Below are 56,609 nucleotides of genomic sequence, written 5' to 3'. Positions count from 1 at the left end.
GCCACCGCCCCAGATGTGCTGGAAATAACTGGAACGATAGCGCGGCGGCACCGCCGTCAGCGCCAGATTATCGCTCTGTAACGCCTGCTGCTCGAATCCCTCCACGCTTTGCGGCGCGGAATCACGGTTAAGGCTGTGCCAGTGCAGATCCAGCAGCGCGGCAGCCAGCAGCTCGCTCATCTCGTAGCCTTTGTTGAACGTGGCGGCCCGGACGATTTTTTCATGCAGCTCAGCGGGCATCAGCGCCTGAGTCTGATAGTGGCGAGCGTAGTTGCGGAACACCGCTGGCTCGCTGGCCCAGTGCTCGTTGATCTGCGAAGGAAACTCAACGAAATCGCGCGGGGTTTCCGTTCCCGACAGGCTCGGATAGCGCTGGCTGGCAAACAGACCGTGCAGCGTGTGACCGAACTCGTGAAACATCGTGATAACGTCGTCCCAGCTCAGCAGCGCCGGTTCACCGGCTGGCGGTTTGGTGTAGTTACAGACGTTGTAGATCACCGGTTTGCTGTCGAGCAGCGTGGACTGGTTGACGAAGTTGCTCATCCAGGCACCACCGCCTTTGCTGTCGCGCTTAAAGAAGTCGGTGTAAAACAGCGCCAGCGGGGTCTCATCGGCGTCAAAAATCTCATAGACCTGGACGTCGGGATGGTAAACCGGCAGATCCTGTCGCGGCGTGAAACGGATGCCATAGAGCTGCGTCGCCGCCCAGAACACGCCATTCTGCAGCACCGAATTCAGTTCAAAGTAGGGCTTAATCTGGCTCTCATCCAGATCGTAACGGGCACGCCGCACCTGTTCGGCATAAAAACGCCAGTCCCAGGCCTGCAGGGTAAAATCGCCCTGCTGCTGGTCGATGGTCTGCTGGATAGCCGCCGCTTCACGCTCCGCACGACCGCGCGCGGCAGGCACGATGTTATGCATAAACGCCAGCGCCGCCTTAGGCGTTTTGGCCATCTGATCCTGTAGCTTCCACTCGGCATAGCTGGCAAATCCCAGCAGCCGCGCCTGCTCGGCCCTGACCTGCGCCAGACGTAATACCAGCTCGCGGGTGTCGTTCTCATCGCCTTTTTCAGTGCGCGTCACGCCCGCCTTAAACAGCGCTTCACGGGTTGCGCGATCGGCCAGGCTCTGTAATGCGGGTTGCTGGGTGGTGTTTTGCAGCACCAGCAGCCAGTGCTTTTCCAGTCCGCGAGCCTGCGCTTCCGCCTGCGCCACCGCCAGATCGGCCGGTGAGAGTCCCGCCAGCTTCTGCAGATCATCGACGACCAGCCCGCCCGCTTTAGTGGCGGCCAGCAGTCTGTTGGTGAAGCGGGTACCGAGGCGGGCCGCTTCCTGATTCAGTGTCTTAAGCTGCTGTTTCTGCGCTTCCGGCAGATTAGCCCCCGCCAGCTGGAAACGCTGCCAGATCACCTCGACCAGCCGTTTTGATTCGGCATCCAGTTTAGCGCGCTGCAGATAGACCGCATCGAGCCGCGAAAACAGCGGACGGTTAAGCATGATGTCATCGTTGAGCGCGGTGAGCTGAGGCGCAATTTCCTCATCCACCTGCTGCAGATACGGGCTGGTATGCGCCGAGGTCATGGCACTGAACACCAGATTCACCCGGTTGAGCAGTTGTCCGCTCCTCTCCAGCGCCTCATAAGTGTTGAAAAAGCTGGGCGCGTCGCTGTTCAGTGCGATCGCCTCGATCTCCTGACGCTTCTCCTCAATGCCCGCCTGCAGCGCGGGCAGAAAATCCTGCTCCTCAATCTGGTCAAAAGGAGGAGTCTGGTAAGGCAGTGTGCTGACGCTAAAGAAGGGATTCTGACGGGCGTTCATGGTTCGCTCCTGGTGGGCATCGCAAAGTCTTATCCTGACAGGTTGCCGTGCAGGCGACAACTCAGGCGACGTGCTGCTGATAAACGCTGATGATTTCACCGGCAATTGCCACCGCAATCTCGGCGGGCAGCTTGCCTTTGACGTCCGGCAGGCCAATCGGACAGCGCAGGCGCGCCAGCGGTTCGCTCGCCACACCCTTGCCCGCCAGCCTGTAGCGGAAACGCTGGTTTTTCGTTTCAGAACCGATCACCCCGGCATAGCGGAAATCGCCGCGCTTCAGCACCGCCTCGCACAGTTCGAAGTCGAGAGGATGATGATGGGTCATGATGATGAAGTAGCTGCCTGCGGGTGCCTGTGCTACGCAGTCGAGTGGGTCGTCCGGCTGCATTGTCATCACGCCAGCGGGAACGTGGCTGAACTGCGCCGGACGGCTATCGATCCAGTTTATGTGACAGGGTAACGTTGACAGCAGGTTGACCAGGGCCTGTCCCACATGGCCTGCGCCAAAAAGGTAGATCTCCGGCTGCGCCTGCAGCAGCGGCTCAAACAGCAGCGTGGTTTTGCCGCCACAGCACTGTCCGAGCCGCGCGCCAAGGCTGAAATCCTCGGTGTGTGGCGCAGTCGCCCCACTCTGCAACATCGCCCTGGCCTGGGCGATGCACTCAAACTCCAGATGACCGCCACCGATGGTGAGATAACTCTCCTGCTGCGTCACCACCATTTTGCTGCCGCTGTCACGCGGCACCGAACCGTGCTCACTGAGCACGGTGATTAATACGCAGCTCTGACGTTTTTCACGCAGCTGATGCAGCACGCCAATCCAGTCATGATAAATCATCAACCCCTCCCGTCAGGCGCTGCACGCCCCAGAAGATGCGCTCCGGCGTGGCGGGCGCGTCCAGCAGCGGGTGCTGCCGGTAGTCGGAGACGCTGGCGACCGCATCCTGAAGGGCACACCAGGCGGCGATGCCCAGCATAAACGGCGGTTCGCCAACGGCCTTGGAGTGAAACACCGTGTCTTTAGGGTTTTTACGGTTCTCCACCAGCGTGACCCGCAGGTCCGCCGGAACGTCGCTGATGGCGGGGATTTTGTAGCTCGCCGGGCCATCGGTCAGCAGCTGGCCTTTATCACTCCATACCAGCTCTTCGCAGGTAAGCCAGCCGACGCCCTGTACAAAGCCACCTTCAACCTGGCCGATGTCGATGGCCGGATTCAGCGAGGCGCCGACGTCATGCAAAATGTCGGCACGCAGCAGGCGGGATTCGCCGGTTAAGGTATCAATCACCACTTCACAGCAGGCTGCACCGTAAGCGTAGTAATAGAACGGCGTCCCGCGACCCGCGACCCGGTCGTAATGAATCCCCGGCACGCGGTAGCAGCCGGTGGCGGAGAGCGGCACCTGATTCAGCCACGCCAGCTTCGCCACCTCGGCGAAGGTGTAATGTTTATCCCCGGCGCGCACCACCCCGTTGCGGAAGCTCACCGCCGCCGCGTCGCACTGGTGTAGCTCGCAGAGCATGGCGGTCATGCGGTCGCGAAGGATCTCAGCACCATTCTGCGCCGCTTTGCCATTGAGGTCAGCCCCGCTGGAGGCCGCGGTTGGCGAGGTGTTGGGCACTTTGCCGGTGTCGGTGGCGGTGATCTGAATTTTATCGATCTCAATCTGCAGCACTTCGGCGACAATCTGAATCACCTTGGTGTTCAGGCCCTGGCCCATCTCGGTGCCGCCGTGGTTAAGCTGCACCGTGCCGTCGGTGTAGATCAGGATCAGCGCCCCCGCCTGATTGAGAAAGCTGGAGGTAAAGGAGATGCCGAATTTTACCGGCGTCAGCGCCAGACCGCGTTTCAGCAGCGGACTGCGGGCATTAAACGCCTTAATCTCCGCGCGGCGAGCCTGATAGTCGCTGCTCTGCTCCAGCTGTTCGGTAATCTCATCCAGCAGATTATCCTCTACCTGCTGGTGGTAATGGGTGATGTTGCGATCCTGCTTGCCATAGTAGTTACGCTTGCGCAGCGCCAGCGGATCCAGCCCGCGCTCACGGGCGATATGATCCATGATCTGTTCAATCGCCACCATGCCCTGCGGCCCGCCAAAACCCCGATAGGCGGTGTTCGAGGCGGTGTTAGTACGGCAGCGATAGCCGGTTACCCGTGCATCCCCGAGGTAATAGGCGTTATCGGCGTGGAACATGGCACGATCGACAATCGATCCGCTAAGATCCAGTGAATAACCGCAGTTTCCGGCCAGATCGATTTTGATGCCGCACAGACGCCCATCCTCTTCAACACCCGCTTCGTAGCGCACAAAGAACGGATGGCGTTTGCCGGTGACGCGCATATCGTCGCGACGTGAAAGCCGCATCTTCGCCGCCCGGCCGGTCTGGCGCGCCACGATGGCACAGAGACAGGCGACACCGGCCGCCTGCGTCTCTTTACCACCAAAGCCACCGCCCATCCGGCGCATATCTATCGTCACCTGATTCAGGCTGATGCCCATTACTTCCGCCACCAGTTTCTGCACTTCGGTGGGGTTCTGGGTTGAGGAGAAGACCTGCAACTGCTGATCTTCACCGGGAATAACCATTGCCGTCTGGGTTTCCAGATAGAAATGCTCCTGGCCGCCAATGTGAAACGCCCCGCTGACCCGATGCGGCGCACGCGCCAGGGCCGCTTCCACATCACCGCGCTGGTGAATGTGAGGTTCCTGCACAAAGCTGCCCTGAGCCAGCGCCTGTTCCACATCCAGCAGCGGTTCCAGCACCTCATATTCAATTACCGCAGCGGCCGCGCCAAGACGCGCAGCTTCGGGGGATTCCGCCGCCACCGCGATCACGATCTGTCCCAGATACTCTACTTTGTCATGGGCCAGCAGCGGGTCGCCCGGCTCCAGCGGCCCGACATCATTGATGCCCGGCACATCCTGCCAGGTCAGGACGCTGACGACGCCGGGAACGGCATAACAGGGCTGCACATCAATATGCAGGATGCGCGCATGAGCATACTCACTCAGGCGCGGACAGAGATGCAGCAGACCCGGCAGCTCCGGCTTATCGTCGATAAAACGCGCCTCGCCGGAGACATGCTTTTCCGCGCTCTCATGGCGGTTACTGCGACCGACGCCGCTCTGTAAATCAGCGGCATACTGCGCCTTAATGACCTCTTCGTTGAGTTCAGGACGGTTATGAGACATAGCGGGCCACCTCAATACAGGTTATTTCGCCGTTGTGGCGATGCCAGTAGCGGCGCAGCAGGTTGCGTGCGACCTGCAGACGGTAGTCACTGCTGGCGCGGAAATCGGAGAGCGGCTGGAAATCCTCTGCCAGCGCCGCGGCTGCGCGTGACACCGTCACGGCATTCAGTGGCTGACCGATGAATGCCTGTTCACAGTGACGGGCACGCTGCGGTGTGGCCGCCATGCCGCCAAAGGCGATGCGGGCACTGCTGACCACGCCCTGTTCAATCTGCAGATTAAAGGCGGCGAACACGGCTGAGATATCATCGTCCAGCCGTTTGGACACTTTCCAGGCCACAAAATCAGGTGACACCGTCACCTTATCGATGCGAATGGCGCGAATAAACTCCCCTTTTTCGAGCCGGGTCTGGCGATAGCCGGTAAAGAACTGATCCAGCGGCAGGCTGCGCTGCTGCTCACCGCGCTGTAACAACAGGCTGGCGTTCAGGGCCAGCAGCGCCGGCGAGGCGTCGCCAATGGGGGAAGCGTTACCGATGTTGCCACCTAATGTGCCTTGCAGACGAATTTGCAGCGAGGCAAAGCGTTGCAGCATCGCGCTGACGCCGGGAATGCGGCTGGCAAGAAATTCGCTGACCTGCTGCAGCGAAGCCCCTGCGCCCAGCAGGTAATGGTCATCAAATTCGCTGCAGACTTTGAGCGCGGCAACCTGCTCCAGCGCAATCAGCAACGGTATTCTTTTATGCTGCTGGGTAATCTGCAGGCTGAGATCGGTGCCACCGGCAATCAGCCTCGCCTCGGGATGTGCCAGATAGATCGCCGCCAGCTGAGCCGGGGTTTTGGGCAGGAAGCAACGGCGGCCCTCACCCCCTAATTCCTGCATCTCCGGGGTTGCCAGCGCCTCAAGCCGCTGCACGGTTGCGGCGGCACCTTGATCGAACTGGTCTGTCACCGGCTGCGAGCAGAGCTGTTCGGCGGCGGCCATAATCGGCCGGTAACCGGTACAGCGGCAGAGGTTGCCCGCCAGCGCAGTTTCCGCCTGATGGCGATCCCAGCCCGAAGCGGTCTTTTGCAGGCTGAACAGCGACATCACAAAGCCTGGCGTGCAGAATCCGCATTGCGAACCGTGGCAGTCGACCATCGCCTGCTGCGCCGGATGCAGTGCGCGGCCGTGACGCAGATCCTCAACCGTAATCAGCTGCTTGCCCTGTAACGCGGAGACCAGCGTCAGGCAGCTGTTAACCGTTTCATACTGCATCGTTCCCCCTACGGCTTTGCCCAGGGTCACGCTGCAGGCGCCACAGTCGCCAGATGCACAGCCCTCTTTGGTGCCAGGGCGTTGCTGACGGGTGCGCAGGTAGTTGAGCACCGTGAGGTTGGGGTCGAGCGTGTCCTCGCTGACCAGCTGGTTGTTTAACAGAAACTGGATCATGCGGCTTGCTCCTGTGCGTCGCGCTGCCAGACCGGACGACCGGCAACCCAGGTCTGGGCAATATTACGGTCGTCGCCAAGCGTCATTAATACAAACAGTTTTTCCCAGATATCTTTGCTGTTGCCGATGCGCAGTTGCTGCAGAGCAGAAACCGCCGGATCCAGCACCACAAAGTCCGCTTCTTTACCGACGTTGAAATTTCCGATCACGTGGTCGAGATCCAGCGCACGCGCCCCGCCCAGCGTGGCGTGATAGAAGGCTTCGGCCGCGCTGAGCCGGTAGTGCTGCAGCTGGCCCACCTTGTAGGCTTCGCCCAGGGTCTGCAGCATATTAAAGGTAGTGCCCGCCCCGACATCGGTGCCGATCCCCACTTTCACCCCCTGCTGCCAGCTGCGTTTCAGGTTAAACAGGCCACTGCCGAGAAACAGGTTTGAGGTGGGACAGAAAGCAATGGATGAATCGGTATCGTGCAGACACTGCCATTCGTTCTCTTCCAGATGCAGACAGTGAGCAAAGACGCTGCGGCGGCCGGTCAGCTGGTGATGATGATAAACATCCAGATAGCCTTCACGCTCCGGGAACAGTTCTTTGACCCAGGCGACCTCCTGCGGGTTTTCGCTGAGATGGGTATGCAGCCAGGTATCCGGGAACTCCTGACGCAGCTGCTGCACTTTTTCCAGCAGCTGTGGGGATGAGGTCGGCGCAAAGCGCGGCGTCAGGGCGTAGCTCAGGCGTCCGCGCTGGTGCCAGCGCTCAATCAGCGCCCGGGTCTGCTGGTAGCTCTGTTCAGGGGTTTCGATCAGGTTGTCGGGCGCATTGCGATCCATCATCACTTTCCCGGCAATCAGCCGCATGTTCAGCGCTTCGGCGGCGCTGAACAGCGCCTCCACCGATTGCGGATGGACGGTACCAAACACCAGCGCGCTGGTGGTGCCGTTGGAAAGCAGCTGATGCAGGAAGAAGGCGGACATCCGCGCAGCATGATCGGGACAGTGATACTGCGCTTCAACCGGGAAGGTGTAGTGATTCAGCCACTCCAGCAGCTGCTCGCCAAATGCGCCAATCATCTCTGTCTGCGGATAGTGAATGTGGGTATCGACAAAGCCCGGCACGATCAGTCTGCCGCGCAGGTCGATGACCGGATGTCCCGCCAGCATCGCCTCGCTATTCTCCCAGCTATCCAGCCCCACTACGCATCCATCACGCAGCAGCAGCACCGCATCCTCAAGATAGCGGGCCTGGCCGGCCAGGTCGTCGGGACGATCCACCACGCCGGTAAAGTCAAAGAAGCTGGCGCGTATCGCCGTGTCGGTTGCTGAAAGCATGGGTAGTCCTTTCTGAAAGCGCGATGTTATATCTGCAGATGATTATCTGAATAATCCTTTGCAACCTGCGTGCCAGAATTGAAATAGCATAAATTCTTTAAATATCAGTTAAATAAGCTAAACAGAGGGAAGTTGCGCAACAGATAAGGACTGAGATGGCATGGCAACCGTTTGCGGAACGGATGCAAACGGTTGCTACGCAATATTGCGCGCCCTGAACATTTTGAGTATGACGGGTTACCCGCAAACCTGCCCTTTAACGGTGCAATCTGCCCTGAAAAGGCGCAGCTGGCTACCCGTTAAAATCCGTTTACAGGTCAGGCAGTTTTTCCACGCGCAGAAGCGGAAATGAAATGCTATGGTGAAGCCATCGACTCTGAAAATGGCATAAGGAACAGTGAGATGATTATTTTTGTCACCGGTGCGACCGCCGGTTTTGGTCAAAGCATCACCCGTCGCTTTATTGAGAATGGTCATAAAGTGATTGCCACTGGACGACGGACTGAACGTTTAAAAGCGCTGAAGGATGAACTGGGCGAGAATATTTATACGGTACAGCTCGATGTGCGTAACCGTGCCGCCATTGAAGAGGCGGTGGCGCAGTTACCGGCGGAATGGCGCAATATCGACGTGCTGGTCAACAACGCCGGTCTGGCGCTGGGCGTCGAACCGGCGCACAAGGCCAACGTCGAAGACTGGGAAAACATGATTGACACCAACACCAAAGGCCTGGTCTATATGACCCGCGCCCTGCTGCCACAGATGGTGGAGCGTGATGTCGGTCATATCATCAATATCGGTTCAATTGCCGGCAGCTGGCCCTATGCCGGCGGCAACGTCTACGGCGCCACCAAAGCCTTTGTGCGCCAGTTCAGCCTGAATCTGCGAACCGATTTACACGGCACCGCGCTGCGTGTGACCGACATTGAACCGGGTCTGGTCGGTGGCACAGAGTTTTCCAACGTGCGCTTTAAGGGCGATGATGACAAAGCGGGTCAGGTCTACGAAGGGGCTACCGCCTTAACGCCGGAAGATGTGACAGAAGCCGTATACTGGGTGGCCACACTGCCTAAACATGTCAACATCAATAGCCTTGAGATGATGCCGGTCAGCCAGACGCTGGCGGGGCTGAAAGTGCATAAACCTTAACTCCCTGCAGCGCCAGCCCTCACGGCTGGCGTTACCCGCGTCCCCAGCCCATCACGATAATCAGCATGCCGCTGAATGCGATCAGAGCCCCGCTCCAGTCCCACACACTTAGCTTCACGCCATCCACCACCCGCAACCAGAGCAGCGCGGTAAGCACATAGACGCCACCGTAGGCGGCATAAACCCGTCCGCTGGCAGCGGGATGCAGCGTCAGCAGCCAGACAAACAGCGCCAGACTTGCTGCCGCAGGGAGTAGCAACCAGACTGAGCCGCCTTTTTTCAGCCATAACCACGGCAGAAAGCAGCCGGTAATCTCCGCCAGCGCGGTAATAAAAAACAGCAAGGCGGTTTTAATCAGCATCCTTACCTCTCCTTAACGTAAACAAACGACTCACTGCTGGTGAGTAAAGAAACGGCGATGATATACTAATAGCCAGGCCCATCAGGATGTTTTATTTGTCCGTCTGAACCCGGGCAGTGCTTACCCTCCTCACGTACACCCTGTACGCACCGGTTGTTATGCGCTGTCGGTGTTCAGACTTCTGCCTCAATGACCCCTGATGAGCCAGGCTCTAAGCATGCCCGCTGCAACCGCTGTCGTGGATGGCGATGTTTGCGTTAACTAAAGGATAGTGTGATGAAAAAAATGATCCCTGCCGTGCTGATGGTTCTCCTCTCCACTGCGGCATTCACTGCCACTGCGAATACTAATCGTCTGATTATCGAAGATGGCAGTTCCGCGCTGAGCAATGAAGCGGCGCGCCAGGATAAAGAGCAATGGAATGACACGCGCATGCTGCGCAACAAAGTGAACACCCGCGTCGAAAAAGAGTTTGATAAAACCGATCGTGCGTTTGATACCCGCGACAAGTGCGAGCAGAGCCTCAATCTCAACGCCTACTGGGAGCCCAACACCCTGCGTTGTCTGGATCGCCGTTCCGGTCGCCCGGTAGCGCCGTAAATTTGAGCTATAGTAATGACGGACGACTAACATAAGGAAGACGTGATGAAGCTACAGAGGGTTTTGTTAAGCGCGGCGTTATTTGCTCTGCCGCTGATGGCGCAGGCATCCTGTGAATCGGTAAAAACCGAAATCAGCCAGAAAATTATTCAGAACGGTGTACCTGAGTCGGGTTTTAGTCTCGACATCGTCGCCAACGATCAGGTTGATCAGGCGGGTGGCCAGGTCGTCGGACATTGTGAGAACGACACACAAAAAATTGTTTATAAGCGCTCAGGCAGTGACAACGAAGCCAGCGTACCTGCCAGTGCCGGCAGTTCGCAGGACTCATCTGCCCAGTAGTTCTGTTCAAATCAGGGCGACATCCTGTCGCCCTGCCTGTTAGTCCGCCTGTTCCGGCCGCTGACGCGGCATCATCCATGCCACACCCACCGCAAACAGCGCAATCACCAGTGCCACCACGAACACCCAGTGCAGTGAGGCGGCAATGGCTGCTGTCATCTGCTGCAGGGTTTCCGGCTGTAACTGCTGACGGCTGGGTTCGGACATAATCTTCTGCACCGGATCCTCGACCTGCGGCAAACGCCACTGCAGATTGAGATTCAGCACCGCGCCCATGATCGCCGTCCCTACCGCCGACCCGATCATCCGGCTGAACATAATTGAAGCGGTACAGATGCCGCGAATCTGGTAATCCGCCTGGTTTTGTACTGAAACCAGGAACGTGGTGCTGGTCATCCCCATGCCGGTACCGATCAGAAACGCCGTAAAGCCCGCCTGATAGAGTGAGCTTGTGGGCTGTAAAAACAGCAGCAAGGCACTGCCGGTCACCAGCAACAGCGCCCCAAGCTGGGCGGTGAAGCGGTAGGAGGTGTGCAGCATCAGTCTGCCGCTGAGGGTGCTGGCCAGCGGCCAGCCAATCGACATCATCGCCAGCACACTGCCCGCCTGTAACGGTGAACCGCCGCTGATCCCCTGAATCCAGGTGGGCAGAAAAGCGCTGATGCCCATCATGGCCGCCCCGATGATGAGGTTGCCCGCATTGCCCGCCACGATAAGCCGGCTGCGCCAGATTATCAGCGGAAACAGCGGTGCCGCTGAATTCAGCTCGTGGCGTCTGAGCTGCCAGCCAGCGAACAGTGAGAAGAGCAGAAACGGCACCAGCAAGACGCCCAGCTGTTCCGCCTGCAACAGCGCAATCAGCAAGGCCGTCACGCAGAGCATCAGCCAGCCGCTGCCCGCCAGGTTCAGCGGCTGCGATTTCTCCTCCTTCTGGTGCGACGGTAGCCAGCGCCACAGCATCAGCATGCTGATCAGGCCGATGGGCAGATTGACCCAGAAAATCACCGACCAGCTAAAGTGCTGTACCAGCCACGCGCCGGTCAGCGGCCCCACTATCGCCGCTACACCCCAGACGCTGGAGAGCCAGCCCTGCACGCTGGCGCGTTCGCGCGGCGAATAGATATCCGCCACGATGGTGGAGCTGAGGGGCATGATCGCCCCCGCTCCCAAACCCTGAAACGCCCGGAACAGGATCAGCCAGGTCATGGTATGGGCAAAGCCACACAGCACCGACCCCACCAGGAAAATCGACGTGCCGACAAAAAACATCGTTTTGCGACCCACCATATCCGCCAGCCGCCCATAGAGCGGCACGCTGACCGCCTGGGTCAGCAGATAGATCGAGAAGACCCAGCCAAACTGCGAAAAACCGCCGAGGTCAGCAATGATGGTGGGCATCGCGGTGGCCACAATAGTGACTTCAATGGCCGCCATAAACATCGCCAGCATGCAGGCGATTAAGATCCAGTGGCGATGTCCGGTCTGGAGTTGTGCGCTTTCAGTCATAGGGTTCCTTTTTTAATCTGCAAGGCTAGCTGAAAAACAGACAATGCAGTTTCCCGCGCGTGCGCATTTTCTGCGCCCTCTGTGACAGTGTCACCAGAAGTCGATGAAAATTTTTTATTGTCGCATTAGCCCAGCGGCTACGCGGCTTTAACACCATTTTAACCTGTTTCTATCTCTCTGATTTGTGGCTTAAAAACTGGCTTGTGCAATAAAGGGCTGCTATAGCATTACACCATCTTATTCAGTATTCACTGAAAAAGAGTGGGTAAACAGTCATTTTATCTACATTTTATCGCAGTTTCGGTATTGGGCGCGGCGGCATTTTTTGCCGTACCTGTCGGGCTGTTTATGGTTGTTATAACAATTGAGATCGTAATCAGGGAGATTCTCCTATGCAAAATGCTTCACTGGCCCGACGCGCCGGTCTGGCACTGCTTGCAGTGGTCGCGGTGATCGCGGTGCTGATCTGGGGCCTTGGCTGGGAGCAACTGGTCGCACGTAAAGTCGATCTGCTTTATCTCGGGCAACAACACCTCTTCTTAGTCTTCTGGTCAATGCTGTTCGCTTTGCTGGTCGGTATCCCCAGCGGCATCCTGCTAAGTCGCCCGTTTGCACGTCGCTGGGCAGAGTACGTGATGCAGATTTTCAATGTCGGTAACACCCTGCCACCACTGGCGGTACTGGCTCTGGCGATGGTTATTATCGGGATTGGCGACCGTCCGGCGCTGATTGCGCTGTTTCTGGCTTCGCTGCTGCCTATCGTCCGCAACACCTTCTCTGGTCTGAGCGCAGTTCCCCCGTCGCTGATTGAGGCGGCCAACGGCATCGGCATGACCAAATGGCAGCGTCTGCGTCAGGTAGAGCTGCCGAATGCCTTGCCGGTCATCCTCTCTGGCGTGCGCATCGCCACCGCCATCAATGTCGGCACCGCCCCACTGGCGTTCCTGATTGGCGCCAGCAGCTTTGGCGAGCTGATCTTCCCGGGCATCTATCTGAATGACTTTCCGACGCTGATACTCGGCGCCGTCGCCACTGCACTGGTGGCACTGGTACTGGATATGATGCTGGCCGCGCTGGGCCGCTTTCTGAGTCCGCACGCTGCGGCCTGACCACAAGGAGCTTTGCAATGCTAACGCGTTGGATTAAGAAAAGCGTTGTCGCGCTGACCGCGACACTGCTGTTAAGCCAGACGGCACAGGCTGCTGCACCGCTGGTGATGGCGACCAAAAGTTTCACCGAGCAGCATATCCTGTCAGCAATGACGGTGCTCTGGCTGCAGAAGAAAGGCTTCGAGGTGGTGCCTAAACGCAATATCGCCACCACCATTGGCCGTAATGCGCTGCTGAATAAGCAGATTGATATGGTCTGGGAATATACCGGCACCTCGCTGATCATCTTTAACCATATCAACCAGCCGATGTCTTCACAGCAGGCATATGAGACGGTGAAAAAGCTGGATGCCAGACTGGGGCTGGTCTGGCTTAACCCGGCACCAATGAACAACACCTATGCCTTTGCCATGACCCGTGAACGGGCCGAAAAAGAGGGCATCAGCACCATGTCGCAGCTGGTTGCGAAGATTGAGCAGGTGCGTAAAACCGATCCGGATCATAACTGGCGACTGGGTCTGGACCTGGAGTTCTCGGGTCGTTCAGACGGCATGAAGCCGCTGCAGAAAACCTACAACCTGACGCTGGATCGCCCGCAGATCCGCCAGATGGACCCCGGTCTGGTCTATAACGCGATTCGCGACGGATTCGTGGATGCCGGTCTGATCTACACCACCGATGGCCGGGTTAAGGGCTTCAACATGAAAGTACTGGAGGATGATAAGCACTTCTTCCCGAGCTACAACGTGACGCCGGTTGTGCGTCAGGATGTGCTGGCGAGTCATCCGGGGCTGGATACCGCGCTTAATCAGCTTTCTGCGCAGATCACCGATGAGGCGATAACGGAGCTGAACAAGCGGGTCGATATCGATCATCAGTCACCGGAAACCGTGGCGCGTGATTTCCTTAAATCCAAAAACATGCTGTAAGGAGGCACTGTGGATACCCTTCACTACATCATGGATAACTGGAGCACCCTGCTCACCCTGAGCTGGCAGCACAGCTGGCTGGTGCTGGTCGCGGTCGGACTGGCAATTGTGATTGGCGTGCCGCTTGGCATTCTGATCGTGCGTGTAAGATGGCTGGCAACGCCGATTCTCGGTATCGCCACCGTAGTGCTGACTATTCCCACCATTGCGCTGTTTGGTCTGATGATCCCGCTGTTTTCACTCATCGGTCAGGGCATTGGCGCGCTGCCGGCGATTACCGCCGTATTCCTCTACTCGCTGCTGCCGATTGTCCGAAACACCCACACCGCACTGGAGAATCTGCCGGACGGCCTGCGTGAGGCGGGGCGTGGCATCGGCATGACTTTCTGGCAGCGCCTGCGCTGGGTTGAAATCCCGATGGCGCTGCCGGTGATCTTCGGTGGCATCCGTACCGCCGTGGTGATGAACGTTGGCGTCATGGCGATTGCCGCCGTGATTGGCGCGGGCGGTCTGGGCCAGCTGCTGCTGGATGGTATCAGCGGCAGTGATATTCGTATGTTAATTGCCGGGGCATTGATGATCTGTCTGCTGGCTATTTTTCTTGACTGGCTGCTGCACCGTTTGCAGCAGGCGCTGACTCCAAAGGGGATTCGATAATGATTACGCTGGAAAACCTGACGAAAACCTTTACACAGAAAAACGGCACGACCAATAAAGCCGTCGATAACGTCAGCCTGCACGTGCCAGCCGGTGAGATGTGCGTGCTGCTGGGACCCTCGGGCTGCGGGAAAACCACCACGCTGAAGATGATTAACCGCCTGATTCCCGCCACCAGTGGCCGGATCCTGATTAATGGCGAAGATACCAGTACGCAGGACACCACCACCCTGCGTCGCAACATTGGCTATGTTATCCAGCAGATTGGTCTGTTCCCCAACATGACCATCGAAGAGAACATTACCGTCGTGCCACGCATGCTGGGCTGGAACAAAAAGCAGTGCCACGAGCGGGCTACCGAGCTGATGAGCATGGTTGCGCTGGATCCCACCAAATTCCTGCATCGCTATCCGCGTGAGATGTCAGGCGGTCAGCAGCAGCGTATCGGGGTGATTCGTGCCCTGGCGGCGGATCCACCGGTGCTGCTGATGGATGAGCCGTTTGGCGCCGTTGACCCGATTAACCGCGAAGTGATCCAGAACGAGTTTCTCGACATGCAGCGTCAGCTGAAAAAAACCGTGATGCTGGTGAGCCACGATATTGACGAGGCACTGAAGCTCGGCGATCGCATTGCGGTATTTGGTCAGGGTAAAATCGTGCAGTGCGCCAGCCCGGATGAACTGCTGGCGACCCCTGCCAATGAGTTCGTCGGCTCGTTTGTGGGTCAGGACCGTACGCTTAAGCGCCTGTTACTGGTGCAGGCGGGCGATGTGACTGACCAGCAGCCGACCATCACCGTCCGCCGCTCTACTCCGCTGGTAGAAGCCTTTGGCACCATGGATGAGAACGATATGCGGTCGATTACCGTGGTCGATGAGGATGGCAAACCGCTGGGCTTCGTGAAGCGTCGCGAGGCGCGTAACGTCAGTGGCCGCTGTGAAGAGCGACTGCACACCTTTAAGGTCACCGGTAAAGCGGAAGAGAACCTGCGCGTGGTGCTGTCAAAACTCTATGAGCACAACACGGTCTGGATGCCGATTGTCGATGAAGAGGGTCGCTACAGCGGTGAGATTTCGCAGGATTATATTGCGGATTACCTCAGTTCTGGTCGTACCCGCCGTCGTCTGAATCCATAATTTCGTCACCTAAATGGGTCTTACCGGCCCATTAAAACAGCAGATATAAGCAGATATACCCAAGCCTGGGTAAATCAGACAGCAACAAACAAGCTTAACGCGCAGGGAACCGGGTCAGAGGAGGAAAGCGTCCCGCGCCATGGACAAAAACGCCGGGAGCGTTTTTGAACAACGCAACGCGTTGGCCCGGTACGGGCGCACCTCAGGGATGAGGTGCGTAATTGCGCGGGCCGAGCGTGCCACGGATGGCGGCTTTTGCGACTTTCCGATCTGACCCTGTTCCCTTCGCAGACTCCATCTTAAAGCCAGTTAAGTCACGGCCTGTCCTGTCTGTCAATTCAGGTAGTAGCTCAGGGAGCATACGCCTGTAGCAAAGACGCAAAAGATGCCATCCATGGCATGCTCAGCGCGGCCCATCCCTGGTCCGCGATGCTTTGATACAGGCATATGCTCCCATCGCTTTGGATTTTTGAGCCGTATGTGAGAGATACATCGGCTCTTCTGCTTTTTAGCTCTCCGTCAGCGTTTCCGCCTCCACCTCTTCCACCACAGGCGCCTCGTCCGGCAGCACCATGTTCAGCACAATCGCCAGAATACCGCCGGTCGTCACCGCATGACCAAACAGACTGTTAATCAGCGGCGGGAACTGCTTCAGCACATCCGGCACCGCCTCCACGCCCAGACCAATACCAAAAGCGATCGCCACAATCAGCATCTCGCGGCGACCCAGCGGCGTCTGGGTCATCACACGGATGCCCGCAGCAACCACGCTGCCAAACATCACGATTGTCGCCCCGCCCAGCACCGGCGGCGGGATCTGCTGCAACAGGGAGCCAATAAAGGGAAACAGCCCCAGCAGCGCCAGCATGATTCCCAGCAGCATACCGACGTAACGGCTGGCGACGCCGGTCATCTGGATAACGCCATTGTTCTGCGCAAACGTGGTGTTGGGAAAGGCGGAGAAGACCGCTGCAAGCACACAGCTCAGGCCGTCGGCGACAATGCCACCCTGCAACCGCTGCTGAAAAGGTTTGCCGGTGATCGGCTGCTGTGAAATCAGGCAGTTAGCGGTAAGGTCACCGACGGCTTCAATTACCGCGATCACTGACACCAGCGCGATCGGCAGGAAAATGGTCCAGTCAAAGGCAAAACCAAACCGGAAGAACGCGGGCAGCACCAGCCAGTTGCTCTCCGGCGCAACATTAAGTTGCAGATGACCGGTCAAGGCCGCGGCAACGCATCCCACCGCGATTCCGGCCACCACCGCCACCAGCCGCGCCCAGCGATTTCGCGAGCGGTTCAGCGCCACGATCACCAGCAACGTCAGCGCCCCCAGCGCCAGATTTCCCGTCGATCCAAAATCTGTGGCGTTGTGCCCGCCCGCCCAGTCGGTAATGCTGACTTTTATCAGGCTGATGCCAATCAGGGTGATCACCGTGCCGGTCACCACCGGCGTCAGAACTTTGCGCAGCGAGCCAACGCAGCGGCTGATCAGAATCGGAATCAACGCCGCCACCAGATTACAGCCAAACAGCATCGCCATAATCTCTTCCGGCGAACCACCGCGCCCTTTCACCATCAGACCACCCGAGAGGATCACCCCCAGAAACGCGAAGCTGGTGCCCTGCAGACAGATCATGCCCGCCCCGATGCCATAAAAGCGTCTGGCCTGCATAAACGTGCCTAAGCCGGAAACGAACAATGACATGCTGATCAGATAAGGAATATAGGCCTGCAACCCCAGAACGGAGCCAATAATCAGCGGCGGCGTGATGATTCCCACCACGCTGGCCAGCAGATGTTGCAGTGCGGCGAAAAACGCCGGGGCGGGGCCGATGCGGGCTTCAAGCCCATATAACAAACCTTTCTCGTGCGAGTGCGACATGATGGGGCTCCAGCTCAGTGTGATAAGCGGAGTTAATGCATTTTCTGCGCCATGACGCCACGATTTCGCGATATCCGAGCCAGGTCTTTCAATTCTAAATGGAAATAGTTAAAGACAGCCGACAACAAGCCTGAAACTTTAGGCTCATTGCCGACTCAGATGACTTAGTTTGTTTCATAATCAGGCGATCTTTGCACTCACAGCGTGCAGATTGTTCTGCTCCAGCAGAGAAATATCGATGTAAGGCGTCAAATCACGCTGTTCTGCACGCGGCAGATAAGGCAGCTCGCCCAGCAGCGGCGCACTAATTTTTTCACGCAGAATCTCAATAATATCGCTGTACTGCGCCAGTCCCGGATTGATGCGATTGGCCACCCAGCCCACCAGTGGCAGTCCATCCTGCGCTATCGCTTCTGCTGTTAACAGGGCGTGACTGATACAGCCCGACTGGATACCGACCACCAGCACCACCGGCAGCTGCTGCTCAACGACCCAGCAGGAGAGCGGACGTCCATCGTTCATCAGGCTGCGCCAGCCGCCGGTGCCCTCCACGACCACGCGATCGGCCTGCTGCGTCAGGCTGCTTAAGCCCTGTGTCAGCAATGCGTAATCAATGATCTGGCTCGGATGGGTGCAGATCTCCTCTTCCTGAAAGGCCAGCGGATTGATCGCCTGATAGGGTAAATCGATAGATGAAGCGCTTTGCAGAACCTGTGCATCTTTGTTACGCAGGCCGTCAGCGGTTTTGACCGCGCAGCGCGCGACGGGCTTGTACCCGACGGCACTGAGCCTGGCCTGGATAAAACTTTGTAACAGGGCGCGTGACACCACCGTTTTGCCCACTGCGGTGTCAGTGCCGGTAACAAATAGTCTGTTCACTCAACTTCTCCTCTCGAACCGTTGCGGTTAATCGGTGATTAACCTTGCTGCGAACCGGCATTTTAAGGAATGGAGGATGAGAACAGATTGCGTTAGCGCAAGATTAGGCCCGCTTAACCTTGCAACAGTTTCACTAACAGGTGTCCGTTATAGAGCGCGTCTTTGATCAGGGCTGCGCCGCCTAACGTTCCCGGCTCGCTAAATTCGGTAGGTGCCAGCTGGATACTCGCGCTGTAGGCCGGGAGTGATTGCTGCAGAATGGTGTTGCTCACGGCCGGAAACAGCACATCCGCGGCGGCATTCAGGGGGGAACCGATAAGAATATGTTGAGGATTGAAGATGTTGACCATCATCGCCAGAATCCGGCCAACATGATGACCCACGCTGGCGATGGTGTCGCGCGCCAGACGGTCGCCAGACTGCGCCGCCGCGCACAGCGACTCCAGCGTCAGCGGCTGATTATTGAGCAGGCTGTCGGGCTGGGCCGGCAGACGCTGCGCCGCCAGCGCCAGCAGACTGCCGGTGCTGGCTACGGTCTCCAGACAGCCATGATTACCGCAGTAGCACTGCTGTCCATACGGGTCGATCTGAGTATGCCCGATCTCGACCAGCGCCCTGCCACTTTTATGCAGCAGCTGACCGCCACTGATCACCCCGGCTCCCACGGTTTCATCAATCACAATCTGAATCACATCCTGCGCCCCACGTGAGGCACCAAACAGCGACTCCGCCAGCGTCCAGGCTGAAATATCGTGCTGCACAAACACCGGTAAGCCGGTTCGCGCCGCCAGCGCATCGCCCAGCGGCATATCGCGCACCTCATAACCCGGTAGCCGATGCACCACACCTGACGCGGCGTTGATCAGCCCTGGCAATGTAATGGCAATGGCCGTAAGACGTTCCAGTTTCTTCTGATGACGAATAAAGAAGGCATCAACCTGTTCAATCAGCGCGGTAAGTAACGGCTGAGCAGACTCATCAGGCAGCGGCAGGCTCTCTTCCACCAGTTCCTTGCTGCTGAGATCGCGCAGCGTAAACGTCATGGCGCCGCGATGCAGGCGAATAGCCAGATAGTGCCAGGCGTCGGTATCCAGTATCAGGCCTATCGCCGGACGACCACGACTGCCGGGATCCTGAAACTCGGTCTCCTGCACTAAATGTGCGTCCAGCATTTCACGCACAATTTTGGTAATGCTGGCCGGAGCAAGCTGGGCACGGCGGGAAAGTTCGATACGCGAAATGGGACCATAACGGTCAATTAATCGATATACGACACCTGCATTAGTCTGCTTGATCTGGTCAATGTGGCCAGGTTGACTGTCCGGATTCACAACCCTGCTCCCGGTTATTTTCGCGCTTCTAAATAAACATGCGCCATGGTGAGCCAGATCCGGCGACAGCGTCAAATATTTGATTAGAAATGTGATTTATCGCACAGATTGATGCGGTGTTGCCCGCGCATCAGTGCCGGTTTCGCCGCAGCAACGCCATCATGTTTTCCATCTGCGCATTTATTTCGCGTCCGGCTGACCAGACCAGCCACAGCTCTGAAATGGCATCCTCTTCCGTTAAGGGCAACCAGACCAGATCGGCCAGCCGCGCCCGACGAAATGAGGCAGGCAGAATGGAGACGCCTAACCCGGTTGCCACCAGCCCAAGGATGGTCATCGCCTCACCCACTTCCTGAGTAATAAAGGGCTTGATATGGTAGCGGTGCAGCAGCGCCAGAATATCGCTGTAGAGCGCGGTTCCGCCCTGAGGGTCAAAGAAGACAAAGGGTTCCGCCGCCAGGGCAGTGACAGAGATTTTATCGGCGTCAGCCAACGGATGCGCCTTATGCACCACGGCATAAAGCGGCTCACTCAGCAGCAGCTGATGACGCAGATCGGCGGGCAGCGGCGTGTTGCGCATCACGCCAAGATCGAGCCGTCCATCATGAAGCGGTGCGAGCTGCTGGCGGGTATTAATCTCCTGCATCTGAATATGTACCTGCGGCCAGCGCTGACGAAACCGGAATAGCGCGTCAGAGACCACGGCGGTAAACGGGGCCGAGGAGGTAAAGCCAATCCGCAGCTCCCCCTCTTCACCACGATGCAGCCGGGCGGCGCGATCGGCCGCCTGCTCGACCTGCAACAGAATCGCGCGGGCGTCACTCAGCAGTTGCTGTCCGGCAGCGGTAAGCTGCACGCTGCGGTTAGTGCGATTGAACAGCCTTGCGCCCGTTTCTGTTTCCAGCTGAATAATCTGCTGGCTGAGCGGCGGCTGAGAAATGTTCAGTCGCTGGGCCGCCCGCCCGAAATGTAATTCTTCCGCCACCGCAACAAAGTAGCGCAGATGACGCAGTTCGATATTCATATCTTAAACGTCTCATTTGAGATTATTAATATATTAGACATCATAATGCCGCTTTCCTAAGCTGACGACAGGTTTTCTAAATTTGAGGAAGATGTGTGAGTCGCTCAACACAGGCTGTCACAGTGGATGAGAATGCGGTCTCTGCGCCGCCAGAGTCAGTTGCCGCTTCAGGTCATATCCGCCGGGATTCGCCACAGTTTATGCGCGTGACGCTGGCGCTTTTCTCCGCCGGGCTGGCGACCTTTGCCCTGCTCTACTGTGTGCAGCCGATTCTGCCGGTGCTGTCACAGCAGTTTGGTATCTCTCCGGCAACCAGCAGCCTGTCACTCTCCATCTCGACCGGCCTGATGGCGCTGGGCCTGCTGGTCACCGGGCCGCTCTCTGATGCTATCGGTCGTAAATCGGTGATGGTCACAGCCCTGATGCTGGCCGCCATCTGCACGCTGGTCTCGGCCACCATGACCAGCTGGCACGGCATTCTGATTATGCGGGCGCTGATGGGGTTGTCGCTGAGTGGCGTGGCGGCGGTCGGCATGACCTACCTCAGCGAGGAGATGGATGCACGGGTCGTCGCCTTTTCCATGGGGTTATATATCAGCGGTAACTCGATAGGCGGGATGAGCGGTCGACTGCTGAGCGGCGTGCTGACTGACCTCTTCTCATGGCGACTCGCCGTGGCGGTAATCGGCTGTTTTTCGCTGGCCTCGGCGCTGATGTTCTGGAAGATTCTGCCTGCGTCGCGCCATTTCCGGCCCATTACGCTGCGTCCGCGTAATCTGCTGATTAACTTCCGGCTGCACTGGCGCGATCCGGGCCTGCCCTGGCTGTTTGCCGAAGGATTCCTGCTGATGGGAGCCTTTGTCACCCTGTTTAACTATATTGGCTACCGTTTACTGGATGCGCCCTGGCATCTCAGCCAGGCTGTGGTCGGGCTGTTATCAGTGGTCTACCTCACCGGCTCCTGGAGTTCGCCTAAAGCGGGCGCGCTGACCAACCGGTTGGGTCGGGGTCCTGTGATGCTGGGTGCTACCGCCATCATGCTGCTGGGTTTGCTGATTACCGCCTTCAACTCCCTCTGGCTGATCCTGCCTGGGATGATGCTGTTCACCGCCGGTTTTTTTGCCGCCCACGCGGTCGCCAGCGGCTGGATTGGTCCCCGGGCGCGCCGGGCACGAGGCCAGGCTTCTTCGCTCTATCTGTTCAGCTACTACGTGGGTTCCAGCGTCGCGGGTACGCTGGGTGGCGTGTTCTGGCATAACTTTGGCTGGAGCGGGATTACGCTGTTTATCAGCGTCCTGCTGATCCTGGCGTTACTGGTTGCCTGGCGTCTGCACAGTAAAAAACTCTGAGAACGTCTTCTCATGCCATGCCTGGCTTCTCCTGCGGGCCTGGCGGTTTATCACAATAAACGCGCTATTCAGAGCCACAGCAAACAAAATGCAGGTTTCCCGCTATAATCGTTTTTATTGTAATAATTCATCTGCTTTGCCTTTTAACACGGCAACAAGGAACGCCTGTGGCTCTCTACTACTACGTCAATAAACAATCAGGATATAACAATAATCATGTGGTTCATGCCGCAGGCTGCCCCCATCTTACCGACATCGATAACCGTATGTTTCTGGGCAGTTTTTACCATGTGAATGCCGCCATCCTGCAGGCTAAAAAATATTATGCTGGCGCAATCGGCTGTGAAAACTGTTGTCCACTCAAAAATGTTGACCAGCAGGCCACCCAGCTCAGCGTGGCCCTGAAGCACACCCCGTCTTCGCGTTAATCTGATCCACCTGGTAAGGTGGAAAAAATTTTTCCCGCTGCGCTAATTTGTTAAGAATTACCGCGCTGTTTTCCGTTATGTTAATCTTTCTGATTCTCTTTAATGGAATGCACAATGCGGGATAAGTTTGCGCGCGCTCAGATAGCCCTTCACTGGCTCACCTTTTTACTGGTGGTGACGGCCTACGCCACCATTGAACTGCGCGGTTTTGCACAGCGCGGATCCTGGCAGGGTTATGCCATGATCATTACCCATTTCAGCGCCGGCGCGACCATCCTGGTATTGATGCTTGCCCGCCTCTTTTTACGCACCCGGCATCGCACACCGCCCATTACTCCCGCTCCGCCGCGCTGGCAAACCGGGCTGGCACATCTGACTCATACCCTGCTCTATGCCCTGTTTATCACTCTGCCGATCCTCGGCCTGACATCGCGTTATCTTAAAGGTCGGGAATGGTGGCTGTTTGGCATCAGCATGCCGGTCGCGCCTGAACCTGACTTTGATATGGCGGATATGCTGATTGGCTGGCATGAAACCCTGGCACCGCTGGGTTACTGGCTGATCGGACTGCATGCTGCTGCCGCACTGTTCCATCACTATCTGCTTAAAGACAATACTCTGCTGCGAATGATGCCCGCCCGACGTCGCGGTCAATAACCTCAGGCTATCGCCCTGTGATGGGGCGATAAAAAAATTTCAGCATTAAAAGGCGTTTATAAGGTTTCTCTTCCCGCTTTATTCACTACAATGGTCAGTAATTTGTGACGCAGGTCACTTTCGCTGGATGTTTCTGCCGCATCCGATTCGCTGTACTGACTGACTTGACTCCTCATGCAACCAACTACTGTTTCACGTAAAACTGCCTGGCTACGCGTGGTATTGCTGGCCATCGCCGCCTTTGTATTTAATACCACCGAATTTGTGCCGGTTGGCCTGTTATCTGACATCGCTGCTGACTTTTCAATGCAGACGGCTGACGTCGGGATCATGCTGACCATCTATGCCTGGGTGGTCGCACTGCTCTCACTGCCGCTGATGCTGCTGACCCGCAATATTGAGCGACGACTGCTGCTGGGTGTGTTGTTCCTGATCTTTATCGTCAGCCACGTACTTTCTACCGTTGCCTGGGATTTCCGGTCACTGATGGTGTCACGCGTGGGTATCGCCCTGTCTCACGCGGTGTTCTGGTCGATCACCGCCTCGCTGGCGATTCGCGTCGCTCCGGCCGGTAAGAAAACTCAGGCGCTAAGTATGCTGGCAACCGGTACCGCGCTGGCGATGGTGCTGGGCGTGCCGATTGGCCGCGTGGTGGGTCAGTATCTTGGCTGGCGTACGACCTTCGGCGCGATTGGCCTTTCGGCACTGGTGCTGATGATTATGCTGGTGCGCATCCTGCCGCGTCTGCCGAGTGAACATACCGGCTCGCTGAGCAGTGTGCCGATGCTGTTTCGCCGTCCGGCGCTGGTCAGCATGTATCTGCTGGTGACGCTGGTTGTTACCGCGCATTACACCGCTTACAGCTATATCGAGCCCTTTATGCAAACCGTGGCCCATTCCAGTGGCAACTTCACTACCCTGCTACTGCTGCTGTTTGGCTCTGCGGGCATTGTGGGTAGCGTACTGTTCAGCACACTCGGCAATAAGTTTCCCTCCGGACTGCTGATTGCGGCCATCGCGCTGATCACCCTGTGCATGGGCCTGCTGATTTTTGCTGCCGTTCGCCCTGCGGCTATTTCAACGCTATGCGTTGTCTGGGGAATGGCGATGATGATGATCGGACTGGGTATGCAGGTGCGGGTGTTGTCGCTGGCACCGGATGCCACGGATGTGGCGATGTCGCTGATGTCCGGTATCTACAATATCGGTATCGGCGCGGGTGCGCTGCTGGGTAATCAGGTCAGCCTGCATCTGAGCATGGCGGAAGTCGGCAATGTCGGCGGGATGATTGGCCTGGTGGCGTTACTCTGGTGTGTTTATATCTTCCGTCGTTATCCACAGTTACGCAGTAACGGATAATAAAAAAAGGCTTCAGATAAGCGGGTTATCTGAAGCCTGTTCAGGGTTATTTACCGATCACTTTATCTATAAAGAACGGCTGTGCCATGCAGGTTGTTGCTGCCAGAGGTCGAAGTGATGCGGAAAGACTTTGCTCCTGCATCGCTGGCCTTTTCTGACAGTTGCTGCTCCAGCGAAAGCAGATTAGTACTGCCCGTTGCGCTGATGACACCGATTTTTTGCTGATCCAGCGGTGTGCTGCTGACCTGCTGGGCCGCTACGCTGGCAAATGACAGACCGCTTAGCACAGCCGCCACGACCATCATATTGATACTTTTCATAACGAACCCCTTCTCACTTATTCTGCTGAAACACCAAAATTACTGATAAATCACAGCCGTGCCGTGCAGTTTGTTCTGGCCGCTGGTTGAGGTGATGCGGAACGATTTCGCACCCGCTTCATCCGCTTTAGCACTCAGCTGCGCTTCAACAGAAGACAGATTGGTGCCGCCCAGTACAGAGATGGTGCCAACTGGCTGCTGATTAACAGGTTCGCTGGTCACCAGGTCAGCGGCAGATGCGCCAAAAGTCAGAGTCGTCAGTGCCAGTGCTGCCAGGGTGATTTTGATGTTTTTCATAATAATCTCTCTATTCAATATTGAAATTCGGTTGGTCTGAATGGGTTGTCACTATTTAATTAATGACCGTTAAACAAATGATAGACCCCGATACGGTTTGTCGTCAACATTTATTTAATGAGCGTTATTTTATTCGCGGAGTGGCGTGATTATGGGCTTCAGCCTCTTTTCTGACTTAACCTAAGGGGCTGTAATAATGCGCTGGCGCACAAAATGGCAACCCCTGCCGGCGACATCCACGCCAGGCCTTGCACATTTTTATAATGATCGGTAATTTAATAGGGTGTTTTACTGTCAGTGAGGGTGTATGAGTCAGGTTCAGGATTGCGATGTAAAGAAATGCCGCGGCCGACCAAAAGTGTTCGATCGCGAAGCAGCGCTCGATAAAGCTCTGACCCTGTTCTGGACGCACGGTTACGAGGGAACTTCTCTGGCCGATCTGGTGGCCGCAACCGGCGCGAAAGCGCCAACCCTCTACGCCGAGTTTGTTAATAAAGAGGGACTGTTTCGCGCGGCGATGGAGCGCTACGTGGAGAAGTTCAGTGCATGGCGTGAAGCGGCATTGGGCGATGACCAGTTACCGGTGGATCGGGCTATTGAAGCCTATTTCCGCGCCACCGCGGCCTGTTTTACCGAACGCGACTCTCCCGGCGGCTGTTTCTTTATCTGCACCTCAACCGCCCTGTCGGCGGCTTCAGCAGAGATTGCCACCATGCTGCAACAGCAGCATCAGTCGCAGGAGCATGTGTTAAAAGATTTTCTGCTGGCGCGTCAGCAGCGTGGCGAACTGAGTGCGTCAGTAAACATTCCCGCGCTGTCACGTTATCTGAGTTGTATGCTGCAGGGCATGTCGGTGCGGGCGCGTGAAGGCGTTGAGCGTGACGATCTGGAGAGCATTATTGATACGCTGATGGCGATGTGGCCGACACTCACCGGCCTGTGTCAGGCTAAGCGTTAAAAATATCAGGGCGGCGATGCCGCCCTTTTCATCTTTTATTCCCGATTTTATTCCAGAAAGAAAACCGGTTTTAACGGCTCACTGATCGGGCTGTTATCTTCATTTGACGGCATCAGATCTTTCATTGATGCCCACCAGCGCTGACAGACCTCCGTTTCCGCCACCGCGTTCCAGCGCTCCTCAGATTCAATCTCAACGCTGGCGAACAGCAGATGCCGCTCAGCGTCCAGCCAGATGGCATAGTTATGCGCGCCGTGCGCTTTCAGGGTTTCGGCCAGTTCAGGCCAGATCGGTGAGTGGCGACGCTCATACTCTGCATGGCAATAAGGATTCACCTGCATCACAAAGGCTTTACGCAGCATTAGCAGGCCCTGCATCCAGCGCCGGTTGCCACGGCTTCACACCAAATCGCTCACCCAATGCAACCAGCTGTTCTGTGGTGATACTCTGACGCATACCGCCCATCGACAGCACTTTGACGATCACTTCTGACGATTTCTCCGCCGTATCAATCAGACCAAAAGTCTCATCGAGCGTCGGGCCCGTGCCAAAGACACCGTGGAATGGCCACATCACCAGGGTATGTGACTGCATCTGCCCGGCTGTCGCGGTGCCGATTTCATCGGTGCCGGGTACCATCCAGGGTAAAACACCCACACCGTCCGGGAACACCACCAGACATTCGGTACTCCCTTCCCACAGCAGGCGGGTAAAGCGGGCGGAATCCATCTCAACCACATAGCTTAAGGCCATAAAGTTGGTAGCGTGACAGTGCATGATTACCCGGTCTGCACCATTACTGACCGCTTTACGCACCGCGTGAGACTGAAAGTGTGACGCCAGCTCAGAGGTGGGCAAACCGCCATTCGACAGGCCCCAGTGAATTTTATAAGAGAGCCCTTTGTCATCGACCTGCAGCAGTGCCAGACAATCCGCCGGATCAAGCTGGACATTACGCATGAATTTTCCTGACCCGGTCACCAGAAACCAGTCGTTCGCCAGCGCCGGCGCAGGTTGTGTCAGCTCAATACAGCGCGGTTGCAGGCAGAAATCAGCGGCAAAAGGTTTAACCTCCTCTTCCCGCAGACGCAGGCTGACGTTGCCGCCGTTACGTTCGTCCCAGCCCTTCAGCCACATATCGCTGGTTGCTTTGACCATTCCCTTAACAAACCCGGAAGAAAGAATGCTTTGCATAGTGAAATCCTTAACGTTGGCTCAAAATCTGTTGTTCATAATGACGGACGTCGCCTAACCAGCTGGCATCAGCCGGGACGTCATGGCGCAGGCACCAGGCTTCCCATACCGCCTGCCATGGCAATGATTTTTGCTCTTCCAGCAGCGTCAGCCGCGCGGTGTAATCGCCCTCGTTCTCGGCCTGGCGCAGACGATCGGTTGGCTCCAGCAGGGCACGCAGCAGCGCTTTTTTGGTGTTACGGGTGCCGATAACCCAGGCGGCAATCCGGTTGATAGAGGCGTCGAAGAAATCGAGTCCGATATGCACTTTGTCGAACAGCTGATGGCGGACGATCTCACTGGCGATCGCCTGAGTTTCATCATCCAGCAGCACCACATGGTCGCTGTCCCAGCGCACCGGGCGGCTGACGTGCAGCAGCAGACGCGGCACATAGAGCATCGCGGCGGAAATTTTATCGGAGATCACTTCGGTGGGATGGAAATGTCCTGCATCCAGGCATAGTGCTGTCTGGCGACTGGCGGCGTAACCGAGATAAAACTCATTGGAGCCCACGGTGTAGCTCTCTGCGCCAATGCCAAACAGCTTGCTCTCAACCGCGTCAATATGGTGCTGCGGGTTCAGTTTTTCTGAGATGACCTCATCCAGTGCGCTCATCAGACGCTGACGCGGGGCCAGGCGATCCACGGTAATATCTTTCATGCCGTCCGGCACCCAGATATTCATCACTGACGGCGTGCCAAGCTGCTCACCAAACGAAGCGGAGATGCGGCGACTCGCTTTGCAGTGATCGATCCAGAACTGACGCACGGTTTTATCACTGTGCGACAGCGTAAAACCGTCGGCACTCATCGGATGCGAGAAGCAGCTGGGGTTAAAATCCAGCCCTAAGTTGTGCTCTTTCGCCCAGGCGACCCAGTTGGTGAAATGGGCAGGTTCAATCGCATCCCGATCGACTGGCTTGTCACTTTCCAGATAGATAGCGTGCAGGTTCAGACGTTTTGCGCCTGGGATCAGAGACATCGCCTTGTCGATATCGCTGCGCAATTCACTGGCATTGCGTGCCCGCCCCGGATAGTTGCCGGTCGCCTGGATGCCGCCAGTCAATGCGCCCTGTGGGTTCTCAAAGCCCCGGACATCGTCCCCCTGCCAGCAGTGCATCGAGACAGGAATGCTGTCCAGCTGGCGAATGGCCTGTTCAACATCAACTCCATTGTCAGCGTAGCGTTGTTTAGCCAGTTCAAAAGCCTGTTCAATCTGCTTAGTCATAAGCGGGTTCCTTAGCGGGTTGACTCAGCGTCGCGAAGCGTGCCTGACTGGCACTGAAGACGCTGTGAGTTTGCGGTTCGAATTTTTCCAGTGGGAAGTTGTTGATGACGCTGCAGCGGAAATCAGCCACATCGATCAGTTCGCCAAGTGCAATCAGCTGGCAACCAACGTTACCCAGCGTGGAGGCTTCAACCGGACCTGCCAGCACCGGAATCTGGCAGGCATCGGCACAGAGCTGGTTAAGAAAACGGTTCTGGCTGCCGCCCCCTACCACGTGAAGCTGGCTGAAAGGTTTGCCTCGCAGCTCTGCCAGCTCCTGGATCACCTCGCGATAGAGCAGTGCCAGGCTGTCAAATATGCAGCGGGCCAGCGCGGCGGCAGATTGTGGCACCGGCATTCCCTGCTCTGCGCAGGCGTTCTGAATCTCGTTAACCATGCTGTCGGGATTGATGAAGCGCGCATCGTTGGGACTAATCAGTGAAACACAGGCGGGCTGCCGTGCCGTCTGATCAATCAGTGCGCTGAGATCGTCAATCTGAAGTTCGCCGCAGATGCGCTGCAACAGCCATAAGCCCATGATATTTTTCAGTACGCGGTAGCCTTCTGCGCCGCCCTCATTGGTGATATTGGCGCGTAACGCGCCATCGCAGGCATAAGGCTGCAAACTTTCAAAGCCCATCAGCGACCAGGTTCCGGAACTGAGATAGGCGGCATCGTCCTGCATTAGCGGCGTTGCCAGAACCGCGCTGGCGGTGTCGTGGGTGGCGACAGCAATAACCGGGACCGGGACACCTGCGCTATTGACCCAGTGGCCGACGGTGTTGCCCGGTGCCTGCGGCTGGCCGAACCATTCAGGAGCAACGCCCGCCCAGGCGAGCAGATCACGATCCCATTCGCCGCTGTGAATATTGAGCATTTGCGTGGTGGTGGCGTTGGTGTATTCCCAGTTGAGATTTCCGGTCAGGCGATAATGCAGGTAGTCCGGCATCATCAGCGCATGCGCCACGCGGGTCTGCCAGTCGGGCTGCTGCTGATGCAGGGCGCGCATCTGATAGAGCGTATTGAATGGCAGGAACTGAATGCCGGTTCGGGCGTAGATGGCACTGCGGCTCAGTTCGTGCTGCGCCTGCTCCATCAGGCCGTGGGTGCGCGCATCGCGGTAGCTGACCGCCTCACCCACCGGCTCGCCCTCTGCATCCAGCAGCACCATATCAACGCCCCAGGTGTCGATACCGATACTGTCTGGCACGATCTTCTCTTCATCTAACTGAGCCAGCCCGGCGCGTATCTCCTGCTCAAGCATCGTCAGATCCCAGCAGTCATAACCGGCACGACGCTGGCGCTTATTTTTAAAGCGCCGGACCTCACGAAGCGCGAGCTGGCGCTGCGCAGCATCCCAGCTTGCGAGCATGACCCGCCCGCTGGATGCCCCGAGATCAATAGCAACAATGTTTCTCCTGGTCATGGCGACTTTTCCCTGTGATTGATTGGTCACAGAGTAAAAACCTGGCCGGTTAAAGACCTTCCCCGGAGTGCCAGCGGCTGATAAGCCCTGGCAGACTTGCAAAGAACTTCGTGAGAGAGATCACAGAGGCGAAAGGCAGGAGGATGTGACCCCTGCCGCAAATCTGTTAACTGCTGAGGATTTCTTGAAAAATCAGCATGATTCCTGCTGAGTCAGGCTGAAAATTCAAGGTAAGGTTAGAGCGTGCTGATTAGACTGCGTTACGGTTTTGTTAAGCAGCGAGAGATGACCATGACCATATTGCACAGTGCGGATTTTTTCCCCGAAGGCGATTACGCCATTGCGATTGAACCCCGCATACCCCAGGCCGCCTTCCCGGAACATCATCATGATTTCCATGAAATTGTGCTGGTTGAGCAAGGCTCTGGCATTCATGTGTTTAATGGTCAGCCACAAACGCTTTGCGCCGGTTGCGTCTGCTTTGTGCGCGATCACGATCGTCATCTTTATGAGCAGACCGACAACCTTTGCCTGACCAACGTGCTTTATCGCAGCCCCGGCGCGTTTCGCTTTCTCTCCGGGTTACAGGCTTTACTGCCCTGCGATCAGGACGGGCAATATGCTTCCCACTGGCGCATCAATCAAAAGGTGATGACGCAGGCGCTGAGTGTGGCGGCGCAGATGCAGCCGGATGATACCTGGTCGATGGAAAAACAGGCGCGTCAGGAACAGCTCTTTTTACAGTTGCTGGTGCTGTTGCGTGAGGCGTGCATTGATGGACAGAGTCAGGATCAGGAGGCGCGGCTGCATCGTCTGCTCGACTGGCTGGGTGAGCATTACAGTGATGAGATTATCTGGGATGAACTGGCGGATCGCTTCTCCCTGTCGCTGCGTACCCTGCATCGGCAAATGAAGCAGCAAACCGGCAGCACGCCGCAGCGCTACCTGAACCGTGTGCGGCTGTTGCAGGCCCGTCATCTTCTGCGTCACAGTGATATGCGAATTACCGATATCGCCTTCCAGTGTGGATTTGGGGACAGCAACCATTTCTCAACCCTGTTCAGGCGCGAATTTGGCTGCGCACCGCGAGCGGAGCGCCAGCAGATGATGTAAAGGAGCCAATCATGGCATTGATACTCAGTCGGGATGACTATTTTCCCGCCACTACTCTACCGGTGGCGGTCGCCGAAAGGATGCCACAACCCTCTTTCCCGCCGCATCGACACGAGTTCAGTGAAATCGTGATTGTCTGGCGCGGCAATGGCCTGCACGTCCTCAACGATCGGCCCTGGCTGATTACCTGTGGCGACGTTTTTTATATCCGCGACAGTGACTGCCACAGCTACGACAGCGTTAACGATCTGGTGCTGGATAACATCCTCTACTGTCGGGATCGCTTTGGTCTTGCCCTTGACTGGAATCAGCTGCTGCCGCAACAGGGACCGGATGCGCCAGGCGGCTGGCGGCTGACCACGCGAGGGATGGCGCTGGCCCGGGGAGTGATCAGCCAGCTGGAGCGTGAAAGCCGCAAAAGCGACCCCCTTTCAGTTCAGCTCTCGGAGGCGCTGTTTTTACAGCTGGCGCTGATTCTGCGCCGCCACGGCTACGCGGCCGACCGCCCCTGGGCGTTGCCGGAGGGGGAACAGCTCGATCTGCTGATGTCAGCGTTACAGGGTGCGATTGCCCGCCCCTTTGATCTCGCGGAGTTTTGTCAGCAGAACCAGCTCAGCGAACGGGCGCTGAGGCAGCTTTTCCGTCAGCAGACCGGGATGACCATCGGTCATTACCTGCGTCAGCTGCAGCTCTGTCAGGCAAAATATCTGCTGCGCACCCAGGATTGTCTGATTAGTGAGGTTGCCGCCCGCTGCGGCTTTGATGACAGTAACTATTTTTCGGTGGTTTTCACCCGTGACACCGGTTTACCTCCCAGCGCCTGGCGACAGCAATTTATCGCGCCACGCCAGGCACTGAAAAGTGCCGAGTCTTAATAAAACGGGCCTGCATAGCAGGCCCGTTGAGGTAACAGAGAAAAGCTGTTCCACATTGCCGTGAAACAGTGCCTGCGAATTAAACTAATGTGTTGTTGTAAGTAAAACCCCGACGGAGTGAGCCATCAGTCTGGCAGGCCCCGCCTGCATAAAGACAGAGTCACTATTCGCGATCAGGCCGCCATGCCAAGTCCCACAATATTGGCGGCAATGATAATCACCACACAGCCGATTGATAACACGCTGACCGGGCGGCGTCCCGCAGACTTCCACTCCTTCATCAGCAGCCCCACCAGACCACCACACAGGACGTATAGACTCATGTGCAGCATCCAGCTGACATAGTCATACTGCGCCGGGATTCTGGCATGGCCCCAGGCATAGAAGAAGAACTGCAGATACCACATTGTGCCGCCGAGCACCGCAAAAGCGGTATTGGTAATCAGCAGCGACTTCCCGACCGAGAAGTCTTTACGCACCGACAGCTCTGGCCGGGTGGCCAGCCGCCAGAAACAGAAGGCCAGATTAACCAGTGCCCCGCCGCCCATAATGATCACGTAGCTGGGCAGAGCTACATACAGCGGATCGATGCCAAGATTAGCGGCGGCCTGATGCATGGGTTTAGCCGCATCCATGGCAAAGGACATACCCGCCGAGAAGATGCCGCACATCACCGCCAGCACCAGTCCTTTTCTGAGATTAAACTCTTCTGCGTTAATCCCCAGCGCCCGCTCCTTTAACAGCCCGGCACGCGACACAATCCCGACGCCAATCAGTGCCACCAGTACGCCCAGCAGGGTTAACCGGCCACCCGCCGACGCGAAGAGCTCACCAAAGCGCCCCTGCAGAAGCGGTGTCATCAGCGTGCCGACCACCAGGGTAATGCCAATCGCGATACCGATTCCCATCGACATGCCGAGATAACGCATGGTCAGGCCGTAGTTGATATTGCCTATGCCCCACATCGCGCCAAACAGAAATACCGGCGTCAGTTGCGAAAGCGAGAAGCTGCTGTAATAGGCCATAAAATCTGGCAGTAAAATGGCACTTACCGCCCACGGCAGGATCAGCCACGACATCAGGCCACCGATCGACCACATGGTTTCCCATGACCATCTTTTCACCTGTTTAAAAGGCGCGTAGAAACACGCGGCGCTGGCAGCTCCGACAAAATGCCAGAAGATACCCGCAATAATGGCACTGTTCATTGTTATTCCCCGGTTAGGTTGAGGCCTGTCGGAAACCTGTCTGCTTCCGCTCAGCAGGCAGTCTACGTTCAGCAGGAATTCCTCAGCCTTTGGATAAATGCCGGAAGCCACAGTGAAGTGGCAATATTTACCCGTTGTGCCCATCAGGGATCACAATTTCACCGTTGTCAGAAAACCGGACGATTAGTTAAGTAAGTAACTTATTATTCAATGTTTTTTTCATTTTTGCTGTGTGGCGCAGCACAATTCTGATCTGACTGCCATTCACAAGGGAAGGTTGGCAAATGTGCAAAGAAGCCTTTCATTAACGCGGGCAAGGTCGTATAAACTGGGGAAAATTGATCGGATCAGGGAATGGGATGACGACAAAGTGGTTAACGCTGTTTCTTTCGCAGTCAGTCAGCCAGGTCATGCTGGATGATCTGCGCGCGATATTACCTGCAGATGCGATAAAGGTGTTTGTGAATGGCCTGGATGAAACCCACTATGCCACCCTTGAGTGTGTGCAGGCGGATCAGCATTGCGCCCTGATCGCCTCAGCGATAGTGGTCTGGCGTAAGCTCGGACATGTTCACCATATTCTCTATAAAAAAGGTGAGGTGTTGCGGGAGGAAAATGATGCAACGCAGTTCCAGCTGTTCACTCTGCTGAAAACCCACCGCGCCGTATTGCAGATCTCATGATAAGATCGCAGCCCCTGAAATCGCTGTTTGCAGCAGGTAAATTATGAGAATTGGAATTCTGTTTCCGATCGCCATCATTGTGGCGGGCGTGGGCTTTCTGGCGTGGTTTATTGGCAGTGGCCTGGCGATGCCAAGCTCCTGAAGGTCAGCGCAACTGACTATCTTTACTGCCCCGACGGTTATATAAACTGCTGGTCTGCTGCTGCTTGTCGATTTTTTCCTGACACGCCACACAATAGTGCACGCCTTTAAGCGCCTGACGACGCGCTTCGGGAATCGGCTCGCCGCAGAGCTCACATTCGGTGGCGCTTTCGCCCTGTCCGATCGACTGTCTTACCCGCTCAATGCCGTCATTGACGGTGCTATCGATCTGTTCCTGTACTGCGCCTTCTGACGCCCATCCATTTGCCATGATTTAACCCCTTTATTACCACTTCACTCCTTTAAATCTACAACATATTGACGTTTTTGCCGCAGAACTCACCGATATCTGTGATTGGCTGCCAGCCGCTCCCGGCAGCTGGCAATCAGCTAAAGGTAGCCCTGAGCAATCTGCTTCACCCTGCTATCACATTACTGCAACGTATCGATAGCGGAGAGCTAAGCGAATGACAACACATCATCAACATTTCATTAATGGCGAATTTGTAGCCCATCAGGGTGACCGGTGGATTGAAGTGATCAATCCGTCCACGGAGGCGTTGCTGTCCCGTATTCCCCAAGGCAGTCGTCAGGATGCCAGCCTTGCCATCAGCGCCGCAGAAGTGGCTCAGCCTGGATGGGAAGCGCTGCCTGCAGTAGAGCGCGGCGTCTGGCTGCACAAAATTGCCACCGCCATCCGCCAGCGTGACCCTGAACTGACGGCAACCATTGTGGCTGAGGGTGGAAAAACCCAGGGGCTGGCGAAGACCGAAGTGATGTTCACCGCCGACTACCTCGATTACATGGCGGAGTGGGCGCGTCGCTATGAAGGTGAGATCATCAACAGTGACCGCCCCAACGAAAATATCTTCCTGTTCAAAAAAGCGATCGGCGTCACTACCGGAATACTGCCGTGGAATTTCCCTTTCTTCCTCATTGCCCGCAAAGCGGCACCGGCCCTGATCACCGGAAACACCATCGTGATCAAACCCAGTGAGCTGACACCGAATAATGCGGCACTTTTTGCCGACATCATACAAAAGCTGGGCCTGCCTGCTGGCGTCATTAACTTTGTTTATGGTCTGGGACCGGAAGTGGGACAGGAGCTGGCGGCAAATCCTAAGGTCGGTCTGGTGAGTCTGACCGGAAGCGTCGGTGCGGGCATTGCCACCATGGAAGCCGCGGCTAAAAATGTCACCAAAGTGTCGCTGGAACTGGGTGGCAAAGCCCCAGCCATCGTGATGGATGATGCCGACCTCGAGCTGGCTGTGCGGGCGGTCGTCAGCTCGCGGATCATTAACAGCGGCCAGGTCTGCAATTGCGTAGAGCGGCTCTATGTGCAGGAAGGCATTTACGATCGTTTTATCAGCGCACTGACCGCCGCGTTTCAGCAGGTGACATTTGGCGACCCGGCCGAACGCAGCGATATCGATATGGGTCCGCTGATTAATGCCGCAGCACGGGATCGGGTGGAGCAGAAGGTGGCAGAGGCCGTCGCCGCAGGGGCGAAAGTGGTTCTGGGCGGCAAGCGCGCCGGAGACAGAGGCTTCTTTTTCCAACCCACCTTGCTGACTGAGGTGCGCCAGGAGATGGCGATTATGCAGGAGGAGATTTTTGGCCCGGTTCTGCCGGTGATGAGTTTTAAAACGCTTGACGAGGCGATTACGCTGGCCAACGACTGCGAGTATGGGCTGACCTCCTCGATTTATACGCAGAATCTGAATACCACCATGACCGCGCTGCGAAAGCTGAAGTTCGGCGAAACCTATGTTAACCGTGAAAACTTCGAAGCGATGCAGGGATTTCATGCCGGGTGGCGTAAATCGGGTGTCGGCGGTGCCGATGGAAAACATGGTCTGGAGGAGTATCTGCAGACCCATGTTGCCTATTTACAGTTCAGTTAATCACTGGCTCGATCTTACCTCCTCCCGTACCTGACGTTGTCAGTACCAGAGTGGGCCAGTAATTGGCCCACTCTTTTATGCCACCCGCTTACTGCAGCGCAGCAGCGCGATGCCACTCAGCACCGCCACAGCCATCAGGTAGTATCCAGGCGCCAGACTGCTGCCGGTGGCGGCTATCAGCATGCTGCAAATCAGCGGTGCAAACCCGCCAAATACCGTCACGGCCACGTTGTAGCTGATCGCCATGCCGCTGGCGCGCGTGGTCGCCGGGAAGAGATCGGCCATCACCGACGGCACCGTGGAGAAATAGACCGACTTGAGTAGCGCCATCCACGCCACCAGCAGGATCAGCGTGGTGGGCGTAGTGTGATCGACCATCCATTTGAAGGCGGGATAGATGGTGACCATCAACAGCAGCAGCGATCCCCACATCAGCGGCAATCGGCCAATCCGCTCCGCCCACAATCCCATTATGGGCGTCACCACCGTCAGGATAATCCCTGCGACCAGCGTGGCGGTGAAGGCCACTGACCCCGGCAGATGCAGCGTTTTGGTGGCGTAGGTCGGAATGTAATTGAGCATGTAGTTGACCGCAGTCGAGATCACCATCACCCCAATCGCCAGGGTGATCAGCGCTTTCTGCCGCCCGAACAGTGTTTTCAGCGGTGCGGCTTCCTTCTCCTGCGTCGCAAAGCTGGCGGGCTCCTGCACGTGACGGCGAATGTAGATCCCCAGCGGCCCAATCAGTAAGCCGAAAGCAAACGGGATACGCCAGCCCCACGCCTGAATCTCGCTTTCGCTCAGCCAGTGTGTCAGCCCGAGGCCGAACGCCGATGCCATCAGAGTACTGGCGCCCTGTGTGGCGAACTGCCAGCTGGCGATAAAGGCTTTGCGCTCGGGAAAGTGCTCTACCAGGAAAGCGGTCGAACTGCCAAATTCGCCTCCGGCAGAGAAGCCCTGAATCAGACGCGCCAGGATAATCAGCAGCGGCGCCGCCAGACCAATAGTGGCGTAACCCGGCATAAAGGTAATGATCGCCCCGCCCAGCATCATCAGATTGATTGAGAGCAGCAGCGCTTTTTTACGGCCATGACGGTCGGCATAGTTGCCCAGCACGATGGCACCCAGCGGACGGATCAGGAATGAGATGCCGAAGCTGCCGAAGGTCAGCAGCAGCGACACCGACGGATCGCTGACCGGAAAGAAGACGTGCGCGATGTAGCTGGCGAAGAAGCCATACACCGCGATGTCGAACCACTCCAGCGCGTTACCAATGCAGGTAGCGAACAGCGTTTTGTGCAGGCTCGGTTTCACCTGCGGAGTACTCTGTGCGATGCTGCTCATTGTTCACCTCTCCGCCACTGATGGTGGCGCGACATCAGTTGTTCGCCCTCTTCACCCAGTTGCCAGAAAAGGCGGGTCATGATCGCCAGCCCTTCACGTGCAACAGAGGTGAGCATGTGTTCGTTAACGCCGTGCTGGCCGCAGGCCGGATAGGAATGGGGCACCCACAGCGTCGGGAGGCCGAGGATATCGGCAAATACCTCATTGGGCAGTGAACCGCCGAGATTGGGCAACAGCGCCGGTTTTTTACCGCTGCTGCGGGCCAGCGTGTCCAGCGCCCAGGCCACCAGCGGATCCTGCGGATCGAGTCGCGTTGCAGGTGAACCGCGCATAAACTCTACGCTGACGTTATCGAAGCCGTGCTGATGCAGGTGACTTTCGACATGCCGGACCAGATTTTCCCAGTCGGTGCCGACCACAAATCGCAGCTGACACACCGCCGTGGCGCTGCCGGGAATGGCGTTCATCGGGCGCGCCGGATTACCGGTTTCAAACGCCAGCACCTCCAGCGTGTTCCAGCCATAAAGACGCTCCGCAGGCGTCAGACCCGGCTCGCCCCAGCCGTCGGCCAGCGCCGGATCGCCCGGCATTCCGCCCACCTCGATATCACTGAGGATGGCGCGCACCGCATCGGTCAGGGAGTCCGGTTTCAGCGCGGCGACCTGCAAAACACCCTTTGCATTCACCAGGCAGGCGAGCGCATTCGCCAGCTGGGTGCCGGGATTACTCAGCAGTCCGCCCCAGTTGCCGGAGTGATAGGCGTTGTCGCGCGCTCTGATAGTCAGACGAAAGTTCGCCGCGCCACGCGAACCCAGGAACAGTGTCGGCCGCACCGCGTTCAGTCGCGGGCCATCAGAGGCGATAAAGAGGTCGGCCTGTAACAGCGCCCGCTGCTGCTGACAAATCTCCGCCAGCCCCGGTGAACTGATCTCTTCACCCATTTCAAACAAAATTTTGCAGTTGAAGCCCAGTGCGCCACCGCGTGCCTGCCACACCTGCTCCAGCGCCGCGAGATTGATGCAGTGCTGGCCTTTGTTGTCCGCACTGCCGCGCCCATACAGGCGGTCATCTTCAGCCGTGAGTTGCCACGGTGATAAACCGTCGCGCCAGTTCTCATCGTCGCCGAACACCACATCGCCGTGGCCATAGCAGAGCAGCGTCGGTCTGGAGGGATCTTCAATGAGCGTGGCGATCAGAAACGGCGGGCTGCCGGGCTGCGGATTCTCAAACGGGTGCAGCGTAAAGCCCATCGCCGCCAGCTGCGGGCCGATCTCCTGCTGCAGATAGTTCTCCAGCTCCACCTGCCTGCTGGCGTGCTGGCTTTCGGTCACGCAGGAAATTCGTCGTGCCAGCAGCTGCTGAAACTCGCCACTGTCGAAATAGTGCATCGCCTGGTCAACGGTCTGTTGCTCTGTCATGTTTGCCCTGTCTGTTCTTTTTATCGTGCTTTATCTTTGACAAACTTCTCTCTTTGCCACAATTATTAATTTATCGAGTGAGCCTTGCTTTTAAAGCAAGCCACGCCTGCCCTTTTATGATGCGTTTTGCCGGAGTCACCATGTTAAGCAGTGAGATCCGCTATTTCCTGGCGGTCGTACAGTGCGGATCGCTGAGCGCCGCCAGCGAGCAGCTCTTTGTGGCCGTGTCGGCGATTAGTCGCCAGATTCAGCGTCTGGAGACGCAGGTCGGTGTGCCGCTGTTTGAGCGGCATGCGCGCGGCATGGTATTGAACGAAGCGGGTGAAATATTCGCGCATCATGTGCGCAAGAGTCAGCTCGATATGGAATATGCGCTGGCGGAGATTAAAGGGCTGAAAGCAATACGGCGCAGCCTGATCCGCATCGCCTGCACCGACGGAATGGCGTTCAGTCTGCTGCCGGGTCTGCTGGCGGAGTTCCGTCAGGCCAACCCCGGCGTGCTGTTTGCGCTTAACGTAACGCACTCGCAGGGCGTGGCGGCATGCGTCAGGGCTGGGGAATGCGATGTCGCGCTGCAGTTCAGTCTGCAACCGGAGCGCAGCGTTGAGGTGCTCGGCTCGTGGCCGGCGCCAGTGTTACTGGCGATGCATCAGTCACATCCGCTGGCATCGCGTCAGGTGACGCTGGCCGATCTGCATGGCTGGCCGCTGGCGTTACCAGGTCAGCATACTACTGTGCGGCAGTTGTTTGACCTCTCCTGTCAGATGAACGACTGCGTGGTCGAGCCGGTGCTGACCTGCGACTATTTCGCTACGCTCTACCACTTTTTGCTGCATACCCCGCAGGCAGTGACCATTTGCAGCGCATTTACCCTGTTGTTTGAGCGCGACACGCAAAATCTGGTGTTGCGTTCTATGGGGGTGGATCAGCTGAGTCAGCGAACGTTGCAGCTTCAGACGGTGTCCGGCCGCCAGCGGAATGCGGCGCTGACGCTGTTTCTGCAGTTTTTGCAGCAGCGGCTGACGGAAATGGATCAGCAGGTGAGGATGGGATAAGGGTTAAGGTCTGCAAAGATTTGCTATAAGACCGTGATGGCTAAGGGAACACGACCCGATCGGAAAGTCGCAACAGCCGCCATCCATGGCATGCCCGGCCCGCGAGATTACGCACCTCATCCCTGAGGAGCGCCCGTAGCCGGGCCAACGCGTTGCGTTGTTCAAAAACGCTCCCGGCGTTTTTATCCGGGCGGCGGGACGCTTTCCTCCCTGCTCGTGTTCCCTTCGCGTTGAGCTTTATCATTGCGGTCATATAAACCCTGACTTTAGTGCATAAACTTAGCCCCACTCGGAAGTGGGGCTCTGGTTTTAGCGGCAATCACTTACTACTTAATATCAACCTGATAGAAGATGTGTTTGCCGAACGGATCGACCTGATAGCCGCTGACTGATTTGCGCACCGGCTCAAAGATGGTGGAGTGCGCAATCATCACCGCAGGCATCTGGTCATGCATCATCTGCTGTGCCTGCAGATAAAGCGCGGTGCGTTTGCCCTGATCCGGCTCGGCGCGGGCTTCGGTGATTAACTTCTCGAACGGCTGATAGCACCATTTTGAGGAGTTGGAACCGCCCTGTGCCGAGGTACAGCTGTAAAGCGGGCCAAAAAAGTTGTCCGGATCGCCGGTGGCGGTGGTCCAGCCCATCAGTGCCGCCTGATGCTCGCCGCTGCGCACGCGTTTCAGGTATTCGCCCCACTCATAGCTGACGATATTGGCTTTGATGCCCACTTTAGCCCAGTCCGACTGAATCATCTCCGCCATGCGGCGCGCATTCGGGTTGTAAGGCCGCTGAACCGGCATCGCCCAGAGCGCAATTTCGGTACCCGGTTTCACACCCGCCTGTTGCAGCAGGGCTTTGGCCTTCTCTGGATCGTAGTCGTAATCTTTCAGATCTTTGTCGGCGCTCCAGACGCCCGGTGGCAGGATATTTTTCGCAACCGTGCCGGTGCCTTTAAAAATCGCATCAATGATCGCCGGTTTGTTGATCGCCATCGCCAGCGCCTGGCGCACTTTGACGTTATCGGTTGGCGCTTTGGTGGTGTTAAACGCCAGGAAGCCGGTATTCAGACCCGCCTTTTGTTCCAGGGTGATATCCGGGTTAGCGCGCATCTTTTCAAGATCGGCGGGATTAGGGAAAGGCATCACCTGACACTCGTTCTTCTCCAGCTTGGCGTAGCGCACGGAGGCATCCGGCGTGATGCTGAACACCAGCCGATCGAGTTTCGCCTTGCCCTGCCAGTAGTCCGGGAACGCTTTGTAGAGAATGCGGGAATCTTTCTGATACTGCACCAGCTCAAACGGTCCGGTGCCGATCGGGTTCATATCGACCTTCTCCGGCGTCCCCGCTTTCAGCATCGCGTCTGCATATTCCGCCGAGTGGATCGAGGCGAAGTACCAGGCGAGATCGGCAAGGAACGGCGCTTCCGGATGGGACAGCGTAAAACTCACGGTGTGGTCATCAACCCGGTCGATACTTTTAATCAGCGTGGAGAGTTCCAGGCTTTCGAAGTTGGAATAAGTGCCGCCAGAGACATTGTGGTAGGGATTTTTAGGGTCCATCTGGCGCATAAACGAGAAGATCACATCGTCGGCGTTGAAGTCGCGGCTGGGTTTGAAGGCTTTATTGCTCTGAAACTTCACATTCTTGCGCAGATGGAAGGTGTAAACCGTGCCATCCGGGCTGATTTCCCAGCGTTCCGCCAGGCTGGGCACCAGGTTGGTGGTGCCAGGCGTAAAGTCCACCAGCCGGTTGAAAACCGGCACCGCACTGGCGTCAACGCTGGTCCCGGAGGTATAGAGCTGCGGGTTAAAGTTCTCTGGCGATCCCTCAGAACAGAAGACCAGCGTTTTGGCGTTAACGCTGCCAGCCAGCGCTATCCCAGCCGTAACAAGCGCTAAGGTGGCTATCTTGATTTTCATTATTATCCTCGCTTTGTATTGACTTCCTGTGATCACAATATCTAAATGAATCATTCAGATGCTTCATTGATAGCACGATTCGGCACCATAACGAACCCCGCCGGTGGCTGACTAATAAGGAATAGTGATGACAGACAAACTTGAGTCGCAGCTCACAGAACGTTTTTTCCGTTACCTCGCCATCAGCAGTCAGAGCGATGCCAAATCCACCACCCTGCCCAGCACGCCGAGCCAGCACGCCATGGCGGAACTGCTGGCGGATGAGCTGCGCGCGTCAGGGCTGGATGAGGTGGTGATTGATGAACATGCCACGGTGACGGCGGTGAAACGCGGCAACCGGCCTGACGCGCCGCGCATCGGGTTTATTACGCATATCGATACCGTTGATGTCGGTTTGTCGCCCGATATCCACCCGCAGATCCTCACCTGGCAGGGCGAAGATCTCTGTCTGAATGCAGAGCAGGATATCTGGCTGCGCCGCGATGAACATCCGGAGATCGCGCCCTACGTCGGTCAGCAGGTGATCTTCAGCGACGGCACCAGCGTGCTGGGCGCGGACAACAAAGCGGCGGTCACCGTGGTGATGACGCTGATGCAGAACCTTAACGGCGACCACGGCGACATCGTGGTGGCCTTTGTGCCGGACGAAGAGATTGGGCTGCGCGGCGCGAAAGCGCTGGATCTGGAAACGCGCTTTAATGTTGATTTCGCCTGGACCATCGACTGCTGCGAACTGGGCGAAGTGGTCTATGAAAACTTCAATGCTGCCGCTGCAGAAATTGTGTTTACCGGTGTACCCGCCCATCCGATGTCGGGCAAAGGGGTGCTGGTCAATCCGCTGCTGATGGCCCATGACTATATCAGCCTGTTTGATCGGCAGCAGACCCCGGAGCACACTGAAGGCCGTGAAGGCTATATCTGGTTCAATGAGATTCAGGCCAACGCCAGCAAGGCGACGCTTAAGGCCTCAATCCGTGATTTTGATCTGACCAGCTTTGCGGCACGTAAGCAGCAGTTGCAGCAGGCAGCAGAGGATCTGGCGGCGCGTTACCCCACCGGCAAGGTGAGCGTGGGTATCAGCGATACTTACAGCAATATCAGCAATGCCCTGGGTGAAGATCGTCGGGCGATTGACCTGATCTTCAGTGCCTTTGCCGCGCTGGAGATTGAGCCGAAGGTGATTCCGATGCGTGGCGGTACAGACGGTGCCGCGCTGTCAGCCAAAGGTCTGCTGACGCCGAACTTCTTTACCGGCGCGCACAACTTCCATTCACGCTTCGAATTTCTGCCGGTAACGTCGTTTGTGAAGTCCTATCAGGTGGCGGAAAAACTCTGTTATCTGGCGGCGGAATAAGCGGAGGAATCGGGCGCAGAACGCGCCCGATTGCGATTATGGCTTCGCGCTGACATCAATGCCTGGGAAATATTTTTCAGCCAGCTTTTTGATGGTGCCATCGCCCTGCACTTTAGCAATCGCCGCATCCAGTGACTGCTTCAGCTGCGCGTCATCTTTGCGCAGGCCGTAGCCGATGCCTGAACCAAGAATCGCGTCATCTTCGACTGGCTTGCCAACAAACCCAAAGCCTTTGCCCTGCGGTTTATCGAGGAAGCCAGACTGACCGGCAGCAGACATCACCAGTGTGCCATCCAGGCGGCCCGCGACCATGTCGTTGTAAACCTGGTTTTGATCCTGATACGAGGTCACAGTCACACCCTGCGGCTCCCAGTGCTTCTTGGCATAGGTTTCCTGGATGGATCCCTGTAATACACCGATGTTCTTGCCCTTCAGACCTTCGGCGTTCGGTGCCAGATTTTCACCGGTCTTCGCCACTAACATGGTCGGAATACGGTAGATAGGCTGCGTAAAAGCAATGCTTCTGGCGCGCGCTTCGGTGATGTTCATCGCCGAGTTAATGGCGTCAAACTTTTTCGCCTGCAGTGCCGGGATCAGCGCATCAAAACTGCTCTCAACCCAGTGGCAGCTGAAGTTGCCCGCCTTACAGATGGCATTGCCCAGCTCGATATCAAAGCCTTCCAGTTCCCCTTTTGCATTGCGGCTTTCAAAAGGCGGATATTGTGACTCCACGCCGTAGCGTAAATCCAGTGCCAGTGCCTGTACCGATGTCATCATGCCCAGAGCGAGAAAAAGCGCGTTCAGTTTCTTCATTATGTCATTTACCCCGAAAAGTCCTGGTTACCTGTTCCCCGAGCTGCCTCACGCGGTGGCGTGAATCAGTGAGAAAAAGCACATAGCGCAGCCGCGCCAGCCTCAAGTGTCGCCTCGTCTTTAGCAAAAGAGAGCCGAATCAGTTTGTTATCTGTGCCATCCATATAAAACGCCGACAGCGGTATGGTCGCCACACCGTGATCGACGATAAGACGTTTTACCATTTCACTGTCCGGTTCGTCACTGAAATGTCCATAGCTGGCGAGCATAAAGAACGAACCCGCACTCGGCAGCAGCCGGAACGGGGAGTTCTGCATCAGGGCAATCAGCCGATCGCGCTTCTGCTGATAGAAGGCACTGAGCGACAGATAGTTCTCTGGCGTCTGCAGATAGTGTGCGAAACCGACCTGCATCGGTGTATCGGCGGCGTACATCATAAACTGATGCACTTTCACCAGCTCAGTCATCAGCTCTGCCGGTGCCAGACAGTAGCCTACCCGCCAGCCGGTGACGTGGAAGGTTTTGCCAAACGAAGAGACAATGACGCTGCGTGCTGCCAGCTCCGGATGCGTCGCCATCCCACAATGCGGTCGCCCATCAAACAGAATATGCTCGTAAACCTCATCGGAGAGCACCACGATATCGGTGTTGCGGAGTAAGGCTGCCAGCTGATTCAGGTCGTCGGGGGTCAGCACCTGCGCGCTGGGGTTGTGCGGCGTATTAATAATGATCATCCGGGTGCGCGGCGTAATTGCTGCCCGCAACTGATCCCAGTCGATAGCAAATGACGGCACCTGCAACTTCAGGCCAATCGGTTTACCGCCCTGCAACCGCACCACCGGCGCGTAGCTGTCAAACGCCGGTTCAAAGAAGATCACCTCATCGCCCTGATGAACCAGCGCGGTAATCGCCATATAGAGCCCCTGGCTGGCGCTGCCGGTGATCAGCACTTCACTGGCGGCATCATATTGTTGTCCATAGAGCGCCTGCACTTTGCTGGCAAGCGCGTCGCGTAAGGCGGGCAAGCCCATCATGGCGGCATACTGATTATGTCCTTCCTGCATCGCGCGGCTGACTGAGTCGACCAGCGCCGGATCACAGGGGAAATTGGGCGCGCCCTGCGACAGGTTAATCGCCTGATGCTGCGCCGAAAGCTGGCCAATCACGCTGAAAATAGTGGTGCCGACGTCCGGCAATTTTGAGTGGATAGCGACAGGCGTTTTCAGGGACATACTCTCTCCGTCAGGGGCTTAACCGCTCAGATGCGGTAAAGAGCTATTCAACGGGCTGCGACTTGAGTCGGCAAGCGAAATGTCGTCATAATAGCCATGATAAAAATGCATAGCTGAGGTTCACCGTGTCACGCTTATCGCTGCCGCTTAATGCCATTCACGCCTTTCTGGTGACCGCCCGACATCTCAATCTGACTCACGCTGCCCGCGAGCTGTGCCTGACGCAGGGCGCCGTCAGTCGTAAGATTGCCGCGCTGGAGCAGTGGCTGGGCGTGACGCTGTTTGACCGCCACGCGCGCGGTCTGCGCCTGACCCCTCAGGGCGCGGCGCTGCTGCCTGACTTACAGCAGGGTTTTGAGCTGATGGTTAAGGCCAGCGAGAAGGTCCGCCGTAGTCAGGTCAGCATTCGCCTGAAAGCGCCAACCTGTGCGATGCGCTGGCTGGTGCCCCGGCTGATGGCGCTGGAGCATCATCGTCCTGAACTGCATGTGGCCCTGACCACCACGCTGGATCATGCCGCGCAGCTGGAGAACTTCGATGTGGCGATTGTCTATGGTAAGCCGCACCCTGACGGAATTTGCCTGTTCAGTGAGTCGCTGACGCCAGTGATGGCAGCCGATCAACCCCGCCCGGACTCCCCGGCGGCACTGGCCACAATGACCTTTTTGCATCCGACGGCAGATACGCGTGACTGGCAGTGCTGGCTGCAGGCGCAGCAGGTGACACTGAACATGAAGCGGAACCAGCATTTTGCCACCATGGACTTAGCGATCAGTGCAGCGATTCAGGGGTTTGGTGTGGCGATGGCCGACAGCAATCTGGTGGAGAGTGATATAGCCAGCGGCAGGCTGATTAAGCCGTTCGCTGGCGAGGCAAAAACCGGTGCGGTTTACAGTTTACTGAAACGGCCCGCGCAGGATGCGCCACCGTTCCTGGCGGAGCTGGTGGCGTGGCTGTGCAGGGATCAGAAGGTGACCCAGTCGCCGTTATCCGCCGGTTTAGCCTGAGGCGCATTCAGCACGGTTGCTTTCGGCGCGGCAGGTTTATTCGTGATGACCGGTACGGTCTGGCGGTTGCTGGAGAGACGGAACTTCGACACAGAAGCCTGCAGCGCTTCCGTCTGCAATGCCAGTGCGCTCGCCGCGGCAGAAACCTCTTCAACCAGTGAGGCGTTCTGCTGGGTCACGCTATCCATTTCGGTTACCGCAGCACCCACCTGAGAGATGCCTTTGCTCTGCTCTTCCGAGGCGGAGGCAATCTGTTTCATGATCGCATCAACATCCTGCACCGATTTCAGAATATTGTTCATGGTGCCGCCGGTGGTGCTGACCAGCTCGGCGCCTTTACCTACACGCTGAACCGAATCTTCAATCAGCGTCGCAATCTCTTTCGCGGCATTGGCGCTGCGCTGTGCAAGGTTACGCACTTCAGAGGCAACGACCGCAAAACCCCGCCCCTGTTCGCCAGCACGTGCCGCTTCGACGGCGGCGTTCAGCGCCAGAATATTGGTCTGGAAAGCGATACCGTTGATCACGTTAGTGATTTCAGCGATTTTCTTCGAGCTGCCTGAAATGCCATCCATAGTGCTGACGACTTCACTGACCAGCTGACCGCCACGTTGTGCCGTGGTGGTGGCGGTTTCTGCCAGCAGGCTGGCCTGGCGGGCATTATCGGCGTTGAATTTTACCGTGGCCGTCAACTGCTCCATGCTGGCCGCAGTCTGTTCGAGCGCAGCGGCCTGCTCTTCGGTACGTGAAGAGAGGTCGTTGTTACCGGCAGAAATCTCTGCGGCACCGCGCGAGATGTTTTCGGTGCCGCTGCGAATGGCGCTGACCGCTTCACGCAGGCTATCCTGCATGGCGCTCAGCAGCGGCACCAGTTTACCGACGCAGTTGCGTCCGAAATCGGATACCGGCTGACTCAGGTCGCCCGTGGCAATTACCGCGAAGTGGGTACGAATACTTTCCAGCGGACGGACCAGCATCGCCACCAGATAGCGGTCGGTAAACAGCAGAATAAACAGGCCGATAATTACCGTGATGGTAATAATCGTTTTGGTCATCGCGGTGAGGTGATCCACTTCAACCCGGGTTGCATCCAGCTTTTCAGCTGCGCTCTGGCTGAATTTCTCTGCGCTGATGCCAAAGGCACGGCTGAGTGGCGGCGTGACGTTATTTGCCTGCTGGCGATAAACATCAGGTGTTGCCTGGCGGGCCAGCTGCAACTGTGGAGTCACGCCCTCATCCAGCAACTTTTGCCAGGTCTGAATTACGCCATCCACCACTTCCGGGTTCATCGGACCGGGTGCCAGCTGTTTAAAGCGAGCCAGTTGCTGGGTCATACCATCCAGCGCCTGCTGTACCGGAGCATAAGCCTCGTCGGTCAGCGCTTTACCCGCCGCTTTGCCTTCCATCACGCGGGATAAGCGCGTAATAACACGAAAATATTGATCGTTGCCTTTGCTCAGCACCGTCATTTGCTCAACCAGATGACGGTCCACATCATTCCCTTCGCTGAGCGCGCCCAGAGAGTGAATGCTATACAGCCCGACGCCGCTCCACAGTAAACAAAACAGTCCCAGAATCGTGAGCATCACTGCGCGAATGGTAAAATTTTTGAGCATTCCCATACCAAAATCCTATACACGTTGACCCGCAAGCGTCGGGCATAGGTTGTTTATCGGCATGCGATTGTGAAGATGTAACTGTTTTGTTACCTAATATTTTACAGCGTCCATATTACAGATTTGTGTTTATGATTTTTTAATTCAATAGCTTAGCCTTTAAAAAGCAGAGTAATTCCATTCGCGCAATTTGATGGTTAGCAGGCTAACCATGACCCATCGCTTAAAGCCTGACCATACGAGTCATTAATAGCCGGAAAAGCCGCATACGAGCGCGCATAAAGTTTCGCTTCAAAACCAGCCCGCTCTTCCGATCATCACCGAGTGACATTGTCACGTCAGAGCCTGGGTGCCAGGCTGGCCACACGACTTCCCCCTCCAGCTGATGCTTGTATTCCGTAGCATCACGGGCAAAGGTAAACCAGTACTCGCTGACCCGTGCCGCAAATGCCCGATCGGCCTCACTGAAGGGTCGTTCTTCGTTGGGATCCGGCATCTGACTCAGCGTGTTCAGCACATAAGGCACTTCGTTGCCGTGCCAGGTGCCGTGCGGATAGAGGTCACGGGCATGTTCAGAGACATAATCAAACCAGTAGCGCCAGCCTGGCATTCCGGCATTGTGCTGCGCCCGCATCACCAGCCACGGCACCAGGCTGAATGCCATATCGCGCGCCACGGCACGTCCCAGCCGCTGATCGTCATGAATGTCATACATCCATTTAAGCGTCCGGTAAGTGAGACGATTTTTATCGCGTAACTGATGCAACACCGCGGTGGCATCCACGCCAAAATATTCCAGCACGCTGGCTTCATCGCTGTTGCTGCCCGCCATCAGCGGCAGACGGTGCTGTTTTGCAGCCATAAAGGTTTTCAGCATCGGCTCAGGCAGAACAGCATCACCCGCAATCGGCACCGGCGGAATCGCCAGCGGCCCTTCCAGCGACCAGAAGGCATCGGCAGGCAGTGCGCGCAGGTCATCAGCGCTGGTATCGGGCGGCAGACCGAAATGGCGGGCCACCGCCATTCCCTGCTGACGCGCTTTTTTCAGCGGCGTATCAGGCAGGCTGTAGGCGCTCTGCACAATCCCTTTATGAAACAGCCCTTCGGCCAGTGGCGAACAGCAGAGTGACAGCACGCTGCGTGCGCCTGAGGATTCACCGAAAAGTGTCACATTGCGGCGGTCGCCGCCAAAGGCAGGAATGTTGCGCTGCACCCACTGCAGTGCGGCAATCTGATCCAGCAGGCCAAAATTGTTGACCGTGCTGGCAACAGGGTATTCAGCATCCAGGGCCGGATGAGAGAAGAAACCGAGATGGCCTAGCCGGTAGTTGAGCGTCACCACCACCGCGCCGCGTGAAGCCATCGGCTTGCCGTTGTAAGGTGCCAGCCCGCCAGCACCAATGGTGTAGCCACCACCGTGCAGCCATACCATCACCGGCAGGGGTTTCACGGGCGCGACATCGGGCGTCCAGACATTAAGGTAGAGGCAGTCTTCGCTGAACTCACCCGGATCGCCACCGCCCACGGCCTGGCAGTAAGTGCGATTTTGCCAGCCGGAAGCCCCAAACGCGGTGGCGTCGCGCACCTGCTGCCAGGGCGTAACCGGCTGTGGCGGACGCCAGCGCAGTGCGCCAAGCGGTGCCGCCGCATAAGGTATGCCTTTGAATACGAAAAGGTCATCGTCCATGCATCCACGCAACTCCCCCTCAGCAGTCATGATCCTCAGACCTGTTTCGTTTTTCATTCCTGTTTCCCTGTTCAAACGTCCCTCCATTATTTGCAGGCCCGCCAGCATTGTCCAGGTACGGAAGGGATTTGCAGAATATGCCGAAGCGTGAGGGGCAGGCGTGAACATGCTCATCAACAGGTTCAGAGAGTCAGTTAGGGTTATGATTCAACGTTGTTTATCTTTTCGCAATTGGTCAATGACGCTGCCAGCGCCGGAGTGGCGCGTCGTTGCTCTGTTATCACGTGCGGTTGTGCGGCTGTTAATCAGTCAGCCTGCTAATAGATTAAGATACTCACGCGGGTAAACCTGCGCTGAGCGGTAAAGCGTTGTTTTTCCCCAGTCCTGTCAGCATATTACCCGCGTTGCCCCACTTCAGGTCCACTGGCCTTAGCAGGGCGGGTGCGGAGAAAGCGTTGCGGGCAACGCGCCTGTTGCCTGCAGAGGCGTCAGTCTGGCCGTAAGCCACACTGTGCCAGCGAGCGCTGCTGGCGCTCTTCGTATAGCGCCATCTCATCCAGCACGACAGCGCCCAGCGCGGCTTCAAATGCCTGGCGGCTCGCCTGTCCCGCCGAACGAACCTGCGCCCGATCGCCGAGGTTGGACTGGAAAATGCCCGCCGCGCTGACGGGCAGAAAATCTTCGTAGATGATAGGGTCTGCCAGCACACGACCTTCTTCGATGAGGGTCTCCAGCGATTCACCCTGAGCCGGCGGCGTCGCGATGCCCTTTTCACTCAGGCGATAATGGAACCAGGCCAGCTCCTGCTGGCGCAGCGTGGTTTCGTCGTCGGGGAAGTCACGGAAAATTGCCGCCAGATGTTGCTGATGCTGCTGATTATCCTGACCGCTGCCCGCCTCGCTGAGTAGCCGATCGTAGAGCGCACGGCCCTGAGGCGTCAGCGCCACGCCGCGCTGCTCAATTTCACCGAAGCGTGCAGTATGGGTTCCCTGATGCCCATCCTGAAAGATGATCGGCTCTTCCAGCGCTTTAAAGCTGGTCTGACGTAACAGGATCGGTACCTGACGACGCGGCGGTCCCTCGATCAGGGTTTTCGGATCGATACCGCGCGACGGCATCAGTTGCTGTACGCGGTCAATATCGAGCGTGCGCGGCGTGAGATGGTTGATGTGGCAGCCGGGAAAGCAGACCACGTCAGCGATCAGCCGATGCTGCTGGTTCAGCGCCTGATAGGTCTGACTGTCCACGCTGCTGTGGGCATGCCAGCGGAAGGTTTCCAGTGCTTCGGTAACAAACTCAGTGGCCTGCTCGTCGGTTAATCCGCCCTGCTGCTGCTGCAGTTCCAAAAGCGCCCGGCAACGGGGGGTGAAAATGTCGCGCGCGGCAAGAATCTCCGACGCCTTTTCACGCAGCGCGTGGTCGTCGATCAGTTCAGAGCGTAACAGCGAGGTAAAGACCCGAAAGGGATTGCGGCGCAACGCCGCATCGGTGATCGGCCGGAACGCCGTGGAGTGCACCGGCACACCAGCCTGAGAGAGATCGTAATAGCCAACCGGGTGCATTCCCATCACCGCAAACAGCTGCCGCAGTGTGGCTAATTCGTCTGCCGTGCCCACACGGATCGCACCGTGACGTTCCAGGTTGAGTCGGTCGATCTCATCGGCTGCGGTGAGACGATCTTTCAGCGCGATATCCGCTTCCAGCGCGCGGTCGTTGACGGTCGCCACCAGTTGCATCAGCGTGCCATATTGTGGCACTTCCTGCTGATACATAGCTGACATCGCCTGAGAGAAACGGGTGCGGATGAGATCCGCACTGAGAAAGTTGTCCATCTTATCCACCTGACACCGTTAGCGTTGCTGCTAATGTAATGCAACACGCTGGCCTCAGCGGAAAAAATCACGAATCTGTGATCGGCTTAAAGCCGTAGCGGTTTTTTAACAGCAGCATCAGGGTGGTGATCACAGCCGGTATTGCCAGCAGCAGAAAGATAACGCTGAAAGACCATCCAAGAGACATCATCTCTGCGCCAACAAAGGCGCTTAAAATCGCGCCGATGCGGCCCACTCCATGCATCCAGCTGGAACCGGTAGCGCGGGCGTGGGTAGGATAATAGCTGGCGGATAAGGCATTCATACCAGTATTGGCCCCGTTGAAACAGAAGCCACTGCAAAAGGCGATCGCACTCATCATACCCACTTCCGCGGGTGAAAAGCCCAGTGCCACAATAAACAGCCCGCCGCAGCCGTAGATCGCCGCCAGGGCCAGGTTAGCGTTGAAGCGATCCATCATCCAGCCCGCAAACAGGGAGCCCAGCGTCCCGCCCGCCTGATACATCGCGGTGATAATCGCCGCTTCGGTCACTGACATGCCCAGGGTGTTGACCAGCGACGGCAGCCAGCTGCCAATCAGGTAAACCATGAACAGCCCCATAAAGTAGCCGCCCCACAGCATGGTGCTGCCAAACAGATAGCGGCGTGAAAGTACGGTGCCTATCGCGCCGCTCACCGGCATGGTGGCCTCAGGCGCGTGAAACGCACAGTCGGGCGCGGTTTTGCCCGGCATCATCCGGTCGAGGATGGCGTGAATGCGGGCAGCCGGTGCGCCACGGCTGATAAGAAATCGCACCGACTCCGGCAGGCCGCGGATCAGTAATGGCAACACCAGCAGCGGCAGAATACCGCCCAGCAGCAGCACGGAGTGCCAGTCATAGCGCGGTAACAGCCAGGAGGCAGCAAATCCCCCGCTGGCGGCACCAAAGGTAAAGCCGCAGAACACCACCGTGATGATAAAAGCCCGCCGCCGCTCAGGTGCATATTCCGCCACCAGCGTGCCGACGTTGGGCATCGCCGCACCCAGCCCCAGCCCCGTCAGGAAACGGAACAGCATCATCTGCTCAATGTTTTGTGACAGCGCCGTTGCCAGCGTCCAGAGACCGAAAAAGAAGACGCTGAGGATAATCATCATGCGACGGCCATAGCGGTCAGCCAGCGGTCCTGCCACCATGGCACCCAGCGCCAGCCCGATTAACGCTGCGCTGATGACGACCCCGAGCTGATGATTACTCACCCCCCACGCGGCTTTCAGTGTCGGCGCAATGAATCCCATGATCGCAATGTCCATGCCATCGAGTGCCACCACGATAAAACAGAGCGCAATGAGCCGCTTTTGCCAGTGGCTCAGCCCCTGCTGGTTGATAAGCTGGCGGACATCTACCGCCTCGACGCTGGTCAATGAACACTCCTCTGGAGTAACGAAATCTGACATCAGTTTAAGTAAAAAAAACGGCGCTAATGATAGCCGATCGTTAACCTTAAGCGGTCAGATTTTTATATGATATTGAGAATTATTCAACTTTAAGCCGTTAAGTTATTGATATACCGTAGTCAGAGGATGGCGTATTTCAGCGGCATACCCGGCTGAGCGCTTTTTAATCAGAGAGTTAAAGGGTAGCACGGTCATTTCGACTCGTTTGTTAAAATAAATTTGCAGCAAAGTTAACAGAATTCATTTTAAACAGTTGCCTGAAGCCGGTCATTCTCATTAAGTTTAGGATATGGAAAAAAATATCCTTTTCAATCAGCGCATTCGCTTGCGCCATCTACATACCTTTGTTGCGGTTGCGCAGCAAGGCACACTGGGCCGGGCGGCAGAGACGCTTAGCCTCAGCCAGCCTGCCCTCTCCAAGACCCTGAATGAGCTGGAGGAGCTGACTGGCGTTCGTCTGTTTGAACGTGGCCGGCTGGGCGCGCAGCTGACCACCATGGGAGAGCAGTTTTTGACCCATGCGGTGCGGGTACTCGACGCGCTAAACCATGCCGGTCAGAGTTTTAATGAGCAGCCGGGCGATGCGCCGGTGATTATCCGGCTGGGGGCATTGACCACTGCTGCGATGGGGATGCTGCCACGCATCCTGGATCGTTTTCATCAATTGCAGCCCAACACCACCATTCAGGTGGCGACACTTCACAATAATGTGTTGCTGGCAGGCTTGCGCGGCGGTGAATTCGATATCGGCATTGGCCGGATGGCGGACAGCGCCATGATGACCGGGCTGACCTATGAATTGCTGTTTCTGGAATCGCTCAAGCTGGTGGTCAGGCCGGAACACCCGCTGTTAAGTGACAACGTCACGCTTTCGCGTGCTATGCAGTGGCCGGTGGTGATATCGCCCGAGGGCACGGCTCCGCGCCGGATTGCACAGCAGATGCTGGATGAACAGGGCTGCACCCTTCCGCCTCACTGCATTGAGACCTCTTCGACTTCACTGGCACGCCAGCTGGCTCTTCGCTACGACTACATCTGGTTCGTCCCTTCCGGGGCGATTAAAGAGGATCTGAGCCACAACGCGGTTTGTGCGCTGCCGATCGCCTCTTCCGGGCCGGGCGAACCGGTGGGCATCATTACCCGCACCGGCGCAGAACTGAGCCTGAGTGCTGAAGTGCTGATGTCCACCATCCGTAAGTTTCACAGTTAGCGGCTGCGTTTCGCATGCCGCTCGCGGTTTTCAAGGCGTGCTTTATCGGTTTTGCGCAATCCGACATAAAGCGCCCCGGCCCCGCCATGCCGGGTCTGGGCCACGCAAAAGGTCTGTACGTCATCAAACTGCTTTAGCCAGCGCGCCAGATAGCTGCGCACAATGTTGGCATGCGATTCATCATCACGACCTTTGCCGTGGATGATCAGCAGATTGCGCATTCCCTGTTTGTGCGCCTGCATCATAAAGTTAAAGAGCGCCTGACGACAGGTTTCGACCGGTTGCCGCAACAGGTTGAGGCTGGCATCCAGCTGATACTCTCCTCTGCGCAGTTTATCCAGAATACCCTGCTGAATGCCGTCGGCTTTGTATTCCAGCGGGGTATTGAGTGGAACGATCTCCAGATCGCCCCGGGTCAGGAAATTTTCCTCCTCCGATTCACCTGGCGGTTTTCGTGGCGCCTTCGTTGAGGGTGCTTTAAGCCATAAGGTTGTGGTGGTGTCTTTTAACGGCGTGACATCGCCCATGGCATCCCGAAAGAGATCATTATCATCAAGGTTCATGGTTTTCTCACACCTGGTTAAAATTGATGGAATGTGCAAATCACGCTTTACCCGTTAGCGTAGCAAAAGCTGGAATTACCGGCCCACCCCACTTTTTCGAAAGTCACTGCCAGTGCAGAAGCGTGTGACAGATCACATAAGCGGAAAGTTTTCTTGACAGTCGGCCCTGTCGGGATTCTGAGAAGCCCGTCACATCAGCGTTTGTCGTTGTGTGCTTAGTCCATAATATTTGTAAGTGTAAAACTGCTCGGATGAGTTCCCTTCAGCACAAAAAATGTTAAAATTGACCCCAGTCAATAATCGTCGAGCAAACCATTATGATCCCTGAAAAACGCAGCATTCGTCGTATTCAGTCGGGCGGTTGTGCCATTCACTGCCAGGATTGCAGCATCAGTCAGCTCTGCATCCCCTTTACGCTAAATGAACATGAGCTGGATCAGCTCGACAATATCATTGAGCGTAAAAAACCCATTCAGAAAGGGCAAACGCTTTTCAAAGCAGGCGATGAACTCAAGTCTCTGTATGCGATTCGCTCCGGCACCATTAAAAGCTACACCATCACTGAACAGGGTGATGAGCAGATCACCGGTTTCCATCTGGCGGGCGATTTAGTCGGCTTTGACGCGATTATGGGCTCCAGCCATCCCAGCTTTGCGCAGGCGCTGGAAACGGCAATGGTGTGTGAGATCCCTTTTGAAACGCTGGATGATTTGTCGGGCAAAATGCCGGCCCTGCGTCAGCAGATGATGCGTCTGATGAGCGGTGAAATCAAAGGCGATCAGGACATGATCCTGCTGCTGTCGAAGAAAAATGCTGAAGAGCGCCTGGCGGCGTTTATCTGGAACCTTTCCCGTCGTTTTGGCCAGCGCGGCTTTTCACAGCGCGAATTCCGCCTCACCATGACGCGTGGCGATATCGGTAATTACCTGGGCCTGACGGTTGAAACCATCAGCCGCCTGCTGGGGCGTTTTCAGAAGTCCGGTATGCTGGCGGTGAAAGGCAAGTACATCACGATTGAAAACCACGCCCTGCTGGAAGAGCTCGCCGGTCAGAGCCACCAGGCCGCCTGATCCTCAGCCGGATCAATAAATCTTATTTTGTTGATCCGGCAGTAACTTTTTCACTTCTTCCGCTGTGCAACATAGGCTATCTTTATTCCAGTCGCTCTGGTTTAAGGAGAACGCCTCATGTCCCAGTACCAAAATGTTCTGGTCGCCATTGATGCCCAGCAAGACGATCAGCCCGCGCTGCGACGTGCGGTCTATCTGAATCAACGTCTTGGCGGAAGAATTAAAGCCTTCCTGCCTATCTATGACTTCTCATATGAGATGACCACCCTGCTTTCGCCGGACGAGCGCGCGTCGATGCGCCAGGGCGTGATCAGCCAGCGTACCGAATGGATCCGCGAGCAGGCCCGCGCTTACCTTGATGCCGGTGTAGAAATTGACATCAAAGTGATCTGGCACAACCGTCCCTACGAAGCCATTATTCAGGAAGTGCTCGCCCATCAGCATGACCTGGTGCTTAAGATGGCGCATCAGCACGATCGCCTTGAGTCAGTGATTTTCACTCCAACCGACTGGCACCTGCTGCGTAAATGCCCGTGTCCGGTGTGGATGGTTAAAGATCAGCCGTGGCCGGAAGGCGGTAAAGCGATTGTCGCGGTCAATCTTGCCAGCGAAGAGCCGCATCACGATGGCCTGAATCAGAAGCTTATTCGTGAAACGGTGATACTGGCGGAAAAGGTGAATCAGACCGAAGTGCATCTGGTCGGCGCCTACCCGATTACCCCTATCAATATTGCTATCGAACTGCCCGATTTTGATCCCAGCGTCTATAACGACGCGATCCGTGGTCAGCATCTGGTGGCAATGAAAGCGCTACGGCAGAAGTTCTCGATTGGTGAAGAGTTCACCCATGTGGCTAAAGGCCTGCCGGAAGAGGTCATCCCCGATCTGGCGGCGCATCTGGGAGCCGGTGTGGTGGTGCTGGGAACGATTGGACGCACCGGCCTGTCGGCGGCATTCCTCGGCAATACGGCGGAACAGGTGATTGATCATCTGCGTTGCGATCTGCTGGCGCTTAAGCCGGACGATTTCAAATCGCCGATTGACCTGGATGATGAAGAGGATGAGGAGGATTAATCCTCTTCAGAAACAGAGAGGGCGGCTGATTAGCCGCCCTTTTTTATTACAGCGCTTTAAGAATCGCTTCCACGCTGGCTTTGGCATC

General features: G+C 56.8%; 53 protein-coding genes (2 of these 53 running past the window's edge). 23 read left to right on the top strand and 30 right to left on the bottom strand.

Annotated elements, in window-relative coordinates:
- From dcp to guaD, 5 genes are all read right to left on the bottom strand, one after another.
- On the bottom strand, positions 1–1,818 hold the 5' portion of the coding sequence (gene dcp / locus ACVKSX_RS03380) for a peptidyl-dipeptidase Dcp (RefSeq protein ID WP_354438344.1). The gene continues 228 nt to the left of window position 1, outside the view; 1,818 of the gene's 2,046 nt are visible here — the first part of the coding sequence; its start codon is at positions 1,816–1,818; its stop codon lies beyond the left edge, outside the window.
- Between the two features lie 61 nt (positions 1,819–1,879).
- Positions 1,880–2,656, bottom strand: coding sequence for a xanthine dehydrogenase accessory protein XdhC (xdhC, locus tag ACVKSX_RS03375; RefSeq protein ID WP_263056020.1), 777 nt, complete (start codon positions 2,654–2,656; stop codon positions 1,880–1,882).
- Positions 2,643–5,009, bottom strand: coding sequence for a xanthine dehydrogenase molybdopterin binding subunit (xdhB, locus tag ACVKSX_RS03370; RefSeq protein WP_354438342.1), 2,367 nt, complete (start codon positions 5,007–5,009; stop codon positions 2,643–2,645). The genes xdhC and xdhB overlap by 14 nt, the downstream gene beginning before the upstream one ends.
- Entirely contained in the window at positions 4,999–6,441 is a 1,443-nt protein-coding gene (xdhA, locus tag ACVKSX_RS03365) for a xanthine dehydrogenase small subunit (RefSeq protein ID WP_163851560.1), read from the bottom strand. The genes xdhB and xdhA overlap by 11 nt, the downstream gene beginning before the upstream one ends.
- Positions 6,438–7,766, bottom strand: coding sequence for a guanine deaminase (guaD, locus tag ACVKSX_RS03360; RefSeq protein WP_122888870.1), 1,329 nt, complete (start codon positions 7,764–7,766; stop codon positions 6,438–6,440). Before guaD ends, xdhA begins: the two co-directional genes overlap by 4 nt.
- Positions 7,767–8,168: 402 nt before the next feature.
- On the opposite strand from guaD, the gene ydfG reads away from it, so the two are divergent.
- A complete protein-coding gene (ydfG, locus tag ACVKSX_RS03355; RefSeq protein WP_307379852.1) occupies positions 8,169–8,915 on the top strand; it encodes a bifunctional NADP-dependent 3-hydroxy acid dehydrogenase/3-hydroxypropionate dehydrogenase YdfG in 747 nt (248 codons plus the stop codon).
- Positions 8,916–8,946: 31 nt separating this feature from the next.
- On the opposite strand, the gene ACVKSX_RS03350 is transcribed toward ydfG, so the two are convergent.
- The gene (locus ACVKSX_RS03350; protein WP_029519527.1) at positions 8,947–9,273 is read right to left on the bottom strand and encodes a YnfA family protein; all 327 of its coding nucleotides are present in this window, start codon (positions 9,271–9,273) and stop codon (positions 8,947–8,949) included.
- 279 nt (positions 9,274–9,552) lie between these two features.
- Here ACVKSX_RS03350 and ACVKSX_RS03345 point away from each other — a divergent pair, with 279 nt between their 5' ends.
- Both ACVKSX_RS03345 and ACVKSX_RS03340 read left to right on the top strand, forming a co-directional pair.
- The gene (locus ACVKSX_RS03345; protein WP_010244816.1) at positions 9,553–9,876 is read left to right on the top strand and encodes a DUF1283 family protein; all 324 of its coding nucleotides are present in this window, start codon (positions 9,553–9,555) and stop codon (positions 9,874–9,876) included.
- 45 nt (positions 9,877–9,921) lie between these two features.
- A complete protein-coding gene (locus ACVKSX_RS03340) occupies positions 9,922–10,218 on the top strand; it encodes a DUF1161 domain-containing protein (RefSeq protein ID WP_033771805.1) in 297 nt (98 codons plus the stop codon).
- Positions 10,219–10,257: 39 nt separating this feature from the next.
- On the opposite strand, the gene ACVKSX_RS03335 is transcribed toward ACVKSX_RS03340, so the two are convergent.
- Positions 10,258–11,724, bottom strand: a complete 1,467-nt coding sequence (locus ACVKSX_RS03335) for an MDR family MFS transporter (RefSeq protein ID WP_354438339.1) — start codon at positions 11,722–11,724, stop codon at positions 10,258–10,260.
- A gap of 392 nt (positions 11,725–12,116) precedes the next feature.
- Between ACVKSX_RS03335 and ACVKSX_RS03330 the strand changes: the two genes are divergently transcribed.
- From ACVKSX_RS03330 to osmV, 4 genes are read left to right on the top strand one after another with little or no spacing between them, the layout of a single operon-like run.
- Positions 12,117–12,833 (top strand): ABC transporter permease, encoded by a 717-nt coding sequence (locus ACVKSX_RS03330; protein WP_354438336.1) that lies wholly within the window; start codon positions 12,117–12,119, stop codon positions 12,831–12,833.
- Positions 12,834–12,850: 17 nt separating this feature from the next.
- A complete protein-coding gene (locus tag ACVKSX_RS03325; protein WP_010670177.1) occupies positions 12,851–13,762 on the top strand; it encodes a glycine betaine ABC transporter substrate-binding protein in 912 nt (303 codons plus the stop codon).
- 9 nt (positions 13,763–13,771) lie between these two features.
- Positions 13,772–14,419, top strand: a complete 648-nt coding sequence (gene osmW / locus ACVKSX_RS03320) for an osmoprotectant ABC transporter permease OsmW (RefSeq protein ID WP_010244802.1) — start codon at positions 13,772–13,774, stop codon at positions 14,417–14,419.
- Positions 14,419–15,555 carry an osmoprotectant ABC transporter ATP-binding protein OsmV gene (gene osmV / locus ACVKSX_RS03315; protein WP_354438335.1) on the top strand — a complete coding sequence of 379 codons (1,137 nt, stop codon included), beginning with the start codon at positions 14,419–14,421 and terminating at the stop codon, positions 15,553–15,555. Before osmW ends, osmV begins: the two co-directional genes overlap by 1 nt.
- Before the next feature lie 508 nt (positions 15,556–16,063).
- On the opposite strand, the gene ACVKSX_RS03310 is transcribed toward osmV, so the two are convergent.
- From ACVKSX_RS03310 to ACVKSX_RS03295, 4 genes are all read right to left on the bottom strand, one after another.
- Entirely contained in the window at positions 16,064–17,440 is a 1,377-nt protein-coding gene (locus ACVKSX_RS03310; protein WP_354438334.1) for a nucleobase:cation symporter-2 family protein, read from the bottom strand.
- A 180-nt stretch (positions 17,441–17,620) separates the two neighbouring features.
- On the bottom strand, positions 17,621–18,319 hold the full coding sequence (bioD, locus tag ACVKSX_RS03305) for a dethiobiotin synthase (RefSeq protein ID WP_033767301.1): 699 nt from the start codon (positions 18,317–18,319) through the stop codon (positions 17,621–17,623).
- Between the two features lie 113 nt (positions 18,320–18,432).
- Complete coding sequence (mlc, locus tag ACVKSX_RS03300) at positions 18,433–19,650, bottom strand: sugar metabolism global transcriptional regulator Mlc (RefSeq protein WP_010244790.1); 1,218 nt, start codon at positions 19,648–19,650, stop codon at positions 18,433–18,435.
- A 130-nt stretch (positions 19,651–19,780) separates the two neighbouring features.
- Entirely contained in the window at positions 19,781–20,674 is an 894-nt protein-coding gene (locus ACVKSX_RS03295; protein WP_033771811.1) for a LysR family transcriptional regulator, read from the bottom strand.
- A 95-nt stretch (positions 20,675–20,769) separates the two neighbouring features.
- Here ACVKSX_RS03295 and ACVKSX_RS03290 point away from each other — a divergent pair, with 95 nt between their 5' ends.
- The 4 genes from ACVKSX_RS03290 (at position 20,770) to ACVKSX_RS03275 (ending at position 24,467) form a co-directional block, all read left to right on the top strand.
- Complete coding sequence (locus tag ACVKSX_RS03290) at positions 20,770–22,023, top strand: MFS transporter (RefSeq protein WP_033767304.1); 1,254 nt, start codon at positions 20,770–20,772, stop codon at positions 22,021–22,023.
- Between the two features lie 167 nt (positions 22,024–22,190).
- Complete coding sequence (locus tag ACVKSX_RS03285; protein WP_010670182.1) at positions 22,191–22,451, top strand: hypothetical protein; 261 nt, start codon at positions 22,191–22,193, stop codon at positions 22,449–22,451.
- 114 nt (positions 22,452–22,565) lie between these two features.
- Entirely contained in the window at positions 22,566–23,108 is a 543-nt protein-coding gene (gene cybB, locus ACVKSX_RS03280) for a cytochrome b561 (RefSeq protein ID WP_010244777.1), read from the top strand.
- 174 nt (positions 23,109–23,282) lie between these two features.
- The gene (locus ACVKSX_RS03275) at positions 23,283–24,467 is read left to right on the top strand and encodes a sugar transporter (RefSeq protein WP_010244774.1); all 1,185 of its coding nucleotides are present in this window, start codon (positions 23,283–23,285) and stop codon (positions 24,465–24,467) included.
- A 62-nt stretch (positions 24,468–24,529) separates the two neighbouring features.
- On the opposite strand, the gene bhsA (ACVKSX_RS03270) is transcribed toward ACVKSX_RS03275, so the two are convergent.
- Both bhsA (ACVKSX_RS03270) and bhsA (ACVKSX_RS03265) read right to left on the bottom strand, forming a co-directional pair.
- The gene (bhsA, locus tag ACVKSX_RS03270; RefSeq protein ID WP_010670183.1) at positions 24,530–24,787 is read right to left on the bottom strand and encodes a multiple stress resistance protein BhsA; all 258 of its coding nucleotides are present in this window, start codon (positions 24,785–24,787) and stop codon (positions 24,530–24,532) included.
- A gap of 39 nt (positions 24,788–24,826) precedes the next feature.
- The gene (bhsA, locus tag ACVKSX_RS03265; RefSeq protein ID WP_010244768.1) at positions 24,827–25,084 is read right to left on the bottom strand and encodes a multiple stress resistance protein BhsA; all 258 of its coding nucleotides are present in this window, start codon (positions 25,082–25,084) and stop codon (positions 24,827–24,829) included.
- A 307-nt stretch (positions 25,085–25,391) separates the two neighbouring features.
- On the opposite strand from bhsA (ACVKSX_RS03265), the gene ACVKSX_RS03260 reads away from it, so the two are divergent.
- Positions 25,392–26,042 (top strand): TetR/AcrR family transcriptional regulator, encoded by a 651-nt coding sequence (locus ACVKSX_RS03260; protein WP_010244765.1) that lies wholly within the window; start codon positions 25,392–25,394, stop codon positions 26,040–26,042.
- A gap of 47 nt (positions 26,043–26,089) precedes the next feature.
- On the opposite strand, the gene rhaM is transcribed toward ACVKSX_RS03260, so the two are convergent.
- The 4 genes from rhaM to rhaB are packed head-to-tail and all read right to left on the bottom strand — an operon-like array spanning position 26,090 to position 29,968.
- Positions 26,090–26,404: an L-rhamnose mutarotase gene (rhaM, locus tag ACVKSX_RS03255; RefSeq protein ID WP_010244762.1), complete on the bottom strand. Its 315-nt coding sequence runs from the start codon at positions 26,402–26,404 to the stop codon at positions 26,090–26,092.
- Positions 26,394–27,236 (bottom strand): rhamnulose-1-phosphate aldolase, encoded by an 843-nt coding sequence (gene rhaD / locus ACVKSX_RS03250; RefSeq protein ID WP_191913889.1) that lies wholly within the window; start codon positions 27,234–27,236, stop codon positions 26,394–26,396. Before rhaD ends, rhaM begins: the two co-directional genes overlap by 11 nt.
- A 10-nt stretch (positions 27,237–27,246) precedes the next feature.
- Entirely contained in the window at positions 27,247–28,503 is a 1,257-nt protein-coding gene (locus ACVKSX_RS03245; RefSeq protein WP_010670188.1) for an L-rhamnose isomerase, read from the bottom strand.
- Positions 28,496–29,968 carry a rhamnulokinase gene (gene rhaB, locus ACVKSX_RS03240; RefSeq protein WP_033757732.1) on the bottom strand — a complete coding sequence of 491 codons (1,473 nt, stop codon included), beginning with the start codon at positions 29,966–29,968 and terminating at the stop codon, positions 28,496–28,498. The genes ACVKSX_RS03245 and rhaB overlap by 8 nt, the downstream gene beginning before the upstream one ends.
- Before the next feature lie 291 nt (positions 29,969–30,259).
- Between rhaB and rhaS the strand changes: the two genes are divergently transcribed.
- On the top strand, positions 30,260–31,081 hold the full coding sequence (rhaS, locus tag ACVKSX_RS03235) for an HTH-type transcriptional activator RhaS (protein ID WP_029519076.1): 822 nt from the start codon (positions 30,260–30,262) through the stop codon (positions 31,079–31,081).
- A gap of 11 nt (positions 31,082–31,092) precedes the next feature.
- On the top strand, positions 31,093–31,956 hold the full coding sequence (gene rhaR, locus ACVKSX_RS03230; protein WP_010244749.1) for an HTH-type transcriptional activator RhaR: 864 nt from the start codon (positions 31,093–31,095) through the stop codon (positions 31,954–31,956).
- A gap of 173 nt (positions 31,957–32,129) precedes the next feature.
- On the opposite strand, the gene rhaT is transcribed toward rhaR, so the two are convergent.
- On the bottom strand, positions 32,130–33,164 hold the full coding sequence (gene rhaT / locus ACVKSX_RS03225) for an L-rhamnose/proton symporter RhaT (protein ID WP_010670192.1): 1,035 nt from the start codon (positions 33,162–33,164) through the stop codon (positions 32,130–32,132).
- A gap of 359 nt (positions 33,165–33,523) precedes the next feature.
- On the opposite strand from rhaT, the gene ACVKSX_RS03220 reads away from it, so the two are divergent.
- Complete coding sequence (locus tag ACVKSX_RS03220) at positions 33,524–33,847, top strand: hypothetical protein (RefSeq protein WP_354438332.1); 324 nt, start codon at positions 33,524–33,526, stop codon at positions 33,845–33,847.
- 43 nt (positions 33,848–33,890) lie between these two features.
- On the top strand, positions 33,891–33,989 hold the full coding sequence (locus ACVKSX_RS03215; protein WP_354438331.1) for a YoaK family small membrane protein: 99 nt from the start codon (positions 33,891–33,893) through the stop codon (positions 33,987–33,989).
- A gap of 3 nt (positions 33,990–33,992) precedes the next feature.
- Here ACVKSX_RS03215 and ACVKSX_RS03210 read toward each other — a convergent pair whose 3' ends face one another.
- Positions 33,993–34,259 (bottom strand): DksA/TraR family C4-type zinc finger protein, encoded by a 267-nt coding sequence (locus tag ACVKSX_RS03210; RefSeq protein ID WP_010244737.1) that lies wholly within the window; start codon positions 34,257–34,259, stop codon positions 33,993–33,995.
- Positions 34,260–34,455: 196 nt separating this feature from the next.
- On the opposite strand from ACVKSX_RS03210, the gene aldA reads away from it, so the two are divergent.
- Positions 34,456–35,892 carry an aldehyde dehydrogenase gene (aldA, locus tag ACVKSX_RS03205; protein WP_354438330.1) on the top strand — a complete coding sequence of 479 codons (1,437 nt, stop codon included), beginning with the start codon at positions 34,456–34,458 and terminating at the stop codon, positions 35,890–35,892.
- A gap of 75 nt (positions 35,893–35,967) precedes the next feature.
- On the opposite strand, the gene ACVKSX_RS03200 is transcribed toward aldA, so the two are convergent.
- On the bottom strand, positions 35,968–37,236 hold the full coding sequence (locus ACVKSX_RS03200; protein ID WP_010244731.1) for an MFS transporter: 1,269 nt from the start codon (positions 37,234–37,236) through the stop codon (positions 35,968–35,970).
- Entirely contained in the window at positions 37,233–38,654 is a 1,422-nt protein-coding gene (locus ACVKSX_RS03195; protein WP_033757736.1) for a M20 family metallopeptidase, read from the bottom strand. Before ACVKSX_RS03195 ends, ACVKSX_RS03200 begins: the two co-directional genes overlap by 4 nt.
- Positions 38,655–38,794: 140 nt before the next feature.
- Between ACVKSX_RS03195 and ACVKSX_RS03190 the strand changes: the two genes are divergently transcribed.
- Entirely contained in the window at positions 38,795–39,709 is a 915-nt protein-coding gene (locus ACVKSX_RS03190; RefSeq protein ID WP_010244726.1) for a LysR family transcriptional regulator, read from the top strand.
- Between the two features lie 326 nt (positions 39,710–40,035).
- On the opposite strand, the gene ACVKSX_RS03185 is transcribed toward ACVKSX_RS03190, so the two are convergent.
- Positions 40,036–41,628: an ABC transporter substrate-binding protein gene (locus tag ACVKSX_RS03185; protein WP_354438329.1), complete on the bottom strand. Its 1,593-nt coding sequence runs from the start codon at positions 41,626–41,628 to the stop codon at positions 40,036–40,038.
- Between the two features lie 127 nt (positions 41,629–41,755).
- Between ACVKSX_RS03185 and pepT the strand changes: the two genes are divergently transcribed.
- Positions 41,756–42,982: a peptidase T gene (pepT, locus tag ACVKSX_RS03180; RefSeq protein ID WP_033787793.1), complete on the top strand. Its 1,227-nt coding sequence runs from the start codon at positions 41,756–41,758 to the stop codon at positions 42,980–42,982.
- A 36-nt stretch (positions 42,983–43,018) separates the two neighbouring features.
- Here the strand turns inward: pepT and ACVKSX_RS03175 are convergent, their stop codons facing one another.
- Both ACVKSX_RS03175 and ACVKSX_RS03170 read right to left on the bottom strand, forming a co-directional pair.
- Positions 43,019–43,795, bottom strand: coding sequence for a transporter substrate-binding domain-containing protein (locus ACVKSX_RS03175; protein ID WP_307379806.1), 777 nt, complete (start codon positions 43,793–43,795; stop codon positions 43,019–43,021).
- A 65-nt stretch (positions 43,796–43,860) separates the two neighbouring features.
- The gene (locus ACVKSX_RS03170) at positions 43,861–45,027 is read right to left on the bottom strand and encodes a methionine aminotransferase (protein ID WP_249654587.1); all 1,167 of its coding nucleotides are present in this window, start codon (positions 45,025–45,027) and stop codon (positions 43,861–43,863) included.
- Positions 45,028–45,152: 125 nt separating this feature from the next.
- Between ACVKSX_RS03170 and ACVKSX_RS03165 the strand changes: the two genes are divergently transcribed.
- On the top strand, positions 45,153–46,034 hold the full coding sequence (locus tag ACVKSX_RS03165; protein ID WP_163851584.1) for a LysR substrate-binding domain-containing protein: 882 nt from the start codon (positions 45,153–45,155) through the stop codon (positions 46,032–46,034).
- Here ACVKSX_RS03165 and ACVKSX_RS03160 read toward each other — a convergent pair.
- The 4 genes from ACVKSX_RS03160 to ACVKSX_RS03145 form a co-directional block, all read right to left on the bottom strand.
- Complete coding sequence (locus tag ACVKSX_RS03160; RefSeq protein WP_307379804.1) at positions 45,992–47,656, bottom strand: methyl-accepting chemotaxis protein; 1,665 nt, start codon at positions 47,654–47,656, stop codon at positions 45,992–45,994. The genes ACVKSX_RS03165 and ACVKSX_RS03160 overlap by 43 nt on opposite strands.
- A 217-nt stretch (positions 47,657–47,873) precedes the next feature.
- On the bottom strand, positions 47,874–49,394 hold the full coding sequence (locus ACVKSX_RS03155) for a carboxylesterase/lipase family protein (RefSeq protein ID WP_163798505.1): 1,521 nt from the start codon (positions 49,392–49,394) through the stop codon (positions 47,874–47,876).
- Between the two features lie 431 nt (positions 49,395–49,825).
- Positions 49,826–51,169 (bottom strand): 2-oxoadipate dioxygenase/decarboxylase HglS, encoded by a 1,344-nt coding sequence (gene hglS / locus ACVKSX_RS03150; RefSeq protein ID WP_307379800.1) that lies wholly within the window; start codon positions 51,167–51,169, stop codon positions 49,826–49,828.
- A gap of 67 nt (positions 51,170–51,236) precedes the next feature.
- Positions 51,237–52,571 carry an MFS transporter gene (locus ACVKSX_RS03145; protein WP_045140321.1) on the bottom strand — a complete coding sequence of 445 codons (1,335 nt, stop codon included), beginning with the start codon at positions 52,569–52,571 and terminating at the stop codon, positions 51,237–51,239.
- Between the two features lie 322 nt (positions 52,572–52,893).
- Between ACVKSX_RS03145 and ACVKSX_RS03140 the strand changes: the two genes are divergently transcribed.
- Positions 52,894–53,814 carry a LysR substrate-binding domain-containing protein gene (locus tag ACVKSX_RS03140; protein WP_010670205.1) on the top strand — a complete coding sequence of 307 codons (921 nt, stop codon included), beginning with the start codon at positions 52,894–52,896 and terminating at the stop codon, positions 53,812–53,814.
- Here ACVKSX_RS03140 and smrA read toward each other — a convergent pair.
- Positions 53,811–54,377: a DNA endonuclease SmrA gene (smrA, locus tag ACVKSX_RS03135; protein ID WP_033767330.1), complete on the bottom strand. Its 567-nt coding sequence runs from the start codon at positions 54,375–54,377 to the stop codon at positions 53,811–53,813. The genes ACVKSX_RS03140 and smrA overlap by 4 nt on opposite strands.
- Before the next feature lie 317 nt (positions 54,378–54,694).
- Between smrA and ACVKSX_RS03130 the strand changes: the two genes are divergently transcribed.
- Together ACVKSX_RS03130 and uspE are read left to right on the top strand one after the other, a co-directional pair.
- On the top strand, positions 54,695–55,447 hold the full coding sequence (locus tag ACVKSX_RS03130; RefSeq protein WP_010244686.1) for an FNR family transcription factor: 753 nt from the start codon (positions 54,695–54,697) through the stop codon (positions 55,445–55,447).
- Positions 55,448–55,564: 117 nt separating this feature from the next.
- Positions 55,565–56,521, top strand: coding sequence for a universal stress protein UspE (uspE, locus tag ACVKSX_RS03125; RefSeq protein ID WP_010244683.1), 957 nt, complete (start codon positions 55,565–55,567; stop codon positions 56,519–56,521).
- A 46-nt stretch (positions 56,522–56,567) separates the two neighbouring features.
- Here the strand turns inward: uspE and pntB are convergent, their stop codons facing one another.
- On the bottom strand, positions 56,568–56,609 hold the final stretch of the coding sequence (gene pntB / locus ACVKSX_RS03120; RefSeq protein WP_354438327.1) for a Re/Si-specific NAD(P)(+) transhydrogenase subunit beta. The gene runs 1,347 nt beyond the window's last position; the window shows 42 of its 1,389 coding nt (coding positions 1,348–1,389); its start codon lies beyond the right edge, outside the window; the stop codon is at positions 56,568–56,570.

This window comes from Pantoea sp. PvP021 (genome assembly GCF_054056055.1).
The sequence above is the reverse complement of the archived record's forward strand: the minus strand, read 5'-3'. Positions and strand labels throughout refer to the sequence as shown.

What these genes read in the sequence shown, in the direction of transcription:
- xdhC (WP_263056020.1), bottom strand. Translation starts at nt 2,656, where the DNA reads ATGATTTATCATGACTGGATTGGCGTGCTGCATCAGCTGCGTGAAAAA.
- xdhB (WP_354438342.1), bottom strand. Translation starts at nt 5,009, where the DNA reads ATGTCTCATAACCGTCCTGAACTCAACGAAGAGGTCATTAAGGCGCAG.
- xdhA (WP_163851560.1), bottom strand. Translation starts at nt 6,441, where the DNA reads ATGATCCAGTTTCTGTTAAACAACCAGCTGGTCAGCGAGGACACGCTC.
- guaD (WP_122888870.1), bottom strand. Translation starts at nt 7,766, where the DNA reads ATGCTTTCAGCAACCGACACGGCGATACGCGCCAGCTTCTTTGACTTT.
- ydfG (WP_307379852.1), top strand. Translation starts at nt 8,169, where the DNA reads ATGATTATTTTTGTCACCGGTGCGACCGCCGGTTTTGGTCAAAGCATC.
- ACVKSX_RS03345 (WP_010244816.1), top strand. Translation starts at nt 9,553, where the DNA reads ATGAAAAAAATGATCCCTGCCGTGCTGATGGTTCTCCTCTCCACTGCG.
- ACVKSX_RS03340 (WP_033771805.1), top strand. Translation starts at nt 9,922, where the DNA reads ATGAAGCTACAGAGGGTTTTGTTAAGCGCGGCGTTATTTGCTCTGCCG.
- ACVKSX_RS03335 (WP_354438339.1), bottom strand. Translation starts at nt 11,724, where the DNA reads ATGACTGAAAGCGCACAACTCCAGACCGGACATCGCCACTGGATCTTA.
- ACVKSX_RS03330 (WP_354438336.1), top strand. Translation starts at nt 12,117, where the DNA reads ATGCAAAATGCTTCACTGGCCCGACGCGCCGGTCTGGCACTGCTTGCA.
- ACVKSX_RS03325 (WP_010670177.1), top strand. Translation starts at nt 12,851, where the DNA reads ATGCTAACGCGTTGGATTAAGAAAAGCGTTGTCGCGCTGACCGCGACA.
- osmV (WP_354438335.1), top strand. Translation starts at nt 14,419, where the DNA reads ATGATTACGCTGGAAAACCTGACGAAAACCTTTACACAGAAAAACGGC.
- ACVKSX_RS03310 (WP_354438334.1), bottom strand. Translation starts at nt 17,440, where the DNA reads ATGTCGCACTCGCACGAGAAAGGTTTGTTATATGGGCTTGAAGCCCGC.
- ACVKSX_RS03295 (WP_033771811.1), bottom strand. Translation starts at nt 20,674, where the DNA reads ATGAATATCGAACTGCGTCATCTGCGCTACTTTGTTGCGGTGGCGGAA.
- cybB (WP_010244777.1), top strand. Translation starts at nt 22,566, where the DNA reads ATGCGGGATAAGTTTGCGCGCGCTCAGATAGCCCTTCACTGGCTCACC.
- ACVKSX_RS03275 (WP_010244774.1), top strand. Translation starts at nt 23,283, where the DNA reads ATGCAACCAACTACTGTTTCACGTAAAACTGCCTGGCTACGCGTGGTA.
- bhsA (WP_010670183.1), bottom strand. Translation starts at nt 24,787, where the DNA reads ATGAAAAGTATCAATATGATGGTCGTGGCGGCTGTGCTAAGCGGTCTG.
- bhsA (WP_010244768.1), bottom strand. Translation starts at nt 25,084, where the DNA reads ATGAAAAACATCAAAATCACCCTGGCAGCACTGGCACTGACGACTCTG.
- ACVKSX_RS03260 (WP_010244765.1), top strand. Translation starts at nt 25,392, where the DNA reads ATGAGTCAGGTTCAGGATTGCGATGTAAAGAAATGCCGCGGCCGACCA.
- rhaM (WP_010244762.1), bottom strand. Translation starts at nt 26,404, where the DNA reads ATGCTGCGTAAAGCCTTTGTGATGCAGGTGAATCCTTATTGCCATGCA.
- rhaD (WP_191913889.1), bottom strand. Translation starts at nt 27,236, where the DNA reads ATGCAAAGCATTCTTTCTTCCGGGTTTGTTAAGGGAATGGTCAAAGCA.
- ACVKSX_RS03245 (WP_010670188.1), bottom strand. Translation starts at nt 28,503, where the DNA reads ATGACTAAGCAGATTGAACAGGCTTTTGAACTGGCTAAACAACGCTAC.
- rhaB (WP_033757732.1), bottom strand. Translation starts at nt 29,968, where the DNA reads ATGACCAGGAGAAACATTGTTGCTATTGATCTCGGGGCATCCAGCGGG.
- rhaS (WP_029519076.1), top strand. Translation starts at nt 30,260, where the DNA reads ATGACCATATTGCACAGTGCGGATTTTTTCCCCGAAGGCGATTACGCC.
- rhaR (WP_010244749.1), top strand. Translation starts at nt 31,093, where the DNA reads ATGGCATTGATACTCAGTCGGGATGACTATTTTCCCGCCACTACTCTA.
- rhaT (WP_010670192.1), bottom strand. Translation starts at nt 33,164, where the DNA reads ATGAACAGTGCCATTATTGCGGGTATCTTCTGGCATTTTGTCGGAGCT.
- ACVKSX_RS03220 (WP_354438332.1), top strand. Translation starts at nt 33,524, where the DNA reads ATGACGACAAAGTGGTTAACGCTGTTTCTTTCGCAGTCAGTCAGCCAG.
- ACVKSX_RS03215 (WP_354438331.1), top strand. Translation starts at nt 33,891, where the DNA reads ATGAGAATTGGAATTCTGTTTCCGATCGCCATCATTGTGGCGGGCGTG.
- ACVKSX_RS03210 (WP_010244737.1), bottom strand. Translation starts at nt 34,259, where the DNA reads ATGGCAAATGGATGGGCGTCAGAAGGCGCAGTACAGGAACAGATCGAT.
- aldA (WP_354438330.1), top strand. Translation starts at nt 34,456, where the DNA reads ATGACAACACATCATCAACATTTCATTAATGGCGAATTTGTAGCCCAT.
- ACVKSX_RS03200 (WP_010244731.1), bottom strand. Translation starts at nt 37,236, where the DNA reads ATGAGCAGCATCGCACAGAGTACTCCGCAGGTGAAACCGAGCCTGCAC.
- ACVKSX_RS03195 (WP_033757736.1), bottom strand. Translation starts at nt 38,654, where the DNA reads ATGACAGAGCAACAGACCGTTGACCAGGCGATGCACTATTTCGACAGT.
- ACVKSX_RS03190 (WP_010244726.1), top strand. Translation starts at nt 38,795, where the DNA reads ATGTTAAGCAGTGAGATCCGCTATTTCCTGGCGGTCGTACAGTGCGGA.
- ACVKSX_RS03185 (WP_354438329.1), bottom strand. Translation starts at nt 41,628, where the DNA reads ATGAAAATCAAGATAGCCACCTTAGCGCTTGTTACGGCTGGGATAGCG.
- pepT (WP_033787793.1), top strand. Translation starts at nt 41,756, where the DNA reads ATGACAGACAAACTTGAGTCGCAGCTCACAGAACGTTTTTTCCGTTAC.
- ACVKSX_RS03175 (WP_307379806.1), bottom strand. Translation starts at nt 43,795, where the DNA reads ATGAAGAAACTGAACGCGCTTTTTCTCGCTCTGGGCATGATGACATCG.
- ACVKSX_RS03170 (WP_249654587.1), bottom strand. Translation starts at nt 45,027, where the DNA reads ATGTCCCTGAAAACGCCTGTCGCTATCCACTCAAAATTGCCGGACGTC.
- ACVKSX_RS03160 (WP_307379804.1), bottom strand. Translation starts at nt 47,656, where the DNA reads ATGGGAATGCTCAAAAATTTTACCATTCGCGCAGTGATGCTCACGATT.
- ACVKSX_RS03155 (WP_163798505.1), bottom strand. Translation starts at nt 49,394, where the DNA reads ATGAAAAACGAAACAGGTCTGAGGATCATGACTGCTGAGGGGGAGTTG.
- hglS (WP_307379800.1), bottom strand. Translation starts at nt 51,169, where the DNA reads ATGGACAACTTTCTCAGTGCGGATCTCATCCGCACCCGTTTCTCTCAG.
- ACVKSX_RS03140 (WP_010670205.1), top strand. Translation starts at nt 52,894, where the DNA reads ATGGAAAAAAATATCCTTTTCAATCAGCGCATTCGCTTGCGCCATCTA.
- smrA (WP_033767330.1), bottom strand. Translation starts at nt 54,377, where the DNA reads ATGAACCTTGATGATAATGATCTCTTTCGGGATGCCATGGGCGATGTC.
- ACVKSX_RS03130 (WP_010244686.1), top strand. Translation starts at nt 54,695, where the DNA reads ATGATCCCTGAAAAACGCAGCATTCGTCGTATTCAGTCGGGCGGTTGT.
- uspE (WP_010244683.1), top strand. Translation starts at nt 55,565, where the DNA reads ATGTCCCAGTACCAAAATGTTCTGGTCGCCATTGATGCCCAGCAAGAC.